At 71.6% G+C, this 56,828-nt stretch carries 51 protein-coding genes and 1 pseudogene (1 of these 52 cut by a window edge); 16 read left to right on the forward strand and 36 right to left on the reverse strand.

The genetic code is table 11. The features are described from left to right. Positions 1-529, forward strand: the 3' portion of a protein-coding gene (locus tag ACZ7CF_RS24790) for a M28 family metallopeptidase (RefSeq protein WP_458430738.1). Its footprint begins 404 nt before the window's first position; only the last 529 of its 933 coding nucleotides appear in the window; its start codon lies off the left edge, out of view; the stop codon is at positions 527-529. A gap of 134 nt (positions 530-663) precedes the next feature. Next, positions 664-2,751: a TIR domain-containing protein gene (locus ACZ7CF_RS24795; protein WP_470370691.1), complete on the forward strand. Its 2,088-nt coding sequence runs from the start codon at positions 664-666 to the stop codon at positions 2,749-2,751. Here the strand turns inward: ACZ7CF_RS24795 and ACZ7CF_RS24800 are convergent. Next, complete coding sequence (locus ACZ7CF_RS24800; RefSeq protein WP_470370692.1) at positions 2,748-3,287, reverse strand: TetR/AcrR family transcriptional regulator; 540 nt, start codon at positions 3,285-3,287, stop codon at positions 2,748-2,750. The two genes, ACZ7CF_RS24795 and ACZ7CF_RS24800, sit on opposite strands and share 4 nt — an antisense overlap. Positions 3,288-3,346: 59 nt before the next feature. Between ACZ7CF_RS24800 and ACZ7CF_RS24805 the strand changes: the two genes are divergently transcribed. Beyond that, on the forward strand, positions 3,347-3,808 hold the full coding sequence (locus ACZ7CF_RS24805; protein ID WP_470370693.1) for an SRPBCC family protein: 462 nt from the start codon (positions 3,347-3,349) through the stop codon (positions 3,806-3,808). A gap of 124 nt (positions 3,809-3,932) precedes the next feature. On the opposite strand, the gene ACZ7CF_RS24810 is transcribed toward ACZ7CF_RS24805, so the two are convergent. Both ACZ7CF_RS24810 and ileS read right to left on the reverse strand, forming a co-directional pair. Continuing rightward, complete coding sequence (locus ACZ7CF_RS24810; protein WP_470370694.1) at positions 3,933-4,238, reverse strand: hypothetical protein; 306 nt, start codon at positions 4,236-4,238, stop codon at positions 3,933-3,935. A gap of 27 nt (positions 4,239-4,265) precedes the next feature. Continuing rightward, positions 4,266-7,370 (reverse strand): isoleucine--tRNA ligase, encoded by a 3,105-nt coding sequence (gene ileS, locus ACZ7CF_RS24815; protein ID WP_470370695.1) that lies wholly within the window; start codon positions 7,368-7,370, stop codon positions 4,266-4,268. A 247-nt stretch (positions 7,371-7,617) separates the two neighbouring features. Here ileS and ACZ7CF_RS24820 point away from each other — a divergent pair, with 247 nt between their 5' ends. Then, positions 7,618-7,962 carry a DoxX family protein gene (locus tag ACZ7CF_RS24820; protein WP_360390490.1) on the forward strand — a complete coding sequence of 115 codons (345 nt, stop codon included), beginning with the start codon at positions 7,618-7,620 and terminating at the stop codon, positions 7,960-7,962. A gap of 15 nt (positions 7,963-7,977) precedes the next feature. On the opposite strand, the gene ACZ7CF_RS24825 is transcribed toward ACZ7CF_RS24820, so the two are convergent. The 16 genes from ACZ7CF_RS24825 to ACZ7CF_RS24900 form a co-directional block, all read right to left on the reverse strand. Then, complete coding sequence (locus tag ACZ7CF_RS24825; protein ID WP_360390493.1) at positions 7,978-8,877, reverse strand: hypothetical protein; 900 nt, start codon at positions 8,875-8,877, stop codon at positions 7,978-7,980. Between the two features lie 40 nt (positions 8,878-8,917). Then, the gene (locus tag ACZ7CF_RS24830; protein ID WP_360390496.1) at positions 8,918-9,403 is read right to left on the reverse strand and encodes a hypothetical protein; all 486 of its coding nucleotides are present in this window, start codon (positions 9,401-9,403) and stop codon (positions 8,918-8,920) included. A gap of 15 nt (positions 9,404-9,418) precedes the next feature. Beyond that, the gene (gene wag31 / locus ACZ7CF_RS24835) at positions 9,419-10,237 is read right to left on the reverse strand and encodes a DivIVA-like cell division protein Wag31 (RefSeq protein ID WP_360390498.1); all 819 of its coding nucleotides are present in this window, start codon (positions 10,235-10,237) and stop codon (positions 9,419-9,421) included. Positions 10,238-10,285: 48 nt separating this feature from the next. Next, on the reverse strand, positions 10,286-10,561 hold the full coding sequence (locus ACZ7CF_RS24840) for a YggT family protein (protein ID WP_458434334.1): 276 nt from the start codon (positions 10,559-10,561) through the stop codon (positions 10,286-10,288). Positions 10,562-10,580: 19 nt separating this feature from the next. Beyond that, complete coding sequence (locus ACZ7CF_RS24845) at positions 10,581-11,237, reverse strand: cell division protein SepF (RefSeq protein ID WP_470370696.1); 657 nt, start codon at positions 11,235-11,237, stop codon at positions 10,581-10,583. Between the two features lie 66 nt (positions 11,238-11,303). Beyond that, complete coding sequence (locus ACZ7CF_RS24850) at positions 11,304-12,002, reverse strand: YggS family pyridoxal phosphate-dependent enzyme (RefSeq protein ID WP_360390507.1); 699 nt, start codon at positions 12,000-12,002, stop codon at positions 11,304-11,306. After that, a complete protein-coding gene (gene pgeF / locus ACZ7CF_RS24855; protein WP_470370697.1) occupies positions 11,999-12,703 on the reverse strand; it encodes a peptidoglycan editing factor PgeF in 705 nt (234 codons plus the stop codon). The genes ACZ7CF_RS24850 and pgeF overlap by 4 nt, the downstream gene beginning before the upstream one ends. A gap of 77 nt (positions 12,704-12,780) precedes the next feature. Next, entirely contained in the window at positions 12,781-14,100 is a 1,320-nt protein-coding gene (gene ftsZ, locus ACZ7CF_RS24860) for a cell division protein FtsZ (RefSeq protein WP_360390512.1), read from the reverse strand. Positions 14,101-14,881: 781 nt separating this feature from the next. Then, positions 14,882-15,631, reverse strand: coding sequence for a cell division protein FtsQ/DivIB (locus ACZ7CF_RS24865; RefSeq protein WP_458430730.1), 750 nt, complete (start codon positions 15,629-15,631; stop codon positions 14,882-14,884). Then, positions 15,628-16,995 carry a UDP-N-acetylmuramate--L-alanine ligase gene (murC, locus tag ACZ7CF_RS24870; RefSeq protein WP_470370698.1) on the reverse strand — a complete coding sequence of 456 codons (1,368 nt, stop codon included), beginning with the start codon at positions 16,993-16,995 and terminating at the stop codon, positions 15,628-15,630. The genes ACZ7CF_RS24865 and murC overlap by 4 nt, the downstream gene beginning before the upstream one ends. Then, the gene (murG, locus tag ACZ7CF_RS24875) at positions 16,992-18,095 is read right to left on the reverse strand and encodes an undecaprenyldiphospho-muramoylpentapeptide beta-N-acetylglucosaminyltransferase (RefSeq protein ID WP_360390519.1); all 1,104 of its coding nucleotides are present in this window, start codon (positions 18,093-18,095) and stop codon (positions 16,992-16,994) included. The genes murC and murG overlap by 4 nt, the downstream gene beginning before the upstream one ends. Before the next feature lie 31 nt (positions 18,096-18,126). Next, on the reverse strand, positions 18,127-19,596 hold the full coding sequence (gene ftsW / locus ACZ7CF_RS24880) for a putative lipid II flippase FtsW (RefSeq protein WP_360390522.1): 1,470 nt from the start codon (positions 19,594-19,596) through the stop codon (positions 18,127-18,129). Further along, on the reverse strand, positions 19,593-20,957 hold the full coding sequence (murD, locus tag ACZ7CF_RS24885) for a UDP-N-acetylmuramoyl-L-alanine--D-glutamate ligase (RefSeq protein ID WP_470370699.1): 1,365 nt from the start codon (positions 20,955-20,957) through the stop codon (positions 19,593-19,595). Before murD ends, ftsW begins: the two co-directional genes overlap by 4 nt. Further along, positions 20,957-22,042, reverse strand: coding sequence for a phospho-N-acetylmuramoyl-pentapeptide-transferase (gene mraY / locus ACZ7CF_RS24890; protein WP_065916843.1), 1,086 nt, complete (start codon positions 22,040-22,042; stop codon positions 20,957-20,959). The genes murD and mraY overlap by 1 nt, the downstream gene beginning before the upstream one ends. Then, positions 22,039-23,499 (reverse strand): UDP-N-acetylmuramoyl-tripeptide--D-alanyl-D-alanine ligase, encoded by a 1,461-nt coding sequence (locus tag ACZ7CF_RS24895; protein WP_360390528.1) that lies wholly within the window; start codon positions 23,497-23,499, stop codon positions 22,039-22,041. The genes mraY and ACZ7CF_RS24895 overlap by 4 nt, the downstream gene beginning before the upstream one ends. Further along, on the reverse strand, positions 23,496-25,022 hold the full coding sequence (locus ACZ7CF_RS24900) for a UDP-N-acetylmuramoyl-L-alanyl-D-glutamate--2,6-diaminopimelate ligase (RefSeq protein ID WP_458430728.1): 1,527 nt from the start codon (positions 25,020-25,022) through the stop codon (positions 23,496-23,498). Before ACZ7CF_RS24900 ends, ACZ7CF_RS24895 begins: the two co-directional genes overlap by 4 nt. A 407-nt stretch (positions 25,023-25,429) precedes the next feature. Between ACZ7CF_RS24900 and ACZ7CF_RS24905 the strand changes: the two genes are divergently transcribed. Beyond that, on the forward strand, positions 25,430-26,581 hold the full coding sequence (locus ACZ7CF_RS24905; protein WP_470370700.1) for a putative glycoside hydrolase: 1,152 nt from the start codon (positions 25,430-25,432) through the stop codon (positions 26,579-26,581). On the opposite strand, the gene ACZ7CF_RS24910 is transcribed toward ACZ7CF_RS24905, so the two are convergent. From ACZ7CF_RS24910 to mraZ, 4 genes are all read right to left on the reverse strand, one after another. Further along, positions 26,578-28,500, reverse strand: coding sequence for a peptidoglycan D,D-transpeptidase FtsI family protein (locus tag ACZ7CF_RS24910; protein WP_360390537.1), 1,923 nt, complete (start codon positions 28,498-28,500; stop codon positions 26,578-26,580). The genes ACZ7CF_RS24905 and ACZ7CF_RS24910 overlap by 4 nt on opposite strands. Then, entirely contained in the window at positions 28,500-29,114 is a 615-nt protein-coding gene (gene ftsL, locus ACZ7CF_RS24915; protein ID WP_470370701.1) for a cell division protein FtsL, read from the reverse strand. Before ftsL ends, ACZ7CF_RS24910 begins: the two co-directional genes overlap by 1 nt. Then, entirely contained in the window at positions 29,111-30,064 is a 954-nt protein-coding gene (rsmH, locus tag ACZ7CF_RS24920; RefSeq protein ID WP_470370702.1) for a 16S rRNA (cytosine(1402)-N(4))-methyltransferase RsmH, read from the reverse strand. Before rsmH ends, ftsL begins: the two co-directional genes overlap by 4 nt. 164 nt (positions 30,065-30,228) lie before the next feature. Continuing rightward, positions 30,229-30,660: a division/cell wall cluster transcriptional repressor MraZ gene (gene mraZ, locus ACZ7CF_RS24925; protein WP_053733094.1), complete on the reverse strand. Its 432-nt coding sequence runs from the start codon at positions 30,658-30,660 to the stop codon at positions 30,229-30,231. 405 nt (positions 30,661-31,065) lie between these two features. Between mraZ and ACZ7CF_RS24930 the strand changes: the two genes are divergently transcribed. The 3 genes from ACZ7CF_RS24930 to ACZ7CF_RS24940 are packed head-to-tail and all read left to right on the forward strand — an operon-like array spanning position 31,066 to position 35,873. Next, positions 31,066-32,115, forward strand: coding sequence for an AAA family ATPase (locus ACZ7CF_RS24930; RefSeq protein ID WP_458430723.1), 1,050 nt, complete (start codon positions 31,066-31,068; stop codon positions 32,113-32,115). A gap of 2 nt (positions 32,116-32,117) precedes the next feature. Further along, a complete protein-coding gene (locus ACZ7CF_RS24935; protein WP_470370703.1) occupies positions 32,118-33,383 on the forward strand; it encodes a DUF58 domain-containing protein in 1,266 nt (421 codons plus the stop codon). A gap of 3 nt (positions 33,384-33,386) precedes the next feature. After that, positions 33,387-35,873, forward strand: coding sequence for a transglutaminase TgpA family protein (locus tag ACZ7CF_RS24940; protein WP_470370704.1), 2,487 nt, complete (start codon positions 33,387-33,389; stop codon positions 35,871-35,873). Between the two features lie 71 nt (positions 35,874-35,944). On the opposite strand, the gene ACZ7CF_RS24945 is transcribed toward ACZ7CF_RS24940, so the two are convergent. Continuing rightward, positions 35,945-36,340, reverse strand: coding sequence for a DUF3040 domain-containing protein (locus tag ACZ7CF_RS24945; protein WP_360390551.1), 396 nt, complete (start codon positions 36,338-36,340; stop codon positions 35,945-35,947). Positions 36,341-36,633: 293 nt separating this feature from the next. On the opposite strand from ACZ7CF_RS24945, the gene ACZ7CF_RS24950 reads away from it, so the two are divergent. From ACZ7CF_RS24950 to ACZ7CF_RS24965, 4 genes and pseudogenes are all read left to right on the forward strand, one after another. Further along, positions 36,634-37,140: a hypothetical protein gene (locus tag ACZ7CF_RS24950; RefSeq protein WP_470370705.1), complete on the forward strand. Its 507-nt coding sequence runs from the start codon at positions 36,634-36,636 to the stop codon at positions 37,138-37,140. Beyond that, a pseudogene (locus ACZ7CF_RS24955) lies at positions 37,140-38,677 on the forward strand (alkaline phosphatase D family protein). Before ACZ7CF_RS24950 ends, ACZ7CF_RS24955 begins: the two are co-directional and overlap by 1 nt. Positions 38,678-39,017: 340 nt before the next feature. After that, positions 39,018-40,526, forward strand: a complete 1,509-nt coding sequence (locus ACZ7CF_RS24960; RefSeq protein ID WP_470370706.1) for a M48 family metallopeptidase — start codon at positions 39,018-39,020, stop codon at positions 40,524-40,526. Positions 40,527-40,546: 20 nt separating this feature from the next. Beyond that, the gene (locus ACZ7CF_RS24965) at positions 40,547-41,644 is read left to right on the forward strand and encodes a DUF4034 domain-containing protein (RefSeq protein ID WP_470370707.1); all 1,098 of its coding nucleotides are present in this window, start codon (positions 40,547-40,549) and stop codon (positions 41,642-41,644) included. Between the two features lie 656 nt (positions 41,645-42,300). On the opposite strand, the gene ACZ7CF_RS24970 is transcribed toward ACZ7CF_RS24965, so the two are convergent. The 9 genes from ACZ7CF_RS24970 to ACZ7CF_RS25010 all read right to left on the reverse strand — a co-directional run bounded on the left by ACZ7CF_RS24970 (position 42,301) and on the right by ACZ7CF_RS25010 (position 49,515). Further along, the gene (locus ACZ7CF_RS24970; RefSeq protein WP_470370708.1) at positions 42,301-43,095 is read right to left on the reverse strand and encodes a hypothetical protein; all 795 of its coding nucleotides are present in this window, start codon (positions 43,093-43,095) and stop codon (positions 42,301-42,303) included. A gap of 87 nt (positions 43,096-43,182) precedes the next feature. Then, a complete protein-coding gene (locus tag ACZ7CF_RS24975; protein WP_470370709.1) occupies positions 43,183-44,457 on the reverse strand; it encodes a DNA polymerase IV in 1,275 nt (424 codons plus the stop codon). Between the two features lie 31 nt (positions 44,458-44,488). Then, entirely contained in the window at positions 44,489-44,770 is a 282-nt protein-coding gene (locus ACZ7CF_RS24980) for a hypothetical protein (RefSeq protein ID WP_470370710.1), read from the reverse strand. Between the two features lie 322 nt (positions 44,771-45,092). Continuing rightward, complete coding sequence (gene shbA / locus ACZ7CF_RS24985) at positions 45,093-45,683, reverse strand: RNA polymerase sigma factor ShbA (RefSeq protein ID WP_470370848.1); 591 nt, start codon at positions 45,681-45,683, stop codon at positions 45,093-45,095. Positions 45,684-45,871: 188 nt separating this feature from the next. Continuing rightward, positions 45,872-46,612: an RNA polymerase sigma factor gene (locus ACZ7CF_RS24990; RefSeq protein ID WP_360390571.1), complete on the reverse strand. Its 741-nt coding sequence runs from the start codon at positions 46,610-46,612 to the stop codon at positions 45,872-45,874. 111 nt (positions 46,613-46,723) lie between these two features. Then, positions 46,724-47,278 (reverse strand): sigma-70 family RNA polymerase sigma factor, encoded by a 555-nt coding sequence (locus tag ACZ7CF_RS24995; RefSeq protein WP_360390574.1) that lies wholly within the window; start codon positions 47,276-47,278, stop codon positions 46,724-46,726. Further along, a complete protein-coding gene (locus ACZ7CF_RS25000) occupies positions 47,278-47,841 on the reverse strand; it encodes a sigma-70 family RNA polymerase sigma factor (protein ID WP_360390576.1) in 564 nt (187 codons plus the stop codon). The genes ACZ7CF_RS24995 and ACZ7CF_RS25000 overlap by 1 nt, the downstream gene beginning before the upstream one ends. Positions 47,842-48,127: 286 nt before the next feature. Continuing rightward, positions 48,128-48,697, reverse strand: a complete 570-nt coding sequence (locus tag ACZ7CF_RS25005; protein ID WP_458430713.1) for a sigma-70 family RNA polymerase sigma factor — start codon at positions 48,695-48,697, stop codon at positions 48,128-48,130. Positions 48,698-48,795: 98 nt separating this feature from the next. Continuing rightward, positions 48,796-49,515 carry a class I SAM-dependent methyltransferase gene (locus ACZ7CF_RS25010; protein ID WP_360390581.1) on the reverse strand — a complete coding sequence of 240 codons (720 nt, stop codon included), beginning with the start codon at positions 49,513-49,515 and terminating at the stop codon, positions 48,796-48,798. Positions 49,516-49,548: 33 nt separating this feature from the next. Between ACZ7CF_RS25010 and ACZ7CF_RS25015 the strand changes: the two genes are divergently transcribed. Genes ACZ7CF_RS25015 through ACZ7CF_RS25030 form a run of 4 tightly spaced genes read left to right on the forward strand, consistent with a single transcriptional unit; the run spans position 49,549 to position 53,475 of the window. Then, positions 49,549-50,394, forward strand: a complete 846-nt coding sequence (locus tag ACZ7CF_RS25015; protein ID WP_360390583.1) for a ParA family protein — start codon at positions 49,549-49,551, stop codon at positions 50,392-50,394. Further along, complete coding sequence (locus tag ACZ7CF_RS25020) at positions 50,387-51,148, forward strand: Fpg/Nei family DNA glycosylase (protein ID WP_470370711.1); 762 nt, start codon at positions 50,387-50,389, stop codon at positions 51,146-51,148. Before ACZ7CF_RS25015 ends, ACZ7CF_RS25020 begins: the two co-directional genes overlap by 8 nt. A gap of 32 nt (positions 51,149-51,180) precedes the next feature. Then, entirely contained in the window at positions 51,181-52,419 is a 1,239-nt protein-coding gene (locus tag ACZ7CF_RS25025; RefSeq protein ID WP_470370712.1) for a cytochrome P450 family protein, read from the forward strand. A 60-nt stretch (positions 52,420-52,479) separates the two neighbouring features. Further along, the gene (locus tag ACZ7CF_RS25030) at positions 52,480-53,475 is read left to right on the forward strand and encodes a quinone-dependent dihydroorotate dehydrogenase (RefSeq protein WP_360390590.1); all 996 of its coding nucleotides are present in this window, start codon (positions 52,480-52,482) and stop codon (positions 53,473-53,475) included. Here the strand turns inward: ACZ7CF_RS25030 and ACZ7CF_RS25035 are convergent. From ACZ7CF_RS25035 to ACZ7CF_RS25045, 3 genes are all read right to left on the reverse strand, one after another. After that, the gene (locus ACZ7CF_RS25035; protein ID WP_458430710.1) at positions 53,449-54,690 is read right to left on the reverse strand and encodes a uracil-xanthine permease family protein; all 1,242 of its coding nucleotides are present in this window, start codon (positions 54,688-54,690) and stop codon (positions 53,449-53,451) included. The two genes, ACZ7CF_RS25030 and ACZ7CF_RS25035, sit on opposite strands and share 27 nt — an antisense overlap. A gap of 181 nt (positions 54,691-54,871) precedes the next feature. Then, positions 54,872-55,693, reverse strand: a complete 822-nt coding sequence (gene pspM / locus ACZ7CF_RS25040; RefSeq protein WP_470370713.1) for a phage shock envelope stress response protein PspM — start codon at positions 55,691-55,693, stop codon at positions 54,872-54,874. Positions 55,694-55,721: 28 nt separating this feature from the next. Further along, positions 55,722-56,573 (reverse strand): PspA/IM30 family protein, encoded by an 852-nt coding sequence (locus tag ACZ7CF_RS25045; protein ID WP_360390597.1) that lies wholly within the window; start codon positions 56,571-56,573, stop codon positions 55,722-55,724. Between the last annotated feature and the right edge of the window lie 255 nt (positions 56,574-56,828).

Raw genomic sequence — 56,828 nt, forward strand, 5'->3', positions numbered from 1 at the left:
GGTCGCCCTCCAGGTGAAGGCCACCGGGTTCGCTCCCACCAAGCACCTGCGCTTCGCCTGGTGGGGCGCGGAGGAGCTCGGCCTGGTCGGTTCCACGTACTACGTGAACTCGCTGTCGACGACCGAGCGTTCGAAGATCAAGACCTACCTGAACTTCGACATGACCGGCTCGCCGAACCCCGGCTACTTCGTCTACAGCGCGTCCGGCCAGCCCTCCGGCTCCCTCGCGCTGCAGCAGCGGCTGCAGGCCGGGTTCTCCTCGATCGGCGTCCAGACCGAGCTGACCAGCGTCGGCGGCCGGTCCGACCACGCCGCGTTCGCCCGCGCCGGCATCCCGGTCGGTGGCACGTTCACCGGCGCCGAGGGCATCAAGACCTCGGCCCAGGCGCAGAAGTGGGGCGGCTCCTCCGGTGTCGCGTTCGACCGGTGCTACCACCGGTCCTGCGACACCTCGGCCAACGTCAACGCGACCGCGTTGGACCGCAACGCGGACGTGATCGCCTACACCCTGTGGGCGACGGCGGCCTGATCGCGTTCTGAACACCCGCACGGCCGCACCGGGTCCTGCCCCGGTGCGGCCGTGCGGCGTTGTGGCCCGGTTCCAGTGCACTCCTGCTGCATTTGCCCCTGTTCGTGGCGGCGCCCGACCGCGATCATGGGCCGGTGACCGGGGTGGGGGCGCAACGGGTTTTCATCAGCTACTCACGGCGGGAGTTCCACTTCGCCGAGGAGGCGGCGGCCGTGCTGGGGGCGCGGGTCGGCCTCGACCCGTGGCTCGACGTGCAGCGGCTGCGGCCGGGCACGGACTGGGCCGCGGCGCTGGACGAGGGCCTGGAGCAGGCCGACGCGCTGCTGTTGCTGGTGTCGCCGGCCGCGCTCGCCTCCGCGTACGTGCGCCACGAGTGGACGCGCGCGCTGGAGCGCGGCATTCCCGTGCACCTCGGTGTGGTCGAGGCCGCCGTGCTGCCGCAGGAGCTCGCCGGTCTGCCGGTGCACGACCTGCGCACCCGGTTCTGGGACCGGACCGCCGGGCTCGCGGTCGCCATCGCGTCCGGACGGGCGGAACCCGGTGGCAGCGCGCCACTTCCGAGCCGGTGGGGGTGGCCGCGGATGCCGGTGCCGGTGCTCGCGGTGTTCCTGCTGCTGGTGGTGACGACCGCCGTCCTCGGGTGGGCGTTCGCGCTGCTGGCGGTGACGGACGTGCGGATCACCGGGCTCACGTTCGACCCGTTCGGCGGCACCGGGTGGACCCGGCAGAGCGCGTTGCTCGCGTTGCGGCAGAAGTACTGGCTGACGATGCTGTTCCTGTTCACGGGCTTGACGGCGATGGTGTTCGCGGCGCTGACCGGGGTGGTCCTCGCGGGCGCCGGTCTGCCGCGGCGGCGCAGCCGGTTCAGCGCGTTGCTGTTCGCGTTCACCTCCGCCGCCGGATCGGCGCTGGCGCTGGGCTACGTGGCGCAGGTGGTCGTGGGGACCGCGCCGTTGCCGGGGCTGCCCGAGAACGTGTTCCTCGACCGGTCGCTGCGTTACGAGCTGTACGCCATCCCGCCGGAGGTGGCCGGTGCGCTGGAGACGATCACCGTGCTGCTGGTCGTGGTGGTGCTGTGCGGTCTGGCGGGCACGGCCCTGGTGCTCCGCTCCCGTGTCCTGCGGCTGTGGCTGCCGACCGGCTCGGGCACCCGCCGCACCCGCCTGCCGCCCATGACCCGCGCCGAGCACCGCGAGCTCCTGGCGGGCTGGCCCGCCTACCACGAGGCACTTCCTGCGGACCGGAAGGGCCGCAACCCCTGGCTGGTCCTCACCCAGTTCCTGGCGCAGCGCGGCGTCCCGTCCGAGTCGCGGGACGGGCCGTCCGTCGGGGTGCGGTGCCTCGCGCCCGCCGACGAGCCGGTCGCCGACGAGATCAGGGCGGCCTGCCTGCGCGCGGGCCTGACCAAGTCCTCCTCGCCCCGGTGGACCCTGGTGCTGGTCAGCGCGCAGGTCCCGTGGGAGGAGGCGGCCGAGGCGATCCGCTCGCTCGGGCCCGGCGCGATCGGCGTGCTGCTGGACCCGCTCGCGTTGCCCGCCGACGACGAGGACCTGCGCCGTCACCAGTGGCTCGACTTCCGCGAACGCCGCTCCGACACCCTGCTGTTCCTGCTGTCGTCGTTGCGCTCACCGGCCGCGGCCGCCGTCGAGGACGGCATGGCACCGACCCCGCTCGTCCCCAACCGGTTCCTCGCGCCGCCGGAGGTCCGCGCGTTCCTGCAGTACGGCCGCACCCTGCCCGCGTTCGCCGCGGCTTTCGCGGTGGTGTACCTGGCCTTCCACCCGTCGGCCTGGCAGTCGGCCGTGCTGTGCACCCTGGCGGCGCTGCTGGTCTGGCGCCACACCGCCCTGAACCGCGGGGTGGTGACGCGGCGGTGCACCGCGACCGCCTTCCGCCGCGGTTACTGGTCGGCCTGGCTGCTCTTCGCGCTGTGGACCGGCGTGGCGGTGTCACTGCTGTGGACCCCGGTCGACGGCGTCCAGCCCGGCCGCGGCAACCCCGCGGTCCTGTACCCGATCGCGCTGGTGCTGCTGGTCGTGCTGCTGGCCGACACCGTGCTCTTCGCCCTCTACCTGCCCCTGCGCACCCGCTGGCTCCCCCTCGCCGTCGCGGGCGGACCACCACCGCGCACCCGGACCGACGCCTGGACGGTGTTCCCGCCCCTGACGGCCGCGGCCGGTGCGATGGCGGCCATGTCGGTGCACCTCGTGGGGCTGCCCTAGCCGCGCCGGAGCAGGACCTCCACCGCCTCGTCGACCACCGGCTCGACCAGCTCCGGCGACGTCACCCACATCTGCGCCTGCCCGAGGTAGAGGCTGAACGCGATCAACGCCCGCTTCCTCGCCTGCTCCCGCGCGAACCCGAGCTGCTCGAACAGCACCGCGAGGTAGGCGATCCGCTTCTCGGTGACCCGCCGCAGCACCGGCGCGATCACCTCGTCGTCGGCGCCGGCCTGCAACGCCATCTCCACCGACCCCTTGTGGGTGCGGTCGAGCACCGTCGCGAACAACGTCCTGAGCCTGGCCTCCGGCGTCAGCTCCGCCTCGACCAGCTCGATGACCTTCTCGGTGTGCTCGCGCTCCCACCGCTCGACGGTGGCCCTGAGCAACTCCTTCCGGCTCTTGAAGTGGTGGTAGACGCTGCCCTTGGTGGCGCCCTCCCTGGCAGCGAGCGGCTCGATGGCGACGGCGCTGAGCCCGCCTTCCGCCAACGCTCTCAGCGCTTTCTCAGTCCAGTCGTCACGAGTCCTCCGCACCACGCTTCCATACGCTACCGTACGTTCCGAGAACATACGCCACCGTATGGAGGGAGATCACCATGATCAGGAACGTCCACTCGCGGGACCTCGGCGTGCCGGCCGGTCCGTTCGTCGAACGCATCCAGGAGCTCTGGCCACCCGCCTGGGGCAGGCAGGAGTTCGACCGCCCGCTCGGCGTCGGCGCCGACGGCGGCCACGGCCCGATCCGCTACCACTGCACGGAGCTCATCCCCGGTTCGTCGATCACCTTCGCGTTCTCCAGCGGCGAGGGCACCCACACGTTGTCGGCCGCGGGCACCGTCCTGACCCACGAACTGGTCGGCGAGTTCGCCCCGCTCACCCGCCTGCGCTGGATGCTGGTGGTCCGGTGGCTGCACGACGCGTGCTTGGAGGACCTCCTCGACGCCTGCGAACGCGCAGCCGGCCGCGAACCGGCCCGCCCAGCCCGGTGGTCACCCTGGGTGCGGCTGCTGCGACAGGGCCTCGGGATGCTGACGAAGCGTCGCGCAGTGCGGGTGTGAGGCCGGGCGGGTCACGGCGGTATGCGCGCCCGTACAACGCACCCGTGTCCGCGAACTTCTCGTAGATGCCCGCGGGCACCGGCTCCCCCGCACCACCCGCCGCACCGCCGCGGAGCCCCGGACGTCAGCCCCACCACGTCGCACGTCCCACACCACACCGACCGGGTCCCTCGGCGGCGAAGCCGACGACGTATCCGGCCCGCGCCGAGCGCACCACCGTGTAGCGGTGACCGGCCGGCGGCTGGAGGGTGCTGCGTTCACCGGCGGCGTCCCAGACCTGCCCGAGCACCGGCTCGTCCCGCGCGCCGTACCGGGTGGCGACGACCCGCCCGTCGTCGTCGAAGTCCTCGACCTGGTAGGTGGCGCCGTCATCGGTGCCCGCGATCGTTTTCCGCCGTGCACACGGGACGGGGCCGTTTCCGGTCGACATCCCCGGAAACGGCCCCGTCTCACGTCATCAGGCGCGTGCCACGGCCACCTTCACCTTGGCGCCGTCGCCGACCGTGCCCTCCGAGACACCGGCCCCGAACACCACGTCCGCGGTCAGCGTCTCCGACTTCACGAACTCCAGGTGCCGCTCCACGGCCGCGCGGACCTCCTCGGGCAGCTCCAGCGTCAGCGTGATCCGGTCGGACACGTCCAGCGCGGCGTCCTTGCGCGCCTGCTGCACCACCCGCACGAGGTCACGCGCGACACCCTCGGCCTCCAGCTCCGGGGTCACCGCCGTGTCGAGCACGACGACGCCGCCGCCACCGGGCAGTGCCGCCGTGGCGGCCGGATCCGTTGCCACCAGGCGCTGTTCGTACTCGCCCTCGAACAGCTCGATCCCGGCGGCCACGACCTGACCGTCCACGAGGGACCAGTCGCCGGCCTTGACGGCCTTGATCACCTTCTGCACGTTAGGGCCGAGCCGCGGACCGGCCGCGCGCGCGTTGACGACCAGCTGGAACTGGCCGTACGCGTCGACGTCGGGGGTCAGCGACACCTCCTTGACGTTCACCTCGTCGCGCACGATCTCCGCGAAGTCCTCCAGCGCCGCCGCCGAAGAAGAAGCGACCGTCAAGCGCGCCAACGGAAGCCGCACGCGCAGCTTGTTCGCCTTGCGCAGCGACAGCGCCGTGGAGCAGACCGCGCGCACCTCGTCCATCGCCGCCACGAGCGCGTCGTCCGCGGGCAGGTCGGTCACGGCCGGGAAGTCCGCCAGGTGCACGGAACGGCCACCGGTCAGCCCCCGCCACACGACCTCGGCCGTGTACGGCAGCAACGGCGCCGCGACGCGCGTGACGACCTCCAGCACCGTGTGCAGCGTGTCGACCGCGTCCTGGTCGCCGGACCAGAAACGGCCGCGCGAACGCCGCACGTACCAGTTCGTGAGCACCTCCAGGTACTCGCGGACCAGCTGGCAGGCACCGGAGATGTCGTAGACGTCCATCGCCGCGGTGACGTCGCGCACGAGGTCGTGCGTCTTCGCCAGCGCGTACCGGTCCAGCACGTGCTTCGAGTCGACCCGCCAGGTGCCCTCGACGCCCTCGGCGTTGGCGTACAACGCGAGGAAGTACCAGGAGTTCCACAGCGGCAGCACGGCCTGGCGCACCGCGTCGCGGATGCCGCGCTCGGTCACCACCAGGTCACCGCCGCGCAGGATCGGCGAGGCCATCAGGAACCACCGCATGGCGTCGGAGCCGTCGCGGTCGAAGACCTCGTTGACGTCCGGGTAGTTCTTCAGCGACTTGGACATCTTCTGGCCGTCGTCACCGAGCACGATGCCGTGCGCCACGCAGTCGCGGAACGCCGGCCGGTCGAACAGCGCCGTCGCGAGCACGTGCAGCGTGTAGAACCAGCCGCGCGTCTGCCCGTTGTACTCGACGATGAAGTCGCCGGGGTAGTGGTTCTCGAACCACTCGGCGTTCTCGAACGGGTAGTGCACCTGTGCGAACGACATCGAGCCCGACTCGAACCAGCAGTCGAGCACGTCCGGCACGCGGCGCATCGTCGACCGGCCGGACGGGTCGTCCGGGTTCGGGCGCACCAGCTCGTCGATGTGCGGGCGGTGCAGGTCGGCCGGGCGCACGCCGAAGTCGCGCTCCAGCTCGTCCAGCGACCCGTACACGTCGGTGCGCGGGAACTCGGGGTTGTCCGACACCCACACGGGCAGCGGCGAGCCCCAGTAGCGGTTGCGCGAGATGTTCCAGTCGCGCGCGTTCTCCAGCCACTTGCCGAACTGGCCGTCCTTGATGTGGCCGGGCACCCAGTTGATCTGCTGGTTGAGCTCGACCATCCGGTCCTTGAACTGCGTGACCGCGACGAACCACGCCGACAGCGCGCGCTGGATCAGCGGGTTGTTGCACCGCCAGCAGTGCGGGTACGGGTGGTCGTAGGTCTCGTGCCGCAGCAGCAGACCGGCGTCCTTGAGGTCGCGGATGATCTGCTTGTTCGCCTCGAACACGTGCACGCCCGCGTACGGCGGCACCTCGGCGGTGAACGTGCCGTCGGAGCCGACCGGCACGACGACCTCGATGCCCGCCGCGTCCGTCACGACCTTGTCGTCCTCACCGAACGCCGGTGCGATGTGGACGATGCCGGTGCCGTCGTCGGTGGTCACGTAGTCGGCGGTCAGCACCTGGTGGGCGTTCTCGCGGCCGACGAAGAAGTCGAACGGCGGCAGGTACTTCTTGCCGACCAGGTCCGCACCCTTGTACCTGGCGACGACCTCGGGCTCCTCGCCCAGCTCCCGCGCGTAGGCGGCGACGCGGGCCTCGGCCAGCAGGTACCTGTCCCCGTCCGAGCCGACCACGGTCACGTAGTCGACGTCCGGGTGCACGGCGGCGGCGAGGTTGCTCGGCAGCGTCCACGGCGTGGTCGTCCAGACCAGGGCCTTCTCGCCGGACTCCAGGCGCAGCGCCACCGTGACGGCCGGGTCCTGCCGGTCGCGGTAGGCGTCGTCCATCTTGGTCTCGGTGTTGGACAGCGGCGTCTCGCAGCGCCAGCAGTACCACAGCACGCGGAAGCCCTCGTAGATCAAGCCCTTGTCCCACAAGGCCTTGAACGCCCACATGACGCTTTCCATGTAGTCGAGGTCGAGCGTCTTGTAGTCGTTGTCGAAGTCGACCCAGCGCGCCTGCCGCGTCACGTAGTCGCGCCACTGGTCGGCGTACTGCAGCACCGACGTGCGGCAGGCCTCGTTGAACTTCTCGATGCCCAGGGCGTCGATCTCGTTCTTGTGCGTGATGCCGAGCTGCTTCTCCGCCTCGTACTCGGCGGGCATGCCGTGCGTGTCCCAGCCGAACCGGCGCTCGACGTGCTTGCCGCGCATGGTCATGTAGCGCGGCACGACGTCCTTGACGTAACCGGTCAGCAGGTGGCCGTAGTGCGGCAGGCCGTTGGCGAAGGGCGGGCCGTCGTAGAAGACGAACTCGTTCGCGCCGTCGTCGCCCACCGGGTTGCGGTCGATGCTCGCCTGGAAGGTCTCGTCGTCCTTCCAGTACCCGAGCACGTCCTGCTCGAGGTTCGGAAAGGACGGCTGCGCCGGGACCTCGTTCGCTCCGGCCCTGGGGTAGGCCATCTCCACTGCTCCTCGCGGTCAGATGTGACACGCGAGGACGACACGCCGATGTGGCTCGGCGAGCCGCGGTACCACCCCGCTTGCCCACCACGCGGGTGAGCCGCTCGTTCTTCGGCTGTGACGGGCCGGTCCCGTCCGGTTCTACTGAGGTTCGCCGAACCCGTTCTTCCGGAGGCTCCCCGGTGATGGCCGGATCGGTGCCTGTGGTTACAGCGTAACGGGTGGGCGCAAACCGTATGCTCGCGCGATGACGTTGACCACCGCGCTGTCCATCGTGCTGGCCGTCCTGTTCGTCGCGACCGGCGCCGGCAAGCTCGTGGGTGCGCGGAAGTCGATCGAGGTCCGCGACCACTTCCGGATGAGCGGCGGCCTGTGGCGGACCATCGGCGCGCTGGAGTGGGCGGGCGCGGCCGGTCTCGTCGTCGGCTCGTTCACCTGGGCGTGGGTCGCGCACGCGGCGACGGTCGGTCTGGGCCTGCTGATGGTCGGCGCGACGGTCACCCGGCTGCGGTACGACTCGAAGCCGACCGGCGTGGTGCTGGACCTGGTGCTGCTCGGCCTGCTGATCACCCTGCTGTTCCTGGACCGCTGAGCGGCGACTCCGCCCCTACGGGCGCGGCCCGAGCTCCACGATCCTCGCGCCGCCGAGGTCGGGCAGCCGGCGGACGGCCCGGCGGCCCCGGACGAGCATGACCGCGGGGACCAGCAGCAGGACCAGTGCGACCGCGACCACCGGCAGCCAGAGCGGGAAGCCCGGCGGCGGCACGGTCTCCCGCACGAACGCCAGCAGGTCCGCCCGCACCGGCCCGTCGGCCAGCCGGGCGCCCTGGGCAGAGCCGGGCACGGTCTTGACGGTGCTGAACAGGGCCGCGTTCCCGAGCCGCGCCACGACGCCGGTGGCGGTCACCTCGCGCCCGCCACCGAGGCCCACACCGTCGTCCTCCGCCGCGGCGAGGAAGACGGGCCCGTCGAACGCCTCCAGGCCCGCGGCGGCGTCGAGCACGTTGCCGCCCATCGCCACGCGTTCGAGCGGGGAGAGCAGGAACATGCCGTGCAGCCGGGGCACGTCGGCCGCGACCGCGGCGAGGGCGGTCGCACCGGTGGTCCCGGCGCCCGCCATGAGCGAGGTCACCCCGCGCCGTTCCAGCTCCTGGGCGGCGGCGACCACGTCGTGGTCGAACCGGAAGGACTTGCCGAGGTCGAGCACCTCGGTGCGCGCCTGGAGCAGGAGCACCTGGTAGCCGTCATCCTCAAAGTGGCGCGCGAGCGGCAGCCAGTCGCAGAACCCGTCGGTCACCCCTGGCACGAGCAGCACGCCCTTCGGCCCGCCGCCGAGCACCAGCCCGGTCAGCTCCAGGTCGTCGGCGGCCCGGAACGCGACAGCGCCACCGCGCAGGTCGGCCGGCACGCACCCGTCCAGCTCAGGACCCGCGACCGCGGTGGACGTGCCGCCGAGCAGCACGAGGACGGCTACGGCTGCGGCGTGGACCAGTGTTCTGAAAGGCACACCGCATTCTGGACCCCCGCACGGCCTCGGCAGGCGGGAATCACGCGGACCGGCTCCGGCGCACCAGCGCGCCGTCGGGCGCACACACCCCGCAGGGCGTGAAACCGAGCTGACGTGCCTCCTGCACCGGGAGGCCCAGCGTGGGCCTCCCGGCGAGCCAGGAACACGAGCTCAGGTGGTACCGGGGCCGCTCGTCCAGCACCCGCACCTCGTCCACCAGGTCGGCCACGACGAGCAGGTCCGCCGCGTCGGTGTCCTCTTCCGGTGGTTCCTCGTCAGCAGGCGGCGTGTCGGCAGGCGCCGGCGAGACCACCTGATGATCATCAGGTACAGCATGTTGATCTACACTCTGGGCTGCGGCCGCGGGGTCCCCCGGACGTCGTCGCCACCAGTCCCATGCGAGGACCAGGGCGGCGAGCGCACTCGCTCCCACGGAGGCCCACGCCCAGATCGTGTCGGACGTGGTCAACGCGGGCACGAGCAGCCCGAGGGCGGCCAGCACCAGAAGCAGAACTACGAAGAGCACCTAGCGAACAGTAGTTCAGCCCGCTTCGGCGCGTGCGCCGAAGGAGTAGCCCTGGGAGCGCCCCTCGGACGGAGCGGCGGGGCCGCGGTCCTGGAGGTCGCGCAAGGACGACTCGAGCATCGTCTTCAGCCGCGTGCGGTACTCGCGCTCGAACGTCTGCAGCTTGTCGATCTGCTTCTCGAGCGTGTTCTTCTCCTGGGTGATGTTGCCCATCACCTCTGCGTGCTTGCGCTGCGCGTCGCGGTCGAGCGCGGTGGCCTTCTCACGGGCCTGCCGCTCGAGCGTCTCGCTGCGCGTGCGCGCGTCGTTCAGCATGGTCTCGGCACGCGTGCGCGCCTCGTTGACCATCGTGTCGGCCTTCACGCGGGCGTCGGACAGCAACTGCTCCGACTTCGTGCGCGCCTCGGACAGCATGCCGTCCGCCTCGGCCTTGGCCTCGCCGGTCAGCCGGTCCGCCATCTCCTGGGCGAGACCCAGGACCTTCGCGGCCTGCACGTGGTGGTCTCCGCCACCACCGGGCGACGTCTGCTCCATCACCGAGGGCGGCGGGACCGGCGCCAAGCGGCGCGGCGGCTCCTCGACCGGCATACGGCTCGTCACGGGGCCGGCAGAAGCCTTCGCACGCGCGTCGTCGAGGTCGGCACGCGCGGTCTCGAGCTGCTGGTCGAGCTGCTCCACCTGCTGACGGAGGTCGTTGTTCTCCTCGATCAAGCGGGCCAGCTCGCCCTCAACCAGGTCGAGGAACGCGTCCACCTCGTCCTCGTTGTAGCCCCGCTTGCCAATCGGCGGCTTGCTGAATGCAACGTTGTGCACATCAGCGGGGGTCAACGGCATCGGATCACCTCTCGCACTCCTGGGCTGCGGTCATCCCACGGTTCCCCGTCACCTGGGATCTGCAACTTGCATCAAAATGATAACGAGCAGCCACAGCACAATAATCGATAGGTCCAGTCCGACGCCTCCGATCCGCACTGTCGGGATCACCCGACGCAGCGTTCGGACCGGAGGATCGGTCACGGTGTAAACGGTCTCCAGCGTCACGGCGACGCCGCCCGCAGGACGCCACTCCCTCGCGAACGTCCGCACCAGCTCGACCACGACGCGCGCGGTCAGGAACAGGGAGAACGCGAAGAGGAGGTAGTAGATGACGAGACGGATCGGGTCCACGGGGTCAACTCTAACCGCGGTTCCCGAACCCGCCCTCCGCCAGCTTCCTCCGGTCCTCCGCCGTCACGTCGACGTTGGGCGGTGAGAGAAGGAACACCCTGCTGGTGATCTTGTCCATGGACCCGCGCAGAGCGAACGCGAGCCCGGCCGAGAAGTCGACGAGGCGCTTGGCGTCCGCGTCGTCCATGTCGGTCAGGTTCAGGATCACCGGCGTGCCGTCGCGGTAGTGCTCCCCGATCGTGCGCGCCTCGCTGTAGCTGCGCGGGTGCAGCGTCGTGATGCGCGCCAGCGGGTTGCCCGCGGCCGGCTCGGCGACCGGGCGCAGCCTGCTCACGGGCTCGCGCTGCGGGTCGACCGCCAGCGCACCGTGCACCGGTGCGTCAGCGCTCCAGCGCCGCGTGCCCGGGGGGCTGCTCACCCCGCGCCGCGACTCCGGCTCGTAGTCGTCCGACTCGTCGAGGTCGGCCCGGTACCCGGAGCCCTGGAGCTCCGACCGGCCCGCCGTGAACGCGCGGCCGCGCCGCGGGTAGTCGTAGTCGTCGGCCTCGGCCGCGTACTCGGACCGGTAGTCGCCGTAGCGACCGCGGTCGTCCTCGTAGCCGGGGTCGTCTGCGTACTCGGCGGGGACCATCCCGAAGTAGGCCTTCAGCTTGTGCAAAGCGCTCATTCCAGCCCCTCCTCGGCGGTGCCCCACTTTAGGGACGGCGCGGACGGTCCCGAGGTTCCCGACACCCTAGGGCGAGGTTAGTCGCCGGCTGCCGAGCAACGCCGTTCCGACACGCACACAGGTAGATCCGTGCGAGATGGCATCTTCCAGGTCGCCGCTCATCCCCGCTGACAGCACGACAGCACTGGGATGATCATCACGTAGGCCTGATACCACCGAAGCCAACGCTTCAAACGCCTGCGCCGGCCTCATCGTCAGAGGGGCGACGGTCATCGCCCCTCGAAGAATAAGATCACCCGAACGAGTGATCACGTTAGCCACTTCCGCAACATCGGCCACGGCCACCCCACCGCGTGACGTGTCACCGTCCAGGCTGACCTGCAGCAACACGTCCAGCGTGCGGCCCGCCGCGTGCGCCGCCTTCGCCAGCGCCTCGGCCAGCCGGACCGAGTCGACCGAGTCGACCTGGTGGGCCCACCCGACGACGGACCGCGCCTTGTTCCGCTGCAACCGCCCGACCATGTGCCACCGGGCGTCGGTGAGGTGTGCCAGCTGACCGGCCTTCGCGGCGGCCTCCTGGTCGCGGTTCTCGGCGAAGTGGCGCAGACCGAGCTCGTAGAGGTGCTCCACGTCGCTCGCGGGCCAGGTTTTCGTCACCGCGAGCAACATCACCTCGCTCGGGTCGCGCCTGGCCGCCGCGCACGCCTTCCCGATGCGGTCGCGCACGTCCGCGAGGTTCGCCGCCAGCTCGTCGCGCCGGTTCACGGTTCGATCCAGACGACGGAGGCGAGCCGGCCGGTCGGGTTCTCCCTGCGGTGGCTGAACAGGTCCTTCTCCTCGAAGGTGCAGCGCGGGTCGACCCCGATCCGCGCCACCCCCGCGCTCGCGAGCTGGTTCCACAGCCCTGCCCGCAGGTCCAGGGCCGGCGTGCCCTTGCGCGACTTCGACGCGCTGCCGGGGAGGTGCTTCTCGACGTCCCGCTGCATCTCCGCGGGCACCTCGTAGCACTCGCCGCACACGCTCGGCCCGAGCAGCACCTCGATCCGGTCGAGCTCGGCGCCCTGCGCCATCATCGCCTTGAGCGCCTCGACCACGACACCGACCCGCGCGCCGACCCGCCCGGCGTGCACGGCGCCGACGACACCGGCCTCTTGGTCGCCGAGCAGCACCGGCACGCAGTCCGCCGTCAGCACGGCGAGCCCGAGATCGGGCTCTTTCGTCACGACCGCGTCGGTGGCCTCCAGCGGTTCGGCCCGCGGCCCGTCGACCACCGCGACGGTGCGGCCGTGCACCTGTTCCATCCAGACCAGGCGGTCCGGGGTGAGCCCGACGCCCTCGGCGAGCCGGGCCCGGTTCGCCTCGACCGCACCGGCGTCGTCCCCAACGTGGTCACCGAGGTTGAACGAGTCGTACGGGGCTTTGGACGCACCACCGGCACGTGTGGTGACAACACGACGAATACGCACGCCCACAGCCTAGTTCTCGAACGACGGAGGACCCCCGAGCACGGGTGCTCGGGGGTCCTCCGGGGTCTGCGTCCTGGTCAGCGCCGCATGAACGGCGGCACGTCCACCTCGTCGTCCGGGTCGTCGGTGACCGGGACCGGCCGCGAGGGCAGCGAGCCGTTCTGCGTCAGCGGCCGCGGCACGGACGGCGCGTAGCCGTTGCCCTGCACGTGCGAGGGCTGCGGCGGCACGGCCGTGGGCGGCTGCTGCACCGGCGGGGCGGGACGCACCTCCGGCTGCGGCTGCGGGACCGGCGGCGGGGCCTGCACCACGGGCGGCGGTGCCTGCACGACCGGCTGCGGAGCGGGGGTCGGTGCCGGTGTCGGCGCTGCCGTGGCGGCGGCGATCGGACCGGTGGCGGTGCGCTGCGGCGAGGACAACGCCGTCGGCTCCAGCTTCTTGTGCGTGGGACCGCCGCTGTCGAACCCGGCCGCGATCACCGTGACCCTGACCTCGTCGCCGAGGGAGTCGTCGATGACCGTACCGAAGATGATGTTCGCGTCCGGGTGCGCGGCCTCCTGGACCAGCGACGCGGACTCGTTGATCTCGAACAGGCCCAGGTCGGAGCCACCCGCGATGGACAGCAGCACGCCGTGCGCGCCCTCCATCGAGGCCTCCAGCAGCGGCGAGTTGATCGCCTTCTGCGCGGCCTGGACCGCTCTGCCCTCACCGCGCGCCGAGCCGATGCCCATCAACGCCGAGCCGGCGCCGGACATGACGGACTTGACGTCCGCGAAGTCCAGGTTGATCAGACCGGGGGTGGTGATCAGGTCGGTGATGCCCTGGACACCGGAGAGGAGCACCTCGTCGGCCGAGCGGAACGCGTCCATCAGGCTGACGCCGATGTCGCCCAGCTGGAGCAACCGGTCGTTCGGGATGACGATGAGCGTGTCGCACTCGTTGCGCAGCGCCTGGATGCCGTCCTCGGCCTGCTTGGCGCGCCGCTTGCCCTCGAACGAGAACGGGCGCGTCACGACACCGATGGTCAGCGCGCCGAGCTTGCGGGCGATCGAGGCGACCACGGGAGCGCCACCGGTACCGGTGCCACCGCCCTCACCTGCGGTGACGAAGACCATGTCGGCCCCCTTGAGGACCTCCTCGATCTCCTCGCGGTGGTCTTCCGCTGCCTTGTGGCCGACCTCGGGGTTGGCCCCGGCGCCGAGGCCGCGGGTCAACTCGCGGCCGATGTCGAGCTTGACGTCGGCATCGGACATCAGCAAGGCCTGCGCGTCGGTGTTCACCGCGATGAACTCGACGCCCTTGAGCCCGACCTCGATCATGCGGTTGACGGCGTTGACACCGCCACCACCGATGCCGACGACCTTGATCACCGCGAGGTAGTTGTGCGGGGGCGTCATCGGATCCGCCTTCCTGATCGTGGTCCGTGCTGTGGTGCTGGGTGGTGATGCACCCGGATTGGAACTCTCAACCTCTCGGCGAGACTCAGAGTTATGTCAACCCCATATGTTCCTGCTGGACGGTAGGCACCGGCGGTGCGTCGGTCCAGCAGCCACGCCGCAGATTCCCAACACTGTGCGCTACTACTCCCCGGTCGTGCCGTCAAGCAGTCCGCACGATGCTGAGCACTGCGCACCACAAGCGTAGTCGTGCCCCGGATCTGGAGATCGTCTCCCCCACCTTCTCGCGGTTCCGGCCTTCCCGCGGGACGACCCCCCGCTACCACCGGTAGGCGGTGACGGTCCCGCCGACGCCGCCGGCGGGGCGACCGCGCCGGGACCGCTGTTGATCGTCCTGTGTGGACTTCGTCGCGGTGGCGGGCGACCTTGAGTACTTCCTTCGGGTGACAACGACCAGGACGGCTAATGCCACACCGGCCACGCCGATGAGCACGGTAGTCGTCCACGTCCCAGGAGGTCCGTCTTGGCACCCGCACCCGCGTCCGTGCGTTCGCTCGTCGTCGAGGCGATCGTGCTGGAGCTCGTCACGAGCAGGCTCGGCAGCCTGGTCGTGCGGTTGCTGAAGCCGGCCGGCTGACCCGGACCCCAGGAGAGATCCCCGTGTGCTCCCAGCCGAACCCGCGCACCCAGCGCCGCCCGCGCCGCGTCCCGACGCCGTCCCGCCCGCGCAACCCGCGGCCCTGACCCCGCCGGACCACCGCGGTTCGAGCAGTGATCGCGACTAGGAGATGGTGGCCAGGTCCGGTGAGGTCACGTCGAACGCCGTCCCCTCGCGGGTCAGCAGCACCAGCAGCACGGCCGCCTTCCGCGGCGTGTCCTCGGACCCGCCCCACTTCACGACGCGGTCGCCGGACAGCACCAGCTTCACGTCGGCGCCGGTCGTGGCCGACACCTGCAGCACCTCGGCGCGCAGCGCCGCCGGCAGCTCGTTGACGACGCCGACCGCGGCGCGCGTGGCCGGGTCGACCGCCGACGGGGTGGCGAGGACCAGGTCGGGCACGCCCGGCGCGGGGGCCGGCATGGTCGCGTAGTCCTTGCCGGTCGAGTCGACCAGGTGGTAGCCGTCCGACAGCTTCACGGACCCGACCGGGACGCGTTCGGTGACGAGCAACCGGACCGTGCCGGGCAGCTGCCGTTCGACCTCGATGGCGGCGATGCGCGGGACTGCGGCGACTCTCTCGCGGATGGCTTGCAGGTCCAAGCGCACCAACGGGGCGCCGGACTCGATGGCGGCTGCGGCGCGCACCTCGTCGTCGGTGAGCACCACGGCGCCGTGCACGTCCACGTTGCGGACGCCCAGCAACGGCGTGAAGAACACCCCGTAGGTCAGGCCGATGAGGCCCAGCACCGTTGCCAGAGCGACCAGGCGGCGGCGCAGGATGATCCTGCGCCGCGCCCGGTGCTCGGAACTCCTCGCGCGCCGGTTCGCGGGGCGAGCGCGCTGGGACCTGCCGCGAACCGGGGCGCTCATGACAGCGCGCTGACGATCTCGGGACCGAGCATCGTGACGTCGCCCGCCCCCATCGTGACGACGAGGTCGCCGTCGCGGACCAGCGACGCCACCAGTGCCGGCACGCGGTCGAACGACGGCTCGTAGTGCACGGAGGCGGTGACCTGGTCCGCGATCAACGCGCCGGTGACACCGGGTTCCGGTTCCTCGCGCGCGCCGTACACGTCCAGCACGACGACCTCGTCGGCCAACGACAGCGCTGCGGCGAACTCGGCGGCGAACGTGCGCGTGCGCGAGTACAGGTGCGGTTGGAACACCACGACGACACGGCCCGCTCCCGCGACCGGACGTGCCGCACGCAGCTGTGCGTCGACCTCGGTCGGGTGGTGCGCGTAGTCGTCGTAGACCGACACGCCACCGGCACGGCCCTTGAACTCGAACCGCCGCCGCACGCCGCCGAACGCCGCCAGGCCTTCGAGCAGACCGGCCTGGTCCGCGCCCAGCTCCAGCCCGGCCAGCAGCGCGGCGACCGCGTTCAGCGCCATGTGCTCGCCCGGCACGGCGACCCGCACCTCGACCGCGACGCCGCCGATCTCGACCGACGCCAGGCCACCGCTCTCCGCGGGCTTGTAGTCGACGATCCGCGCGTCGGTGGCCGTGCGGCCGTACTCGCGCACCCGGATGCCGCGCGCGCGGGCCTCGGTGATCAGCCGCGCGGCGCCGGGGTCGTCCGCGCAAGACACCAGCACGCCGCCGGGCATGATGCGGTCCAGGAACGAGTCGAACACGGCGGTGTACGCCTCGACCGTGCCGTGGTGGTCCAGGTGGTCGGCCTCGACGTTCGTCACGACCGCGACGGACGGCGAGAAGAACAGGAACGAGCCGTCGGACTCGTCGGCCTCGGCGACGAACACCCCGCCCGTGCCGTGGTGCGCGTTCGCACCGGACTCGTTCAGGTCGCCGCCGATGGCGAACGACGGGTCGACGCGGCAGTGCTGCAGCGCCACGGTCAGCATCGACGTGGTCGACGTCTTGCCGTGTGTGCCGGCCACGCACACGACCCGCTGGTCCTCCATGAGCGCGGCCAGCGCCTCGGCGCGGCGCAGCACCGTGATGCCGCGCTCGCGGGCCGCCGCGTACTCCGGGTTCGTCTCCCTGATCGCGGTCGACACCACGACCTCGGTCGGGCCGCCGACCAGCTGGTCCAGGTTCGCCGCGTCGTGCCCGACGGCGATCCGCGCACCCTGGGCGCGCAGGGCGAGCACGGTCCGCGAGTCCTTGGCGTCCGAACCGGACACCTGCACGCCGCGGGCCAGCAGGATGCGGGCGATGCCGCTCATGCCGGCACCACCGATGCCGACGAGGTGAACGCGTCCGAGACTCACTTCTTGATCACCTCCAGCACCCGGCGGGCCAGGACCTCGTCGGCCTCGCGCCGGCCGGTGCCCAGCGTCGCCGCGGACATCGCCGCCAGCCGCTGCCGGTCCGCCACCAGCGGCACGACCAGGGAGGCGACCTTCTGCGGGGTCAGCTCCTCGTCCGGCACCAGCAGGCCGCCACCGGCCGACACGACCGGTCCGGCGTTGAGCGCCTGCTCGCCGTTGCCGTGCGGCAGCGGCACGAACACCGCGGGCAGGCCCACGGCGGACACCTCGGCGACCGTCATCGCACCGGACCGGCACAGCACGGCGTCCGCGGCCGCGTAGGCCAGGTCCATGCGCTCCAGGTACGGCACCGGCACGTAGGCGGGCCGGCCGGGGACCTGTTGCACCGCAACGGTGTTCTTCGGCCCGTAGGCGTGCAGCACGCCGACGCCCGCGCGGGCGAACTCGGCGGCCACGGGTGCCACGGCCTCGTTGATCGACCGCGCGCCCTGCGAACCGCCGAAGACCAGCAGCGTCGGCGCGTCCGGGTCCAGGCCGAAGAACCGGCGGGCCTCGGCGCGCAGCGCGGCGCGGTTCAGCGTCGTGATCGAGTGGCGCAGCGGGATGCCGATGACCTCCGCGTCCGCGAGGCCGGAGTCCGGCACCGCCGCCGCCACGTGTTCGGCGAACTTCGCGCCGACCTTGTTCGCGAGACCGGCCTTCGCGTTCGCCTCGTGCACCACGATCGGCACCCGGCCGCGCGCGGCGAGGTAGGCGGGCAGCGCCACGTAGCCGCCGAAGCCGACGACGACGTCCGCGCCCACCCGCTCCAGCACCTCGCGGGTCTGCTTCACGGCGCCGCGCACGTTCAGCGGCAGCTTCAGCAGGTCCAGGGTGGGCTTGCGCGGCATCGGCACCGGCGGGATCAGCTCCAGCGGGTAGCCGCGGGCCGGCACGATCTTGCTTTCCAGACCGCGCTCGGTGCCGAGCGCGACGACACGCGCGTCGGGTCGCAGCCGCATGACCGCGTCGGCCAGCGCCAGTGCCGGCTCGATGTGTCCCGCGGTGCCACCGCCCGCGACCACGACGCACGGACCACTGGGGGCAGGGTGCCCGGTCAAGACGTTCCTCCGGTGTTGGTGTGCTGCGAAATCAGTTGTACCGCCCGCGTCCGCGGGTCGATCGGCCTTGCTCTGAACGGCTCTGGTTCACCCGCCGCGTTTCGCGGCGACGGTACTCCGAGGGCGGAGCGGAGCGTCCAGCCACACGACGTTCGTCCACCACCGGGAGTTGCGCGGTGCGGTTGCGGCCGGGTGCGCGCGGGGGCGTCGACGGGCGGACCGGCTTGCGCTTGGGCGGCGGCTTGTAGGCCTCGGGTGCGGGCAGCTTCAGCAGGCCACCGACCCGGCCGGGGCCGAGCGAGCGCAGCGCAGACACCGCTTCCGGCTCGTGCCGGGCGCAGTTCGCGAGGATGCCGAACACCACCATGGTCGTGACGATCGACGTGCCGCCGGCGGAGATCATCGGCAGCGTCAGACCGGTGACGGGCAGCAGCTTCACGACGTAGCCGATGTTGATCGCGGCCTGCGCGACCAGCCACACCGTCAGCGTCGCCGCCACGATCCGGATCCACGGGTCGGTGTTGCGCGCGGCGACCCGCAGACCGATCCACGCGAGCGTGCCGAACAGCGCCAGCACCAGCGCGCACCCGACGAACCCGAGCTCCTCGCCGATGACCGCGAAGATGAAGTCCGACTCGACGTTGGGCAGGTACCGCCACTGCGAGCTGCCCCGCGCGAGGCCCTTGCCGAACAGGCCGCCCTCGGCCAGCGCGAACATCGCCTGCCGGGCCTGCAGACCGGCGCCCTGCGGGTCCGCGTTCGGGTCGAGGAACGACGTGACGCGCGAGAGCCGGTAGGTCGCCCCGATCGCGAGCACGACGGCACCGGCCACCGCGCCGCCGAGGATCACGCCGAACAACCGCATCGGCGCGCCCACGAACCACAGCAGGCTGACCAGCACCACGCCGAGCGTGATCGTGCCGCCGAGGTCGGGCTGCAACATGACCAGCGCGAACACCAGCATCGCCACGGGCACGACGGGCACCAGCAGGTGCCGGTACTGCGAGAGCAGCGCCCGCTTGGTCACGAGCACGTGCGCGCCCCACAGCGCGAGCGCGAGCTTCACCGCCTCGATCGGCTGGAACGACACCGGCCCGAGGGTGAACCACGACCGGGCGCCACCGCGCACGTCACCGAGCGGCGTCAGCACCAGCGCCAGCAGCAGCACGCCGATGCCCATCGCGGCCGTCGACAGGTGCCGCAGCTTCCGCAGGGGGAACCGCAGCACCACCCAGAACAGCACCGCGCCGACGCACACGTAGATCAGCTGCTTCTGGAACACGCTGTAGGCGGAGACACCCGAGGCGACCTGCCCCGGCGCGGACGCCGACAGCACCATCACCAGGCCGAGCACGGTCAGCATGCCGAAGACCGCGAGCAGCAGGTGGAAGTCCGCCAGCGGACGGCTCAGCCACGCGGTCAGACCGCCGCGCACCGACGCGACGCGCCTGGCGGGACGCGCCTTGCGCTTGGTCCCCGTCTTCTCCGCGACGACGCTCATCGGCCGATGAGCTCCCGCACCGCGGCGGTGAACGCCTGCCCGCGATGGGCGTAGTCGGTGAACATGTCCATGGAGGCCGCTGCGGGGGCGAGCAGCACGGTGTCACCCGGCCCCGCCAGTTCCCGGGCAGCACGTACCGCGACGGTCATGGCCCCATCGTCCCCCGCGTCAAGGACCCGAACGGGGACATCGGGCGCGTGTCGCGCCAGTGCGTCCGCGAGGACCTGCCGGTCCTGCCCGATCAGCACCACGCCGTGCAGCCGGTGGGCCTCTGTGCGGACCACGTCCTCGACCGACGCGCCCTTGAGCAGGCCGCCCGCGATCCACACGACGCTGTCGAACGCGCGCAGCGACGCCACCGCCGCGTGCGGGTTCGTCGCCTTCGAGTCGTTGACGTAGCGGATGCCGTCGGCCTCGCCGAGCAGCACGGCGCGGTGGGCGGCCGGTTCGAACGACTCCAGGCCCTCGCGCACGGCTTCGGACGGCACGCCGTACGCGCGCGCCAGCGCCGTCGCCGCCAGGGCGTCCGCGATGCCGGGCGGGCCGGCCGGGCGGATCTTGGCCACTTCGACCAGCGGCTCGTCGTCGGCGAACGCGCGGTCCACCAGCCAGCCGCCGCGCACGCCGAGCTGGCCCTCCGCGGGCTCCTCCAGGGTGAACCCGACCTTGTCGCGCGCCGGGGCGTCCTCCAGCAGGTCGACGACGAGCTCGTCGTCGAGCCAGCCGATCGCGACGTCCCCGGTCAGCACCCCGGCCTTGGCCCGCGCGTAGGCCTCCATGCCGCCGTGCCAGTCCAGGTGGTCCTCGGCGAGGTTGAGCAGCGCACCGGCCTGCGGGCGCACCGACGGCGCCCAGTGCAGCTGGAAGCTCGACAGCTCCACGGCGAGCACCCGGCGCCCGGCCAGCAGCGCGTCCACGACCGGCAGTCCGACGTTGCCGCAGGCCACGGCGTCCGCGCCGGCCGCGCGCAGGATCGACTCCAGCATGCCGACGGTCGTGGTCTTGCCGTTCGTGCCGGTCACCGCGAGCCACACCGGCGGGTCGGCGAGCTCGGCGGCCATCCGCCAGGCCAGCTCGACCTCGCCGATCACCTCGACGCCCGCCGCCGCCGACGCCGCGAGCAACGGGCTCGACGGCTGCCAGCCGGGGCTCGTGACCACCAACGACGTGCCCGCGGGGGGTTCGGTCAGGCCGGGCACCAGCTCGACGCCCTCCAGCAGCGACTCCAGCGCCGCCAGCCGGTCGGGGGACGAGTCCGTCACCACGACCTCGGCGCCCGCCGCGAGCAACGCCTCCGCCGCGGACCGGCCGGTCACCCCGGCACCGGCGACCAGCACCCGCGACCCGGCCAGCTTCGTCATCAGAACCCGCCCGTCAGCCACTCGCTGTAGAAGACGCCCAGACCGAACATGCAGCAGATGCCGGCCATCAACCAGAACCGGATGATGACCGTGGTCTCCGCCCAGCCCGCCAGCTCGAAGTGGTGGTGGAACGGTGCCATGCGGAACAGCCGCCGTCGTGACGTGCGGAAGACGGCGACCTGCATCGCCACCGACAGCGCCTCGACCACGAACAGACCACCGATGACGATCATCAGCAGCTCGGTGCGGGTCGCGATCGCGAGACCGGCGACCAGGCCGCCGAGCGCGAGCGAGCCGGTGTCACCCATGAAGATCTTGGCGGGGGCGGCGTTCCACCACAGGAAGCCGATGCAGCCGGCCATCGCGGCCGCGGCGATCACCGCGAGGTCCAGCGGGTCGCGCACGTCGTAGCAGCCGACCACCGCGTAGCTGGTGCAGTTGTAGCGGAACTGCCAGAACGAGATCACGACGTACGTGCCGAACACCATCGCCGACGAGCCGCCGGCGAGGCCGTCGAGGCCGTCGGTCAGGTTCACGGCGTTCGACCAGGCGGCGACCATGCCGTAGCAGAAGACGATGAACCCGATCGTGCCGAACGAGACGACGGTGATGTCGCGGACGAACGACAGGTTGACCGACGCGGGGGTCAGGCCCTCCTTGTTCGGGAACTGCAGCACGAGGATCGCGAACGTGATCGTCGCGATGAACTGGCCGACCAGCTTCGCCGTCTTGTTCAGGCCCAGGTTGCGGGCCTTGCGGATCTTGATGAAGTCGTCGAGGAAGCCGACGAGCCCCAGCGACGTCGTCAGCATCAGCACGAGCAGGCCGGACGCCGTCGGGGTCTGCCCGGACGCCGAGGCCGACATCGAGTTCACCAGGTGCGTGCCGAGGTACCCGGCCCACATCGCGACCAGGATGGCGAGACCACCCATGGTCGGCGTGCCGCGCTTGGTCTTGTGGTGCTGCGGGCCGTCCTCGCGGATCTCCTGGCCGAAGCCCTGGCGCGAGAAGATCTTGATCAGGTACGGCGTCAGCAGGATCGACACCGCGAGTGCGATCGCAGCCGCGATCAGGATGCTCTTCACTTGGTTCCTGCCTCCAGCAGGGCCTCGGCGATGCGCCACAGGCGGTAGGCGTTGGATGCCTTGACCAGCACGACGTCACCGGGCCGGAGTTCCGCGCGCAGCAACTCGATCGCCGCGTCCGCGTCCGGCACCAGGACGGATTCCTCTCCCCAAGATCCTTCCAGGTGCGCGCCCTGGTGCATCGCGCGGGCCGCGTCGCCGATCACGACGAGCTTGCTGATGTCCAGGCGCACCACGAGCCGGCCGATCTCGTCGTGCTCGCGCACGGCGTCGTCGCCCAGCTCGGCCATCGGGCCGAGCACGGCCCAGCTGCGGCGGGCGGGCGTGGCGGACCGGGCGATCGTCGCGAGCGCCTTCAACGCCGCCCGCACCGAGTCCGGGTTCGCGTTGTAGGCGTCGTCGACCACGGTCACGCCGTCGGCCCGTTCGGTGATCACCATGCGGTGCGCGGACACCCGTTCCGCGGCACCGAGTCGTTCGGCCACCTCGGCGGGCGTGGCGCCCAGCTCCAGCGCGATGGCGGCGGCGACCAGCGCGTTGCCGACCTGGTGCGCGCCGCTGACGCCGAGCTTGACGTGCGCCTCGCCCCGCGCGGTCCGCAGCGTGAAGCTCGCACGGGCCTGCTCGTCGAGCTCGATGCCCACCGCGCGCACGTCCGCGTTGGGGCTCTCACCGACGAGGACGACCTTGGCCCTCGTGCGGCTCGCCATGCCCGCGACCAGCGGGTCGTCGGCGTTGAGGATGGCGACGCCGTCCTCCGGCAGCGCCTCGACCAGCTCGCCCTTGCCCTGCGCGATGCCCTCGCGGGAACCGAACTCGGACAGGTGCGCGGTGCCGACGTTGAGCACGGCACCGAACTTCGGCGGCGCGACCCCGCAGAGGTTCGCGATGTGCCCGACCCCGCGCGCGGACAGCTCCAGCACCAGGAACTTCGTGTCCTCGCCCGCCCGCAGCGCGGTCCACGGATGGCCGAGCTCGTTGTTGAACGACTCCGGCGGCGCGATGACCTCACCGGTGGGGCGCAGCACCTGGGCGATGAGGTCCTTCGTGGACGTCTTGCCCGCCGACCCGGTGATGCCGATGATCGTGAGGTCCGCCAGCCGGTCGGTGACGTGGCGCGCGAGCTTCGCGAGCGCCTCCAGCACCGCGGCGCCCTCGCCGTTCTGGTCGCCGGCGAGCACGTAGGCGTTGGCGTGCCTGGTCGGCACCGGCGGCGCGATGACCGCGGGGGCGTCGACCTCGCGGCCGGCCAGCACACCGGCCGCGCCCGCCGCGACGGCCTGCGCCGCGAAGTCGTGGCCGTCCACGCGTTCTCCCGGCAGGGCCAGGAACAGACCGCCGTCGGTGACCTTGCGGGTGTCGAACTCGATGGTGCCGGTGACGACCGGGCTGCCATCGGTTGCGTGCAACCGTCCACCGACGACCTCTGCGATCTCGGCGAGCGTGAGTGCGATCAACGGTGCGCCTTCCTGATCGCGGCGGTCAGGGTCTCCACGTCCGAGAACGGGTGGATCACGCCGGCGATCTCTTGTCCCGTCTCATGTCCTTTGCCCGCCACGACGACGACATCGCCGGGAAGTGCCAGCTCGACGGCCTTCCCGATCGCGAGCCCCCGGTCGCCGATCTCCAGCACCTCGCCCCGGTTCGCGGTGGCGAGGGCGCCTTCGAGCACGGCGGCCCGAATGGAGGACGCGTCTTCGCTCCTGGGGTTGTCATCGGTGATGATCACCACGTCGGCGCGTTCCGCCGCGGCCTCCCCCATGAGGGGCCGCTTGGCCCGGTCGCGGTCACCGCCGCAGCCGAGCACGACGATCACCCGGCCGTCGGTCTTGGCCCTCACCGCGTCCAGCGCGAGCGCGACGGCGGCGGGCTTGTGCGAGTAGTCGACGACGGCGGTGAAGTCCTGGCCCTCGTCCACCCGCTGCATGCGGCCGGGCACCTGCACGGCCGCGAGACCGGCGCGGATCGCCTCGTCCGGGACGCCCTCCGCGTGCAGGCAGGCGATGGCCAGCAGGGCGTTCGCGACGTTGAAGCTGCCCGCGAGCGGGAGGTGGACCTCGACGTCGCCGTCCGGGCCGTGCGCGGTGAAGGTCTGCTCGCCGGTGGCGCTCACCTCGACACCGCTCGCGGTCCAGTCGGCGGGCTTCGTCGTCGCGACGGTGACGGTGCCCGGCTTGACCAGCCTGGGGCCCCAGTCGCCGTCGACGCAGACGACCTCGCGGCGCGCGCGACCGTCGAACAGCTGCGCCTTGACCTGGAAGTACTCCTCCATGTCGGCGTGGTAGTCGAGGTGGTCCTGGCTGAGGTTCGTGAACGCGCCGACCTCGAACTCGGTGGCGGCGACGCGGCCCATGTGCAGCGCGTGGCTGGAGACCTCCATCGCCACGTCGGTGACACCGCGCTCGGCCATCACCGCGAACAGCGCCTGCAGGTCCGGCGCCTCCGGCGTGGTGTGCGAGCTGCCGAGCTGCTCGTCGCCGATGCGGGTGCCGACCGTGCCGATCAGCCCGGTGGTGCGGCCCGCGGCCTTGAGCACCGACTCGATCATGTACGTGGTGGTGGTCTTGCCGGACGTGCCGGTGACCCCCCATAGCCGCACCTTCGCCGACGGCCGCCCGTAGACGTGGGCGGCGAGCAGCCCGACCACCTCGCGCGGGCGCGGGTGGATGAGCACGGGCACGTCCTTGAGGGACTCGCGAGCGGCACCGGCCTCGTCCGTGAGCACCGCGACCGCACCGTTCGCGAGAGCGGTCTCCGCGAAGTCGGCACCGTGCGCGTGGGCGCCGGGCAGCGCGGCGTAGAGGTCGCCGGGGACCACGTGCTGTGCACGCAGAGTCACCCCGGTGATCTGGACGTCGGCGTGCGCGGGACGCGTCAGGTGCACGTCGGCGACCGCGGCCAGGGCAGCCGCGGACGCAGGTCGGATGTGGTTCGGGCGGGGCGGGGCGGTCGCGACCTTGCCCTCGAGCTTGGCAGGCACGCGCAAGAGGCTACCGGCGTGCGGAGAGTGGCCGGTCGGCGCGTTGGCAATCGGCTGACGTCGCCGTTCCACCGCGCTCGGGACCACGGGTTTCCCTTCCGCGCACACCTCTGTCCAGTGTGGACCGTCCCGTGTGGTTTGACCCCGAACCCCACCTGGACGGGACCGCCGGTCCGTTCGGCGATCGAGCGGGTCGCGCATTCTTGGTGGCGCACTTCGATTGCGCAAGTGAGCGAGAACACACCCAGGCGCGACAATGACCAAATTCATTGTTTCACAGTGAAAACCCCGAACTCACACCCTCTTAATAAAACGCGTTTCATCACGTCTAATACTCCAAATCCGGAGAGCGAGGCGAGGTGGAGTTCAGCGTGCGATTCCCACAAATATCGATCATGGTTTCCGCGGTGGCGCTGTCACTCGTCCCCGCAGCTCAGGCCGATGAACCGACCCGCACGACCGAGTCGTACTGGCTGCACATGAACAGTTCACCGACCACGCCGGAAATGATCAGGACCGAGGCGCAGCGCCGGTCGTACGTGGTGCTGAACGCCTGGGAGGGCGATCTCGCCAGGCAGCTCAAAGCAGCCAACCCCGAGATCAAGACGTTCGTCTACAAGGACCTCTCCTCGACCCGCAGCCATGCCTGCGAGAACGGGGTGGACGACGCCGATCTGCCCACCGGTGTCGGCTACTGCGCGGCCGATCCCTCGTGGTTCCTCGTGGACCCGAACGGTCAGCGGTTCGAGTACGACGGATATGGCGGCCATTGGCAGATGGACGTCGGTAACACCGCTTACCAGAAGGCGTGGGCCGACAACGTGATCAGCGCGTCGCGCAACGTCTTCGACGGCGTGTTCATGGACAACGCGCTGTTCGCCTGCGACACCTACCACGCGCGTGTGTGCCCGGCGAAGTACCGCACCGACGAAGCCATGCGCGAGGCCTACCGCTCGATGCTCGCCAACACCCGGCAGCAGTTCGTCGACGCCGGCTTGAAGACGGTGGCCAACCTGTCCAACGCCCGCCTGCACGACGGCGCGTGGGACAGCTACGTCGAGCACCTCGACGGCGGGTTCGACGAGTGGTGGCTGACGTTCGGGGACGGGGACCTGCTGTCGGAGTACCCGCAGGGGTTCAGCCGGCAGCTCGCCGAGATCACCGCCAACGAGGCCAAGGGCAAGATCACCTGGGTGCAGCCGCACCACAGCGGTGCCGAGCAGCCGTTCCGCTACGCCTTCGCGAGCTACCTGCTGGCCGAGGGCGGGCACACGGCGATCTCCGAGATCGCGGAGACCGACCGCTACGACAACGCCTCGCCGTGGCGCGCCGAGTACGACTGGGACCTGGGCAAGCCGCTCGGCGCCCACTTCGCGGTGAGCACCAACGTGTTCCAGCGCGACTTCACGTGCGGCACCGTGCTCGTCAACGCGAACAAGACCGGCAGTGCACCGATCACCGTCCGGCTGAAGGAAAAGCACATCGACGAGAAGAACGCGTCGGTCAGCTTCGCGGCGTTGCCGGGGACGACCGGAACCGTGCTGCGCAAGCCCTGTTAGAGCTGCAGCTGCACGTACGGCGTCTGCTCGTTCGACAGCGGCACCTGGAACCGCTGCGTCAGGAACGCGCCGATGTCGTGGAACAGCGGTGCGGCCGAGGAGCTGAACGGGGTGCCGGTGGGCGCGTCGAGCATGATGCCGACGACGTAGCGCGGGTTGTCGGCGGGCAGGATGCCGGCGAAGGTGATCCAGTACTGCGAGTCCGAGTAGCACTTGCACTTCGGGTCGATCTGCTGGGCCGTGCCGGTCTTGCCCGCGACCTGGTAGCCGGGCAGCGCCGCCTTCGCGCCGGTGCCGTTCTGGTTCGCGTCGCGCGGGTCCGACTGCGTGACGGAGCGGAACATGCTCCGCACGGTCTTGGCGGTCTCCGGCGACACCACGCGCACGCCCTCCGGGCGCTGCTTCTCCGAGCGCGAGCCGTCGCCGGAGATCTCGGCGCGGACCAGCCGCGGCGGCACGCGCAGGCCGTCGTTCGCGATGGTCTGGTACATCGCGGTCATCTGCAGCAGGTTCATCGACAGGCCCTGGCCGATCGGCAGGTTGCCGAACGTCGAACCGGACCACTGGTTGAGCGGCGGCACGATGCCGGACTCCTCGCCGGGCACACCGGACTGGGTGCGCTTGCCGAGGCCGAACTTCTCCAGCATCTCGGCGTAGCGCTCCTGGCCGACCTCCTGCGCGGCCAGCAGGGTGCCAACGTTCGAGGACTTCGCGAAGACGCCGGTGAACGACATCGGGACGGTGCCGTGGTTCCACGCGTCCCTGATCGTGCGGTCGGCGACCTTGAGGTAGCCCGGCACCTGGAGCACGTCGTCCGGCTTGAACAGGCCGTACTCGACGGCGGCCGCAGCAGTGATGATCTTGTTCACCGAGCCGGGCTCGAACGTGTCGGCCACGGCGCGGTTGCGCTTCTGCGCGTCGCTGGCCTTGCCGAAGTCCGTCGGGTCGTAGGTCTGGTCGTTGGCCATGGCGATGATCTCGCCGCTGCGGGAGTCCAGCACGACGGCGGAACCGCTGCGGGCGCCCGACTTCTTCGTGTAGTCGGTGACCATCCGCTGCACCGCGTACTGCGTGTCGACGTCGATGGTGAGCTCGAGCGACTTGCCCGGCTGCGGCTTGGTCAGCTCGCGCTCGGTGTTCGGGATGACGAGGGTGTCGTCACCGGACATCGTGTCGACGACCCTGCGGCCCATCCGGCCGGCCAGCACGTTGTCGGCCGCGTTCTCCAAGCCCAGGATGCCCTGGGTGGTCGGCGGCTTCTCGTCCTGGCGCCAGTTCGCCGCGCCGATGATGTTGGAGGCGACCTGGCCGTTCGGGTAGATCCGCTTGGCGCGGTACTCGGAGCCGATCTCGGCCGGGTACTTCGCGACGATCGCCGCGGCCTTGGTCGGCTCGGCCTCGCTGACCAGCACCTCGTAGCTGATGTCGGCCACGAGCTGCTCGTAGATCGTCTCCTCGTCGGTCTTCTCGCCGTTGACCTCGGGGCCCAGCGTCGAGGAGATGAACTTCGCGACGTCACGCGCGTGCTCGTCGTAGGTCTGCGCGAACTGCTTCTTCTGCTTGTCCTTCTCCTTCTCGCGCTCGGCGTCCCAGTTCTTCCTGGCGCGCTGGGGAAGGATGTAGAGCGCGCGCACCTCGACGGAGAACGCGAGCTGGTTGCCGTTGCGGTCGAGGATCGCGCCGCGTTCGGCGGGGATGTTCAGGTACGTCGTGCGCTGCAACCGGGCCTGCGTCGACAGCTCGTCGGCCTGCAACCCCTGCACCTGCACGAGCTTCAGGCCCGCGATGACCAGTGCGCCGACCAGCAGGATGCGGCCGACGGCGATGCGCACCTTGCTGTTGCCGCCGGTGCGGGCCTTCGGAGCGGGACCGCGCACGGACAACGGCCGGCGCGGGCCCCTCTGCTGCGGTCCCGGCATCAGCCACCCGCCGGTGGCGTCGGGGGGTTCGCGGCCCCGTCACCCGCGGGCGGCGTGGTGCCGGCTGGCGGCGGCTGCTCACCGGCGGGAGGCGGCGTGGTGGTCGTGGGAGGGGGCGGCGGCGTCGACTTGGTCGGCGCGCTCGGCTTGCCGAACTCCTCGACCGTGCCGTCCGCCAGCTGCCGCAGCCGCGCGGGGTTCGACGGCTCCACCAGGCCCATCTCGGTGGCGCGGCGCGCGAGGTCGGTCGGCGACTCCAGCAGCGCCACCTCGCGGCGCAGCTGCTCGACCCGCAGCGTCAGCTTCTCCTGCTCGGCGCGCGCCTCCTGCAACCGGTAGGAGTCGGCGGCGGCCTGCGTGGAGAAGTACATGATCCCGGCGATGCCCGCGACCAGCACGAGCATCACGAGCACGACGAACGGGGCCTTCGACACCTGCCGCGCGTTCTGCTGCGGTGCCGACGACCCGCCGCGCAGGTTCTGCGCGCGCTGCGCCCGGCGGGCGTAGGCGCGGTCGGCGGCGGCGGACCGGCGCCGGGCCTTGTCGGTGTCGGTCTTCTTGTCCTTGGAGCGGTCGCGTGGGGACGGCCCACCGACCCGTGCCGGTGCCGTCATCTCACCTCTCCGATCCGTTCCGCTGCCCGCAGCCGCACGGGTGCGGCACGGGGGTTGTCCTCGATCTCCTGCTCGGACGCGACCTCCGCGCCCTTCGTGACCAGTTTCAGCTCCGGCCCGTGACCGGGCAGCTCGACCGGCAGCCCCGGCGGCGTCTTCGACCTCGCGAGCTCCGCGAACGCGTGCTTCACCATCCGGTCCTCGAGGGACTGGTAGGACTCCACGACGATCCGCCCGCCCACCGCGAGCACGCCCAGCGCCGCGGGCAGGGCCAGCCGCAACGACTCCAGCTCGCCGTTGACCTCGATCCGCAGCGCCTGGAACGTGCGCTTCGCCGGGTGGCCGCCGGTGCGCCGGGACGCGGCGGGGACGACGTTGTAGAGCAGCTCGACCAGCCGGCCCGAGTTCGTGAACGGCTCCCGCTCGCGCTCGCGCAGGACCGCCGAGGCGATCTTGCCCGCGAACCGCTCCTCGCCGTAGGTCGAGAGGATCCGCGCGAGGTCGCCGTGCGAGTACGTGTTGAGCACGTCCGCGGCCGTCATGCCGGTGCCCTTGGACATCCGCATGTCCAACGGCGCGTCCTTGGAGTAGGCGAACCCGCGTTCGGACTCGTCGAGCTGCAACGAGGACACGCCGAGGTCCATCAGCACGCCGTCGACCTGCTTGAAGCCCAGGTCGTGAACGGCCTCGTCGATGTGGTCGTAGGTGACGTTGACGAGGTGGACGCGGTCGCCGTGGCGCGCGAGCCGGGCCGAGGCCAGCTCGATGGCCTGCGGGTCGCGGTCGAGACCGATGAGGGTGAGCCCGGGGTGCGCGCTCAGCAGCGCGTCGGAGTGGCCGCCCATGCCGAGGGTCGTGTCGACCAGGACGGCGGGCTTGCCGCTCAGCGCGGGAGCGAGCAGCTCCAGGACGCGGTCCAGCAGCACCGGAACGTGCCGCGGCTGATCCATCGTCCCTCTACTCCCCGAAATGCGTTCGGGTGACGTCAGGTCCCCGCCCGCCCGTCGAACCTGGCGCCGGGGAAGGTGCGCCAGGGTCGGTTGTCGAGCGGACCGAGGCCTCACGGCACCCGAATCGCGGTTGAACATCCGGCCTGTTGCTCGGCTGACCGCCATCAGAAGACGCCCGGTATGACCTCCTCGCGAGCCGTGGCGTAGCCGTCCTCGTGCTCGTCGAGATAGGTCTGCCAGGCCGCCGCGTCCCAGATCTCCAACCTGGTGAACGCGCCGACGACCACGCACTCCTTGGTCAGCCCGGCGTACCGGCGCAGTTCCGGTGCGATCAGGACCCGACCCTGACCGTCCGGACGCTGCTCGTCCGTACCTGCGAACAGATAACGCTGGTAGGCGCGTACGGCGTCGTTGGTGAACGGCGCCTCGGCGACCTTCCTCGCCATCTGCTCGAACTCCGCCCGGGGGAACACGTACAGGCAGTGGTCCTGGCCCTTGGTGACCATGAGACCTCCCGCCAGTTCGTCCCGGAACTTCGCAGGCAGTGTCAGCCGACCCTTGTCGTCCAGGCGCGGGTAGTGAGTGCCGAGGAACATCGGCAGCCACCTCCCTCGCCGGGCGACGGACCGGCAGTGGAGCCCCCGTCTGCCCCACCGGCCGCCACAGTACCCCACTTTTCACCACAGTCAACGCTGAAACAGGTGCTCACGCACCACCGAGCAACCTGTTTCCGCAGGTAGACGAGGTGGGGAGACGCGGGGGGATGGTGGGGGATCTCCGCAGGCTCCACCTGCGCGGGTGAGGTTCAAGCCCCGATTTGCCACTCGAACGGACTAGAAATCCGGGCCGGAACACGGGGTTGGGGCGCGGTGGTGGGGGAAGGTGAAAACTGGTGGAGCGAACCCGAAGCGGCCCGCAGGTGTGGGGCACTTAGCCGTGGTTTGACACACTGCGTGAAACGCTCACACGTCCGTGTTCCGGACACGGCTGCTGGAGGTTTAGTGACGCCGGGAAGCCCAAGCGCGAACAGTCACGCGCCGGTCGAACAGGTTCTGGGTGAGCTGCACGCCGCCGTCCAGCGGATCGCCGCCAACGTCGAACGGGTGCTCGTCGGCAAGCCCGACGTCGTGCGGCTCGCCCTCGTGACGCTGCTCGCCGAGGGGCACCTGCTGGTCGAGGACGTGCCGGGGGTCGGCAAGACCTCGCTGGCGAAAGCGCTTGCCCGTTCCATCGACTGCACCGTGAGCCGCGTGCAGTTCACGCCCGACCTGCTGCCGAGCGACATCACCGGCTCGTCGATCTACAACCGGCAGGAGAACGACTTCGAGTTCCGGCCGGGACCGATCTTCGCGAACATCGTCGTCGGCGACGAGATCAACCGCGCCTCCCCCAAGACGCAGTCCGCGCTGCTGGAGTGCATGGAGGAGCACCAGGTCACGGTCGACGCGAACACCTACCCGCTGGGGTCGCCGTTCATGGTGATCGCGACGCAGAACCCGATCGAGATGGAGGGCACCTACGCCCTCCCGGAGGCGCAGCGCGACCGGTTCACCGCGCGCGTGTCGGTCGGCTACCCCGATCCCCAGGCCGAGCTCGCCATGGTCGACGAGCACGCGGGCCACAACCCGCTCGACGACCTGCGGCCCGTCTCGGACGCGGCGCAGATCCTGCGGCTGATCGAGGCCGTGCGCCGGGTGCACCTCTCCCCCGAGGTGCGGCGCTACGCCGTGGACCTGGTGTCGGCCACCCGCCGGCTGCCGGAGCTGCGGCTCGGCGCGTCCCCGCGGGCCACGCTGCACCTGGTGCGGGCGGCCCGGTCGCAAGCGGCCCTCGCGGGCAGGGACTTCGTGGTGCCCGACGACATCCACGCCGTGGCGATCCCCGTGCTGGCGCACCGGCTGGTGCTGACGGCGGAGGCCCAGGCCGCCCGCCGGTCACCGGCCGAGCTGGTCAGGGCGCTGCTGCAGCGGGTGCCGGTGCCGACCGCAGCACTCGACCCGAACGCCGCCTTCGTCCGCAGCATCAACAACAACGCAGGGACGCCACGGTAACGATGCGCACCGCACTGTCCGGTCTGACCACCCGCGGAAGATGCTTGCTGGCCGCGGGGTTCGCCGCCGGAGCGTGCGCCGTGGTGCTCAACGAACGCGATCTGCTGCGCGTCGCGGCGTTCGTGATCGCGCTGCCGCTGCTGGCCGCCTGGCTCGCCACACGGGCCAGGGTCGGCCTGCACGCGGCTCGGTTCCTCGCGCCCAGCCGGGTGCCGGTCGGGGCCGCGTCCGAGGTCAAGCTCGACCTGCGCAGCACCGGCCGCCTGCCCACCGGCGGGCTGATGCTGGAGGACACCGTCCCCTACGCGCTGGGCGCGCGGCCGCGGTTCCTGGTGGAGCGGCTGCCGCGCAACACGCCCACGTCGCTGCGCTACCCGCTCAAGCCGGTCATGCGCGGCATCCAGCAGGTCGGCCCGCTGATGGCGCGGATCACCGACCCGTTCGGGCTGGCCGAGTTCGACCGCGAGCTGGCCGGCCGCTCCCGCCTTGTCGTCGTGCCGCGCGTGGTGCGCCTGGCCGGGTTGCCCGGCGGGTCCGGCATGGGCGCGGGCGACGACGGCTCGGTGCGGTTGCGCGCGGGCCAGGGCGAGGACGACGCGGTGGTGCGGCCCTACCGGCAGGGCGACGACCTGCGGAAGGTGCACTGGCGCTCGACCGCCCGGCGCGACGAGCTGATGGTGCGGGTCGAGGAACGGCCATGGCGCGGCGGCACGACGGTGCTGCTGGACCACCGCGTCCACGCGCACCGCGGCAGCGGCCCGACGGCGTCGCTGGAGTGGTCGATCTCGTTCGCGGCGTCGATCTGCCTGCACCTGCACCACTTCGGCCACCAGGTGCGCCTGGTCTCCGAGGACGGCCGGGTGCTCGCGGGCGGGGCGTCCGACGGCGGGCACAGCGACCACGTGGTGCTCGACGCGCTGGCGGCGTTGCAGGCCTCGCACCGCAAGGAGCTCTCCGCCGGCATCGACCCCGGTGCCGGCCAGGAGGTCATCGCCGTGCTCGGCGGGGTGTCGCCGTCCTCGGTCGAGGAGCTGATCAGGTACCGGCCGCGGGGCACGCGCAACCTCGCGGTGCTGCTGGACGTCGCCGCGTGGGCGGGCGGGTCGGACGCGACCGCGCCCGACCCCGAGGACGCCCGGCGACTGCTGACCGGAGCCGGCTGGGGCGTGGCGATCGCGCGGCCCTCGTCGTCGATGCAGCAGGTGTGGCAGGAGCTGTGCGCGAGCGCGAGCAACCGCGGACCGGCCGTGCGTTCGGAGGTGGGCTGAGCTATGGCGACGACGACGTCTTCCCGCGGCGAGACCGCGGAGTGGTTCAGCTCCGCGACGCCGTGGATCGCGGCGCTGGCGGTGCTGTGCGCGTCGACGGCGTTGTCCGGGGTGATCGAGGGCGACCTGTGGCTGGTCCGCATCGCCGTGGTGATCCTGGCGACCACGGTGACCGGTGCGTTCCTGCGGGCCACCCGGCTGCCCCCGCCGCTGGTGGCGCTGGCCCAGGTGTTCGTGCTGCTGTGCCTGCTCACGGCCCTGCACACGCGGTCGGGCGTGCTGCTGTTCCTGCCGGGTCCCGACGCGCTGAGCGAGCTCGGTGGCGTCCTCGCGGAGTCGGTGTCGCAGGTGCAGACCGGGGTGCCGCCGGTGCACGCGTCACCGGCGATCCAGGCGCTCGTGGTGCTGGCGATCGGCCTGGTCGCGGTGCTGGTGGACACGCTCGCGGTCGCCGCGGCGGCCCCGGCGGCGTCCGGCCTGGTGCTGCTGTGCGTGTTCGCGGTGCCGGCGTCGCTGGCCGACGAGATGCTGCCGTTCTGGACGTTCGTGCTGGGTGCGGCGGCGTTCGCGATGCTGCTCGCGGTGGACGGTCAGCACCGGCACGAGGCGTGGCGCGGGCGGCTCGGGTCCGGGTCGGCCGGTGGCACCGGCGGTTCGGCGACCACGGTGGCGAGCATCGCGATGGTGATCGCGCTGGTGGTCGGCGCGGGCGTGACGATCGTCGGCACGGTCGGGCGGCTGCCGTTGAGCGGCAGCGGTGCCGGCGGGCGCGGCGGCATCGGACTGAACGAGATGACGTCGCTGCGCGGCATGCTGAACCGCGGCAAGACCACCGAGGTGTTCCAGGTGCGCGGCCTGCCGGAGAGCACGTACATGCGGGCCTCCACGCTCGCCAGGTACGTGCCGAACAAGGGCTGGGAACGCGGCAGCGACCCCGGCGGTCAGCCCGCGCGCGGTGAGCTGCCGCTGCAGCCGGGCGACCGCGGCGACGGCAAGGTGGCCAAGATCGGGATCGAACCGCGAGGCTGGACGAGCTTCTGGCTGCCGACCTACGGCGCGGTCCGCCGGATCGACACCCCGGACGACGACTACCGCTTCGACCCCGCCAAGGGCGTGATCTTCACCCAGCGCGAGCGGGAGCCGGAACCCTACGAGCTCGAGACCGTGCTCGCGACGCCGACGAAGAACCAGCTGCGCATCGCGTCCGGCCAGCGCAACCTGGTCGACCCGGAGTACTACAAGTTCGACGGGGTCGAGCAGGAGATCATCGACCTCGCGAAGCAGATCACGGGGAACGCGACCAACGACTTCGACAGGGCCGCCGCGCTCACCGAGTTCTTCAACGGCCCGACCAGCGGTTTCACCTACGACCTGAAGACGCAGGGCGACGTCACCAAGGACGCGCTGACCGACTTCGTGCTCCGGGGCAAGCGCGGCTACTGCGAGCAGTACGCCTCCGCGATGGCCGTCATGGCCCGCACGGTCGGCCTGGCCTCGCGCGTGGCCATCGGCTTCACCGCCGGTGTCCCGTCGCCGGACAACGCCTACCGCACGATCAGCACCGACGACGCCCACGCCTGGGTGGAGATCTTCTTCCCGAACCACGGCTGGATGACGTTCGACCCGACGCCGATGACCGACGGCCGCGCGGTCGTGCCCCCGTACCTGCGCGAACAGTCGCCGGGTGCGGAGGAGGAGCCGACGGCGAACACGCAGACGTCGACGACCGCGCAGCCCAGCCAGGGCTCGGCCGCCCCGTCCACCGCCGCCGACGGTGAGGAGGAGGCCGGTGTCACCGGTGACGCCACGCAGCAGGACACCTCGAAGGACTGGGTGCCGTGGGCCGTGTTCACCGCCCTCGTGCTGGCGACCGCGGTCTCGATGGTGCGCAACGTGCTGCTGAAGGACGACGGTGCCGCGGTCATGCCGCAGCACCGTGAACGCCGGCGCCGGCTGCGGCGCTGGGCGGCGGTGGCGGCCGCGGTGCTGTGGTCGGTCACGCTGCTGTTCGCGGCGGCATGGCTGTCGTACGTGCTGGCCGCCGTCGTGCTCGTGCTGCTGGCCGCGGGCACGCCGGCTGCCCTGCGGTACCTGCGGCAGCGGTCCCGGCTGCGGGTGGTCGGCCGCCTCGGGCCGGACGCGGCGACGGCGGCGTGGGCCGAGCTCATAGCGGAGTCGGTCGACCGCGGCGCCCCGGTGCCGTCGGCGGAGACGGTCAGGACGGCGGCCCGCCGGCTCGCGCGGGAGCACAACCTGGACGAGGCAGGCCGCGACGGGCTGCGGACGATGATCGGCGCGATCGAGCGGGCCTGGTACAGCCCGAACCCGGCGGCGGACCCGGCGCTGCCCGCGGCGCTCACGGCCGTGCGGCAGTCGTTGCGGCAGAACGCGCCGTTGTCGCTGCGGGCGAAGCTGTTCCCGCGGTCGGTGCTGCGGCCCTCGCCCGCGCCGCTGGCCGACGTCCCGGACCAGGAGCCGGTGCCGGCGTAGTCCCCCGCACAACGGATCGGGCCCGTCCCCCTGGTGGGGGCGGGCCCGAGTGGTGTCTGAAGGGTGTGCGCTTACTGCTCCTCGTCGAAGCGACGACGGAAGCGCTCCTCCATCCGTTCGGAGAACGAGCTGCGGCTGCGCGTCGGCTTGCCCTCTTCCTGCGCACCTTCGGCGACCTGGTCACCACGACGCAACGTCGTCAGGGTGATGAGCACGCCGAAGAACATGAGCAGGAAACCGAAAACGCTCACGACCGGAATGCCCGCGACTGCGAGCTGCGAGAAAATCACCCCGGCGATGAGGGCCGCAACACCGGCCACGAACAGCACGATGCCCTGTACACGACGCCGCTTGGACGGCCGCCGCAACTTGGCGCCTCGTACGGTGGATGCGAACTTCGGGTCTTCGGCGTAGAGCGCGCGCTCGATCTGGTCGAGCAGTCGCTGCTCGTGCTCGGAGAGTGGCATCGTTCCTCCTCCGGCACAGCGGTCGCGGGCGCCGGGTGTTCGCGGTTGCCGCCGATCCCGGCGGACGGCCCACCCTGGGGACGTCACCCTCCAGGATACGATCCGCGCGCCCCGGCGACTACCCAGTCGGCCCTCTCATACGGTCGGTTCTGTCACCATCATCCTCCTGGGGCAGTGGTGAGGCCTTCGTGAGGCTTGCCGCGGAGCCAGGAGGAGGCCTTGTGGCCTGCCGTTCACACCCCGTTCGGCCACGCGCTCCGCGGGCGCCACGACCGGTTGGTCGGATCGGGACCATGACCGAACTCATCGTCAACGGTGGCGCCGAGCAGGGCCTGAGCGGCTGGCACACCCTCGCGGGCACGCCGGTGGTGCTGCGCTACGACACCGGGCAGGGGTATCCGGGACCCGGTGATCCCGGGCCCGCGCAGCGCGGTGCGGCGTTCTTCGGCGGCGGCGGGACACCGTTGTCCGCGTTGCGACAGAGGGTGACGCTGCCAGGCCGCCCGTCGGAGTTCTCGATCTCCGCGTGGCTCGGCGGCTACGCATCGCAGCAGGACGGCGCCCGCCTGTCGGTGGAGTTCCTCGACGGCGCGGGCACCCCGCGCGGTCTCGTGGTGCTCGGCCCGCTCACGGCGGAGGAACGCGGTGGCCGCACCGGTCTGTTCGAGCGCACCGCGAGCGGCACCGTCCCGCCCGGCAGCCGCACCGCCGTGGTGACGCTGCAGCTGACCCGCTCCGGCAGCGGGACGTCCAACGACGGCTACGCCGACAACATCTCGTTCACGATCGGAGCCCGCTGATGTTGAACAGGCGTGACCTCCTGCGCGCCGCCGCGGCCGCCGGCGCCCTCGGCACGGCGTGGCCGCTGGCGCAGGGCCTCTCCCCCGCCCAGGCCCGCGCGGCCGCCGAACAGCTCGGCGCCTCCTGGGACGCGGCCCCGTTCACCCTGGGCGTCGGGTCCGGCGACCCGTTGCCCGACAGCGTGCTCTTGTGGACGCGGCTCGCCCCCGAACCGCTCGCGTTCGAGCAGCCGCTGCCCGAGGTCGTCGAGGTCGAGTGGACCGTGGCCACCGACCCAGCGCTGCGCCGGCGCGTCGCGAGCGGCACCGTGGCGGCCTCGAACCTGTTGGGGCACAGCGTGCACGTGCCCGTGCACGGTCTCCGCCCCGGCCAGACCTACCACTACCGGTTCCGCGCTCTCGGCAGGAGCAGCCGCGTCGGCCGCACCCGCACCGCGCCGGTCGGCCCCGTCTCCCGCGTCCGCTTCGCCACCGCGAACTGCCAGGCGTTCCACGACGGCTTCTACGCCGCCCACCGCGGCATCGCCCGCGAGGACGTCGACTTCGTCGTGCACCTCGGCGACTACATCTACGAGCACGGCCAGGTCGGCGGTCAGCACGTCCGCGACCACGAGGGCCCCGCCGTCCTCTCGCTGGCCGACTACCGCCGCCGCCACGCGCTCTACAAGGGCGACCCGTCCCTGCGCGACGCCCACGCCGCACATCCCTTCTACCTGACCTGGGATGATCATGAAGTTGCGAACGACTACAGCGGCTCCGAGGGCGCGGCCCGTTCGTGAAGCGCCGTGCCGCCGCCTACCAGGCCTGGTACGAACACCTGCCGATCCGCGCGGGCAGCGCACTGGAGCCGCGGATCCACCGGCGCCGCCAGTGGGGCGACCTGCTCGACCTGACGGTGCTCGACCTGCGCCAGTACCGGTCCGCGCAGAACCTCCCCGCGGGCACGATCCTGGGCGCCGAGCAGAAGCAGTGGCTGCTCGACGGCATCTCCGGCGCCCGCGAGGCGTGGCAGGTGTGGATCAACTCGATCATGCTCTCGCAGCTCGCGCGCACCGGCGGCGGCTACTACTTCACCGACCAGTGGGACGGCTTCCGCGCGGAGCGGCGCGAGGTCCTCGGCCACGTCGCGGCCACCGGCATGGAGGACCTGGTGGTGCTCACCGGCGACTGGCACTCGGCGTTCGTCGACGACATCCGCCCCGACTTCGACGACGTGACCTCGCCGGTGATCGGCACCGAGTTCACCGCGCACTCGGTGACCTCCGGGGCGTACTCACCGGAGTGGAACGCCGTGAACGGGCCGGTGATGGGAGCGGCCAACCCGCACCTGAAGTACTTCGAGGGCAACAGGTACGGCTACGACGTGTACGAGGTGACCCCGCGGCGGTTCAGCACGCACATGCGCGTCATCGCCGACCGCCGCGACGCCGCGTCACCCGTGTCGACGCTGACGACGTTCCACGTCGACCGCGGGGTGGCGGGCAGCTACGAGGACCCGGCGACGGCCGGATCACCGGCGCAGTACCGCAGGCCCTGACCGGAGGGAGCGCGTCCGGGCGGTCGACCCGGACGCGCTCCCCCGTCCGCTCAGGCGGCGACCCGGTAGACCTGGATGCTCGTCACCTCCCGTGCCGCTCGCCGCGTCCATTGTCTTGGCGCGCAGCGAGGCCGTCTTCGCCCAACGCGGAAAGCGCTGTCCCGCCCCGACAGCGCGCCTGCCGCCGGCCGCACGATCACCGGCACCCGGTCACCGGTGACCGGCGTGACCACGTGGTCACGCTCTCCCGTGATACGGCGTTGAGTTCGCTCCCGCCCGTGCTGCACACTTCACTCCTGCTGCCCGCGCAGGCAGCTCCTGGGGGAAGGTCGCTCTACTCATGCGTGCTTCGTTGCGTGCTGCCGGCGCAGTCGCATTGCTCGTCAACTACTACGTGCTGACCATCGGGCTGGTCTGCGCGATCCTCTTCGTCGAGGTCTACGCGTTGATCAACCGCCCGGTCGCCGCGGTCCAGCTCGCGTTCCTCGCACTGCCCGTCGCCTACGCCCTGGTGCACCTCCTCGTCTCACTGGAACGGCGCGGCTACGACGAGGTGCCCGGCGTCCCCGTCACCGCGGCCGAGCAACCCGCGCTGTGGGAGCTCGTCCAGCGCCTGTCCGCCGACCTCGGCACCCGCCCGCCCGACGAGCTCCGCGTCGTCGCCGTGGTCAACTCCGGCATCTCCGAGGACACCCGCTTCCTCGGCCTGAGCGTGCGGCACCGCCGGCTCTTCATCGGTGCCCCGCTGCTCACCACGCTGACCGAGAAGCAGCTCCTCGCCGTGCTCGCCACCGAGCTCGGCTACTACGCCCAGAAGGACAGCCGCCTGGCCGCAGTCGTCATCTCCGCCCGCGGCGCCGTGCTGCGCGCCGGTTCCGCGCTCGCCACCGACAGGTGGTTCAAGCGCCTGGCCACCAAGCTGTTCCGCGGCTACGCCACGCTGTTCCTCCGCTTCTCCCAGCCCGTCGCCCGCGCCCGCCAGCGCGCCGCCGACGCCCACGCCGCCCGCCTGGCCGGCTCCTCCGCCGCGTCCAGCGCACTGCGCGAGCTGCCGGTGATCGACGCCGCCTGGGACCTCTTCACCAACCGCCACCTCACCGTCGCGTGGGACACCGGCTACCTGCCCACGACGTTCTTCGAGGGCTTCGCCCACCTGCGCACCTCCCCCGAGCTGCACGCCGAGCTGGAGGAGCTCCGCCAGCACCCGACCGACCCCGACCGCGGCCCGTACGACCCGTACCCGCCGCTGCCGGACCGCATCGCCGCCATCGACGCCCTGCACGCAGAACCCGAGTCCTGGGGCGACCGCCCGGCACTGGAGCTGCTCGACGACCCGATACCGCTGCTGGACGCCTCCGTCCTCAACGCACTGGTCGACGACGCCGGCACCAAGGAACGCGTCGACTGGGCCACCCTCGGCCACATCGGTGCCCGCGCCCGCGTCGTCCGCGGCACCGAACGCCTCCTGACCGCGGCCGCCACCGCCACCGGCGGACCCCCGTCGCTCACCACCGTCCTCGACGCGCTGGACGCCGGCCTGCTCGCCGAGATCGGCCCCGACTCGTCGGTCCCCGGCAGCCCCACCGCCGGCCCCCGCGCCCGCCGCGCGATGGCCCGCACCGAGGTGCACGCGGAACTCTCCGCCCTGCTCGCCCTCGCCTTCTCCGACGCGGGCCTGGCCCACTGGCAGGTCGACTGGCTCGGCCGCACCACCTTCGTCACCGCGGCGGACGACTTCGACCTGGCCGACCACCTCGACGAGGCCGTCGCCGACCAGGCCGACACCCAGCCCCTGCGCCACGCCCTCGCCTCCGCCGGCATCGCCCTCGACTACCGCCCCACCCGCTGACTGGAGCCCTCCCTCCCGTGGTGTTCTCGCTGCTGTTCAAGCCCAAGCAAGCCCTCTCCGTCATCCGCCTGATGCGCGAGGCGAAACGCCGCGGCGTCGAGGTGGAGGAACTGCCCACCGAGCTCGTCGCCGCCTTCCTGCTGCCCAAGACCCGCCCGGAACGCTTCGGCCTCGTCCCCGACGCGGACGTCACCGCCGACCCACCGGTCGAGGACCCCGCACTGGAGGCCGTGCGCGCCGACGTCCGCGCCGGCCACTGGGAGAACGCCGCCGACCTCACCGCCGCCTCCTACGGCACGTGGGACCGCCGCCAACGCATCGCCTGGGCCCTCGCCGACCTCGCCGCCAAGGACGACGCCTGGCTCACCACCTGGCACACCGCCCGCCCGAACGACCCCCACCGGTCCGTCGTCCACGCCCTGTCCCTGGTGTCCCTCGCCTGGGACATCCGCGGCAGCGCCAGGGCCACCGACACCACTCAAGCCCAGTTCGAGAGCTTCCACCGCACCCTCGCCGAGGCCCGCGCCGCCGCCCGCGCCGCAGCCGCCGTCCTCCCCGACGACCCGACCCCGTGGAGCACCCTCATCACCACGGCCCGCGGCCTCGGCGCGAGCCACGACGACTTCCGCACCCTGTGGTCCGAACTCGTCGCCCGCGACCCGCTACACCACGACGGGCACCAGCAGGCCCTGCAGTACTGGTGCGCGAAGTGGCGCGGCTCCAACGAAATGGCCCTCGGCTTCGCCCTGGACGCCGCGGACACCTCGCCGCGCTTCGCCGCACTGCCGCTGCAGGCGGCGCTGGAGGCCGAGGACACCGACCCCTCCCTGTGGAAGACGCCCGAGGTCGGCCGGGCGCTGGAGGTCCTGCTGGAGCGGCTGGCGGACGAAGGTGCCGACACGGTCGCGGTGCGGGACGACCGGGGGTACGCGATCCTCGCGCTGTTGCGGCTGCGGCGGTTCGACGAGGCCGTGGCGCAGTTCCGGGTTTTGGGCGGGTACGCGGATGCTGCGCCGTGGAACTACTTCGAGATGCCGGTGCTCTCCTTTCTGAGTTTGCGCGGGGATGCCGTGAAAGGGGCCTCGCGGGCGGCTCGGGTTGGGCGAAGTGGGCGGTAGGGCGGGTGGGAGGTAGACGGACGGTAGGGCGGGCGGGAGTAGGGCTGGGCGGGAGTAGGGCTGGGCGAGGGTAGAGCTGGGCGGCGGTAGGGCCGTTCAGGCGGTGTGGCCGGGAGGTGGTCTCGGACCGCGCCGCGCGTTGAGGCCGGGCGGGGATGGGGCCTGGCTAGGTGGGCGTGGTGGCGGTCGGCGGTGGCGGTCGGCGGTGGCGGGAGCGAGCCGCTGTGTGGTGGCGGGCTGCGGCGGTGGGTCGGCGTTGCGACCACGGCGACAGCAGGCCGGGTTGGCAGCGGGCTGTGCGAGCAACCGGGGCGTGCGCGGATGTCGGGGGGCAGCGGCACGCGGATGTCCGGGGCGCGGCGGTGGGCGATGCGCGGGATGCCGGGTGCGGCGGCGCGCGGTTCGAGGGTGACGTCGCAGGCTCCTTTCAGCGGGCGGGTGGCGCGCACGGGTGGCGGCGGTGTGGATGGGCGGCGCGCGCACGGGTGGCGGCTGCGGGTGAGCGACGGCGCGCGTGGATGGGCGGCGGCGCGGGTAGGCGGCGCGGGTAGGCGGCGCGCGTGCGACGGCGGCGCAGGTAGGCGACACGTGCACGGGTGGGCGACGACGCGCGTGGGTGAGTGGCGTCGCGGGTGGGCGGTGCGCGGGAGCGGTGGTCAGGTCAGCTGGCGGGGTGGTTCTTCGGCTGTGTGGCAAGGGATTCGGCGGATCGTGGCCGGTGCGCGGGACGGAGCCGAGCGGGGCCAGGGTGCCGGGTCGGGGCAGCGGGGCGCGGCGGGCAGCGCTGCCGGGGGTGGAACAGCGGGGGTGAGGGGGCGGCGGCGAGGGGCTGTGGGTGAGGGGCGGGACAGGACTGCGTGTTCGAGTTGGCGGATCGTGGAGTCGCCGAGGAGTTTGCGGGCCAGGGCGGTGCCCTTGCGCGGGGCGAAGGCGAGTTCGGTGCGCAGGGCGTGCAGGCCCACCAGGTGGGTGGCCTCGTCGAGGATGGCTCGGGTGTCGGCGATGGACTTGGTGCAGCGGACCGCGTCGATCGTGGCGCGGGGCAGTGGGGCGGTGTGGAAGCCGCGGCGGAGCACCGGTGTGGGGATGTGGTCGGTGCGCATCAGGTTCAGCGGGCCGAAGCTGACTGCGCGGGAGCAGCGCGGGGTCAGCAGGTGGACCGAGGACGGTATCGGGGCGGACTTCAGGCCGTGCAGGTGCAGGGCGTCGAAGCCGGTGACCATGCCGCGGTCGCCGACGTAGAGCAGGGCGGCCTGCAGCCACTGCTCACGGGTGGGTTTCGCGGCGCCCAGCAACAGGATGCCGGGCAGGAGGCGCTGCCAGGGGGTGCCGTGCCGGCACCGCTGGTCGATGACGGCGCCTGTCAGTCCGATGTGGACCAGGGCGGCCACCGGCGCGATGCGGTGGCGGAACAGGATGTGCAGCGATTCCAGGTCTACGGGGTGGCGCATGGGGTCCAGGTTGCACCGGGGGGCCGGGGGTGTGCCACGGGGAAACGGGGGGCTGTGGGTTACTCGCGGGTTGTGGACAGGTCGCGATCACTCGGGCTTCGGCCCGAACTCGGCGGTCCTTTGTGGACCCTTGCCGAGGAGGGAGGCCGGGCGGACGGCGAGTGAGCCGAAGCGGGAACGGGCCTGGTCAGCGGCCTGGTCAGCTTCGCGCCAGCCGTTCTCGGGGGCGTCGAAGATCAGCTGGTGGGCGGAGTCGGAGTTGTCAAGTCCCTCGATCCGGACACCGATGAGGCGGACCGCGCCCGGCGGCACCTGGGTGGTGAGCAGCTCCACGGCGGTGCGGTAGATCTCCTGCGTCACGTCCGTCGACGTGGGCAGCGTGCGCGAGCGGGTGATCGTCGTGAAGTCCGAGAACCTGACCTTGATGGACACTGTCCGGCCGTGCAAACCCTTGGCGCGCAACGAGCTCGCCGTCCGCTCGGACAGGCGCAGCAGCTCGCGGCGGAGCACGCCGCGGTCGAGGTGGTCGACCTCGAAGGTCTCCTCCGCGCCGATCGACTTCTCCCGCGACTCCGGCACCACGGCGCGGTCGTCCACGCCCCGCGACAACGCGAAGAGGTGCTCCGCCAGCGCCACGCCGATCTTGCGCCGCAACGTCGCCAGCGGTACCGCGGCGACGTCGCCGACGGTCTCCAGGCCGAGCTGCGACAGGCGCGCGGCGGTCTTCTCCCCCACGCCCCACAGCGCGCCGACCGGCAGCGGGTGCAGGAACTCCAGGACCGAGTCCGCCGGGATCACCATCATCCCGTCCGGCTTGCACATGCCGGACGACAGCTTCGCCAGGAACTTCGTCGGCGCCACCCCGACCGAGCACGTCACGCCGTACGCCTCGAACACCCGCGACCGGACCAGCTCGCCGATCCCGCCGGGCGTGGTGCCCATCCGCCGCAGCGCCCCGCCGACGTCGAGGAACGCCTCGTCCAGCGACAGCGGCTCCACCAGCGGCGTGATGTCGCGGAAGATCGCCATGACCCCGCGCGACACCTCCTGGTAGAGGTCGAACTGCGGTGGCAGGTACACCGCGTGCGGCGCAAGCCGGCGGGCGTGCGCGGTGGGCATCGCGGACCGCACGCCGAACTCGCGTGCGAGGTAGTTGGCCGAACACACCACACCGCGCCCACCGACGCCACCGACGACGACGGGCACGGAAGCGAGCTCAGGGCGTTCGCGGATCTCGACGGACGCGTAGAAGGCGTCCATGTCCACGTGCAACATCCGGCAGCCCGTGTCATCAGGCCACACGCCGTCGCGCGCACGGAAGCGGTCACGCAGGCCGCGCGGCAGGTTCGCACTGCGACCCATGACAACCCCTCTCGAACCCTTGTTCGACATCCTACAACCGGTACACGCGGGCAGCGTTCTCCGACGCGATGAGCCGCACCCCGTCAGCCAGGAACTCGGGCAGCGCGTGCCGGAACAGCAGCGCACTCAGGGAGTACAGCTCGGGCAGGCCGAACGCGTCGGTCGAGAACAGGAACTTCCCGTACGGCACGATCTCCAGCGCCTCCGCGAGCACCCGTGGCGCCTGGTGCCCCAGCCCGTGCGTCGCCAGCCCGAGGTCGCAGAACACATGCGCGAGGTAGCCCGCCTGCCGGTAGAACGGATAGTTGTGCAACAACAGCACGGCACGCCACGTGAAGCCATTGCGCGCAGGAACGGCGTCAACAACAACGGTCGCCCTTGGACAGATCCGCGTCCGAATCGCCGTGTCTGACGTGGGACTGCAACGGCAGCCCCGCGTCCAACGCCTCCCACACCAGGAACGCGATCACCAACCGGGTCGGCCAACCGCCCCGAGCACCCCCGCACGACATCGGCGTCCGCTGGTCGCCGTGCCAGCAGCCCGAGCCCGATCCGGTACGCCGCAACGGACTTCACCCCGACGGCGGTCGTGGAGGCGAGCGCCGACCGCACCGCGGCCACGAAACGCGCTGGCGTCACTGACGGGCGGCCGAGCGCAACGCCTCCTGGGCCGCGATCTCCCTGCGCAACCGGCTCAGGGCGCGGTGCTGCGCGACGCGCACCGCACCCGGCGTCGAGTCGACCGCCTCCGCCGTCTCCTCCGCCGACAACCCCACCACCACGCGCAGCACGAGGATCTCCCGCTGCTTCCCCGGCAGCAACCGCAGGAGTGCGCCCATGCGTTCGGACAGCTCGCCCTGCAGGGCCTGTTGCTCGGGCCCGGCGCCGAGGTCGGTCGCCTCCGGCAGCTCGGCCACGGGTTCCGACCGCAGCCGCGCCGCCGCGCGGTGGGCGTCGGCGACCTTGTGCGCGGCGATGCCGTAGACGAACGCGAGGAACGGCCGCCCCTGGTCCCGGTAGGCCGGCAGCGCGGTGAGCACGGCCAGGCAGACCTCCTGCGCGACGTCGTCCGCCGAGGTGGACGACCGGTCCTGCCCGCCGACCCGCGCACGGCAGTACCGCACGATCAACGGCCGCAGCGTGGCGAGCAGCCTCTCCGCCGCTCCCCGGTCACCGGCGGCGGCCCTGGTCACGTAGGTGTCCGCGGTGTCCGGCCTCCGGGCCAGGTAGGAGGCCGAGGGCGCCTCGACCGGTTCGGCCGGCCCGACCGCCTTCGCGCGTTCGAGCAGCGCGTCGAACCGCGGGCCGTGCGCACGGTTCGCCAGCTGCCCGGACGTGGCGTCGCCGACCGAGGTGTTCGCCACGGCGGCTTCTGGAACCGTCCGGTGCAGGCCGGTGGAGAACTCCATGGCGGTCACCGATTTCCCTTCGACGCCTCGCGGGCGGCCTCTTTCGCGCGCCGCAGCTTCCCCTCGACCGCCCGCGGGGTGATCCGCATGAACTCGGCGATCTCGGCGTGCGAGTAGTTCTGGTCCTTCAGGAACAGCAGCGTGCGCCGGTCCTCGCTGAGCTCGGCGAACACGTCGTCCACCGCCTCGCGGGTCACGACCGCGTCTTCGAGGTCCCCGCCGGCCGCGACGTGCTCCAGGCGCGCCCACGCGTCCAGCAGGTGCCGTTCGTGCCAGGCGTTGTTGCTGGTCCGCCACCTGCGGTAGACGTTGGGGAAGGCCAGCACGCACGCGTTCACGAAGTACTCCTTCAGCGGTCCGTGCTCCTCCGACCACTTGCCGCCGAGCACGCCCTCCTCGCGGAACAGGTTGAACCCGGCCCACACGGCCTCGCTGGCGAGCTCCTCCGCCTCGTGGAAGAACACCTCCTGGCGCGCCACGGACCACCTGCGCCGGTCGACCCGCGCGAACATGGCCCCGGACTTCACGAGGTTCCTGACGATCTCGAAGCCGTACCCGACGACCTTGCCGAGGAAGGCCGACCACAGCGGGTCGGCGCACCCGGTCTCGCGGAAGTGCTGGACGAACACGCGGTCCATGTGCAGCTGGTCGGCCTCGGCGGAGCTGAAGTGGTGCACGACGTCCGCCACGGAGAGCAGCGGTCTGCCCGGTCCGCGCTCATCGGCTGCATCCGGGGTTCGCCCCATGCACTCGGGTCCCTACGTCGGCGGCGGGTTGGTGCCTTTGCCAATGGAGATGTCGTTCGGCCGCACGCACCCCCCGCGATCGGCCCAACTAGTTCCGAAAGCAAATACCGGTCACTCGCCGAGCGAGTCGACCTCCTTGCGCAGCCGGACCAGGGCGCGGTGCTGCGCCACCCGCACGGCACCGGGCGTCGAGCCGACCGCCTCCGCCGTCTCCTCGGCCGACAAGCCCACGACGACGCGCAGCCGCACGATCTCGCGCTGCTTGTCCGGCAGCACCTCCAGCAGCCGCGCCATCCGCCGGGACAGGTCGCCGTCCACCGCACGCTGCTCCGGTCCCGCCGCCCGGTCGGCCGACTCGGGCAGGTCGGAGGTCGGTTCGGAACGGTTGCGCGCGGCGGCGCGGTGGGCGTCGGCCACCTTGTGGGAGGCGATGCCGTAGACGAACGCCAGGAACGGGCGGCCCTGGTCGCGGTACGAGGGCAGCGAGGTCAGGACGGCCAGGCACACCTCCTGGGCGACGTCGTCGGCCGACGTGGTGCCCCGGACGCGGGACCGGCAGTAGCGGACGATCATCGGGCGGATCGCCTCCAGCAGCTTCGCCACGGCGCCGCGGTCGCCGGCCAGTGCGCCGGCGACGTGCTCGTCGGCTGTCTCCTGCCTCCCCATCAGATCAGGACGCTGGCCTCGGCGACCTCCCTGCGCAGCCGGCCCAGGGCACGGTGCTGCGCCACGCGCACGGCGCCGGGGGTCGACCCGACCGCGTCGGCCGTCTCCTCGGCCGACAGACCCACGACCACGCGCAGCAGGAGGATCTCGCGTTGCTTCTCGGGCAGCACGCGCAGCAGCTTCGCCAGCGCGCCGTTCAGCTCGCCCTGGAGGGCGAAGTCCTCGGGACCGGCGCCGCGCGAGACCTGGTCCGGCACCTCCGCCGTGGGCTCCGCCCGGTTGCGGGCGAGCGCGCGGTGGGCGTCGGCCACCTTGTGCGCCGCGATGCCGTAGACGAAGGCCAGGAAGGGGCGACCTTGGTCACGGTAGTTCGGCAGCGCTGTCAGCACGGCCAGGCACACGTCCTGCGCGACGTCGTCCGCCGTCGTGGCCGAGCGGCCCACGCGCGCGCGGCAGTACTTGACCACCAGCGGTCGCAAGTAGCGAAGCAGCAGGTCGGTGGCCCTGCGATCCCCGTTCACCGCTGCACTGACCACCTCAGCGGGTAATGCCGAACTTTCCATCCGAGCGTCCCCTCGTCCTCGTCCCGCAGAGGAGACGTGCGGATCGTCACTCCTTATGCGGAAAGTAGGGGCAACTTCTGAACGTCACTCGTTTGGAGCAATGAACAACGACTCGTGGAACGCGGAGAGGAACGACTGAAGGCAACCGGAACCTTCCGGTTCCGCCGTTCCAGTGAGTTCGTCACGAGCAATCACCCGATGCCGTGCCTTGCCCACGACGGTCCGCCACGGCTCTCGCGTAACGCGATGAGCACGTCCCCGCGATCAGCAGAGGAGCAGCGCCCGGTCAGATGAGCTCCTCGACCCCCACCGACGACCGCAGCTTCGCGAGCGCGCGGTGCTGCGCCACCCGCACCGCACCCGGCGTCGACCCGACCGCCTCCGCCGTCTCCTCGGCCGACAGGCCCACGACCACGCGCAGCACCAGGATCTCGCGCTGCTTGTCCGGCAGCGCCGCCAGCAGCCGGCCCAGCCGCACCGACAGCGACCCGAGCAGCGCGTGCTGCTCAGGGCCGGGCACGGTGGACGGCCCGTCCGGGACCTCGGCGACCGGCTCCGCGCGGTTGCGAGCGGCGGCGCGGTGGGCGTCCGCGACCTTGTGGGCGGCGATGCCGTAGACGAACGCCAGGAACGGCCGGCCCTGCTCGCGGTAGGTCGGCAGCGCCGTCAGCACGGCCAGGCAGACCTCCTGGGCCACGTCGTCGGCCGACGTCTGCGCCCGTTCGCCGTGCCCGACGCGCGCCCGGCAGTACCGGGTCACGAGCGGGCGGACGGAGGCCAGCAGCCGCTCGACGGCAGGCCGGTCACCCGCGACGGCCTCGTTGACCAACGAGGCCAGCAGGTCGGAACTCTCCATGGCGCGGGTCCCTACGTCGACTGGCGAAGACTACATCTTTCGCCGCAGAGTCGTTTGGGGCCACTCCCCGGGACTGCATTCGTCCCGAAAGCAAAGGCTCAGTGCGTGCGGCGGGCGAGCACGTGCAGCCGGGCCGCCACGTCTCGCAGGGGAGACCGCCGCGCGGCGGCCAGCTCGAGCTCCGCCAGTGCGTCGGCCGCACCCGGATTCGCATCCAGCACGACGCCGGGCACCAGGTCGGACACCACGCCGTGGCCCTGCAGCAACTCGACCGACAACCCGGCTTCGAGGACGAGCTTCTCGAGGCCCGCCACGTCGAACCGGCGCTGCAGCGGGTCGCGCGTGCCCGCCAGCTGACCGGCGTCGTCGTCCAGCAACCGGCGCGCGTCGACGATCCGCCCGGCGATCGCGCGGTGCAGGATCGCCGCGAACCGGTTCGCCACCAGCACCGACACCGCGCCGCCCGGCGTCACCGCGGCGGCCAGCGCCGTGAGCGCGGCGGACGCGTCGTCCACGACCTCCAGCACCCCGTGCGCGAGGACCACATCGGCCTCACCGGCGGGAACACCCAGCGCGTCGGTGTCGCCCTGCACCGCGTTGATCTTCACGCCGGCCTCGCGCGCACGGGTGTGCAGGGTGGCCAGTGCGTTCGGCGAGGGCTCCACGACCGTGACGGCACAGCCCGCGGCGGCGAGGGGCACTGCCCACACGCCGCTGCCGCCGCCGACGTCGAGGACGCGGGGCGGTTCGCCGCCCCTGCGCTCCCGCGCGGCGGTCAGTTCGGCGTCGAGCACCCTGTGTACGGCGTCCGGTCGCATGGCACACAGCGTAGGAGACCCTAGAGTAGGTCTGTGCATACGGTGTCCGTGCTCAGCCTCAAGGGAGGCGTCGGCAAGACGACGGTGGTGCTCGGCCTGGCCTCTGCCGCCCTCCGCCGTGGTGTCCGCACTCTGGTGATCGACCTCGATCCGCAGTGCAACGCCACGTCGACGCTGGAGCCCGAGGATCCGAAGGCCAGCATCTACGACGTCCTGAAGGACCCGTCGGAGGAGAACCTGGAACAGGCGATCCGCCCCAGCAGGTGGGGTGACGGCATCGACGTCCTGTCCGGGTCGGAGGACGCCGAGCTGCTCAACCACCCCGACCCCAACGAGTCGCGCCTGCACCGGCTCAAGACCGCGCTGCGCACGTTGCGCGACATGTACGACGAGTTCCCCTACCAGCTCGTGCTGCTCGACTGCCCGCCCTCACTGGGCCAGCTGACCCGTTCCGCGCTGGTCGCGGCCGATCGCGCACTGCTGGTGACCGAGCCCACCATGTTCGCCGTGGCGGGCGTGCAGCGCGCGTTCGAGGCGGTGCAGAACGAACGTGAGAAGAACAACACCGACCTGCAGCCGCTGGGCGTGGTGGTGAACCGGGTGCGGCCGCGCTCGCACGAGCACCAGTTCCGCATCGACGAGCTGCGCGACATCTTCGGCCCGCTGGTGATGCCGGTGGCGCTGCCGGACCGGCTCGCGGTGCAGCAGGCGCAGGGCGCGTGCATGCCGATCCACGAGTGGGGTACTCCGGGCGCACGTGAGGTGGCGCTGGCGTTCAACCTGCTGCTGGCCCGGATCCAGCGCATCTCCCGCAGCCGCCGCCGCGCGGTGCACCACGACTTCGACGACGACGAGATCCAAGAGGCGGTGGATGCCTGAAGGCGACACCGTCTTCCTGGCCGGCCATCGGATGAACGATGCGCTCGCCGGGAAGACGCTGGTGCGCGGCGAGCTGCGGCACCCGAGGCTGGCCGCGGTGGACCTGGCCGGGCTCGACGTGCTCGGTGTGCGCACGTACGGCAAGCACATGTTCACCCGGTTCTCCGACGGCAACAGCCTGCGCAGCCACTTCCGCATGGACGGCGCGTGGCACCTGTACCGGCCGGGCGAGCGCTGGAAGCGGCCGGGGCACCAGGCGCGGGCGGTGCTGGAGGTCGACGACCGGCAGGCCATCGGGTTCGCGTTGCACGACATGGAGCTCCTGCCGACGGCACGCGAGGACGAGCTCATCTCCCACCTCGGGCCCGATCTGCTCTCCCCCGGCTTCGACGCCGCCGAGGCGGTGCGGCGGTTGACCGCGGACCCCGACCGGGCCATCGGCATCGCGTTGCTGGACCAGCGCGTGATGGCCGGTGTCGGCAACCTCTACCGCGCGGAGGTCTGCTTCCTGCTGCGCATCCTCCCGACGGCGCCGGTGTCCGCGGTGGACCCGGCCCGAGCGGTCGCGCTGTCGCGGAAGCTGTTGCAGGCCAACCAGTGGCGGCCGGAGCAGTCCACGACGGGCGACCTGCGCGTACAGCACTACGTCTTCGAACGCACCGGCAGACCGTGCCTGCGGTGCCGCACCAGGGTCCGGTCGGGCGAGCTCGACGGCAGGTTCGTCTACTTCTGCCCAAAATGCCAGTCCGGTTGAACCGAAGGGCTCGTCCGGCCGTGTCCTTCGACATGGCGGTAAATCTGGATGCGCTGCGCCCGGGCTTCACCGACGACCCGTACCCGGTGCTGACGAGCCTGCGCGAAGCGGGTCCCGTGCACCGGGTCGAGAACTTCGGCGCGCCGATGTGGCTCGTGACCCGCTACCCCGACGTGCGGGCCGCACTGGACCACCCGCTGCTGTCCTCGCACGGCGCCGCGCTCGCCGAGCCCCTGCGCGGGCACCCGCACTTCGCGTCGTGGTGGTTCGGCGACCTGTCGGACCACATGATGAACAGCGACGCCCCCGACCACACCCGCCTGCGCCGCGCGGTGTCGAGCGAGCTGACCCCGCGCCGCATCGCCGCGCTGCGCCCGCATGCCGAGCAGCTCGCGACGACGCTGGTCGAGGGGTTCCTCGACGCCGGGCGCTGCGACCTGGTCGCGGACTTCGCGGCGCCGCTGCCGATCACGCTGCTGGTGGAACTGCTCGGCGTGCCCGCGGTGGACCAGGAGAACTTCCGGTACTGGGCGGACGTGGTCACCGGGCTCGCCGACGGTGACGCCGCCTCCGCCCGCGAGGAGGCCTCGGGCTACCTGCTCGACCTGGTGGCGCACAAGCGGACCTCCGGCGACGACGACCTGATCGGCGGGCTGGCCCGTGCGAGCGGCGAGGCCGCGCTGTCCGACCGCGAGCTCGCCTCGCTGGCGTTCCTGCTGCTCGTAGCGGGGTACACGACCGCGGTCGACCTCGTCGGCAACGGCGCGCTGGCGTTGCTGCGCCACCCGGAACAGCTGGAGCTGCTGCAACGCTCGTCGTCGCTGCTGCCGGGCGCGATCGAGGAGTTCCTGCGGTTCGACGGCCCTGCCTCGCACCTGCTGCGGTTCGCGAGCGGGGACCTGACGATCGGCGGCGTGCGAATCCCCGCCGGTGACGTGGTGCTGCTGTCGCTGGCCTCCGCCGACCGCGACACCACGCGCTACCCGCGGGCCGACCAGCTCAACATCGAGCGGGCGGATCGGCAGCACCTGGCGTTCGGGCACGGCATGCACTTCTGCCTCGGCGCGCCGATGGCTCGGCTGGAGGGCGACGTGGCGTTCCGCGCGCTGCTGGGCCGCTGCACGGGGCTCGCCCTGGACACCGCACGACCGCTGGGCTGGCGGGTGTCGCTGGGCAGCCGGGGGCTGCGGTCGCTGCCGGTGCGGTTCCTGGCCAGGCCGGCCGTGCCGCTCGACGAGCAGGCGACGGTGAAGGTGCCCAGGCCGTCCTGACCGGCGCTGGCGGACGAGAGCCGGTGCGCCCGTTCTGAACTGGCGTTATAGGGTGGGCGCGTGGTCTACAAGCAGGTGGTTCGCAAGGCGTTGTTCTCGATGCACGGTGGCGACGCGGAGCGGGTCCACGAGACCACGCTCGCCGCCATGGCCCGGCTCAGCCCGCTGGCCAGGTTCGCGCGGGGCCAGAACAACCCGCGCACCGTGTTCGGCGTCCGGTTCCCCAACCCGGTCGGGCTCGCCGCCGGTCTCGACAAGGACGGCAGGGCGCTGCCGGCGTGGGCCGCGCTGGGCTTCGGGTTCGTGGAGGTCGGCACGGTCACGTGGCACCCGCAGCCGGGCAACCCCAAGCCGCGGCTGTTCCGCCTGCGCGAGGACGAGGCGATCATCAACCGGATGGGCTTCAACAACGCCGGAGCGCGCGCGCTCGCGCAGAAGCTCGACAAGACCACCCTCAGGGCGCCGCTGGGCATCAGCCTGGGCAAGTCGAAGGTCACCCCGGTCGAACACGCCGTCGAGGACTACCTGAACTCGCTGAGCGCCCTTCAGGACCACGGTGACTACTACGCGATCAACGTCAGCTCGCCCAACACCCCCGGCCTGCGCAGCCTGCAGGACAAGGGCGCGCTCACCGAGCTCGTCGCGGCGATGACGCGGGCCACCGAGAAGCCGATGCTCGTCAAGATCGCGCCCGACCTCACCGACGACGCCATCGCCGAGGTCATCCAGGTGTGCGTGGACCACGGCATCAAGGGCCTCATCGCCACGAACACCACCCTCGGCCGCGAGGGCCTCAGGAGCCCCCACAGGGACGAGACAGGCGGTCTGAGCGGCAGGCCGCTCACCCAGCGGGCGAACGACGTCGTCCGGTTCATCACGAAGAACAGCGACCTGCCGGTGATCGGCGTCGGCGGCATCGCGACGCCCGACGACGCCCTGCGCATGATCGACGCGGGCGCGAGCCTGGTGCAGCTCTACACCGGTTTCATCTACGAGGGTCCCGGCCTGGTGAGCCGGATCAACGAGGCGCTACGCGGGGTGCCGGGCGGCGCGTAGCCAGCGCATCACCGGGTGCAGGATCACGACCAACAGCGACCCCCACACCAGGCCGCCCATCTTCAGCGAGCCGATCTCGATGGTCAGGTCGCCGACGCCGGCGACCAGCGCCGCCCCGCCGACCATGGCGTTGACCGGGTTGGTGAGGTCGACGCCGCGGTCCATCCAGATCCGCACGCCGATGAGCACGATCAGGCCGTAGAGCACCAGCGTGCACCCGCCCAGCACACCGGGCGGGATGGTGCCGAACAGCGCGATGGCCTTCGGGGAGAACGCGAGCAGCACGGAGAGCACCCCGGCGACCGCGAACGCCGCCGTGGTGTAGATCCGGGTCACGGCCATGACGCCGATGTTCTCGGAGTACGTCGTCGTGCCCACGCCCCCGCCCAGGCCCGAGAGCGCCGTGGACAGGCCGTTGGCGATGATCGCGTCGCCCGCGCTGCCGTCGAGGTTGCGGCCGGTCAGCGCGGCCACCGCCTTGACGTGGCCGACGACCTCCGCGACCAGGACGATCACCACCGGCAGCATCAGCAGCACGACGGACGGGCGCAGCTCCGGCTGGTGCAGCTGTGGCAGCCCCACCCAGGACGCCTCGCGCAACGCCGTGAACCGCGCCGGCGGCACGGCACCGGCCAGCACCCCGCCGGCCCAGACGCCGACGAACCCGACCAGCACCGAGAACCGGACCAGCAGCCCGCGGCCGAGGACACCGGCCAGCAGGACCACGCCGGTCGTGATCGCGGCCAGCGCCGGCTGCTCCGCGAAGTGCGAGGTGGCCTGGTGCGAGAGGTTCAGGCCGATGATGACCACGACGGCACCGGTGACGACCGGCGGCATGACCGACTCCAGCAGCCGCACGCCGAGCGCCTTGACGGCGATGCCGACGACGATCACGAGCAGACCGGCGGCGACCACCCCGCCGAGCTGCGCGGCGATGCCCTGTTCACGGGCGGCCACCAGCGGCGCGACGAACGCGAAGGACGAGCCGAGGTAGCTGGGGACCCGGTTCTTGGTGATCAGCAGGAACAGCAGCGTGCCGAGGCCGGAGAACAGCAGCGTCGTGGCGACCGGCAGGCCGGTCGCGGTGGGGACCAGCACCGTCGCGCCGAACATGGCGACCAGGTGCTGCACGCCGAACCCGATGGTGAGCGGCCAGCTCGCCCGCTCCTGCGGTGCGACGGCCTCACCGTCGGTGACCCGACCGTCCCCGTGCACGGTCCACAACGCCAACGCACTGCCTCCCGGCAACCCACCCGGACTTCCCGCTGCCCGGCCCCGGAATCCTGCCACGCCTGGTAGTGGCCACGGCTAGATAACGGTCTGATAATCACACGATTGCCGTAAATATCTCCAGCAATCCACGCCGATAGACGCACGTGATTACCCAGGGTGACGATTAATACGCTGAATAGCCTGTCACGTCCCGCATTGCGGACGCGAGACCGGCCATGTGGTCGGTGGCGTCGTCCAGCACCATGCGCGGGTCCCGGAACGCGGTGCTCGCCGCGAGCGCCTGGCCCGCCGCGGCCACCAGCGCACAGTAGCGGTCCACGCCGTCGGCCAGCTGGATCCGCAGCACCCGCACACCCTCGACGAGCGAGCCGCGCTCCAGGTGCGGCGCGGTGTCGCGGGCCCGTTCGACGGCTTGGAGCTGCGCGGACACCGAACGGATGGCGGCCGACGCCTCCTGGGCGGTCTGCCGGGCGTGCTGGATCGACTCCGTCGGCAACGAGGTGAGCGCCGGCGAGTCGAGCTGCTTCAGCAGCTCGGTCATCGTGTCCTCGGCGCTGTGCAGCTTCTCCATCGGCACCCGTGCCGCGGAGATGTGCGCGGGCAGCGGCGGCCGGGGCGGTGGCGGCGGGCTGAGTGCGAGCCGCTGCCGGGCCGCGCCGATCTCGCGCAGCTTGAAGCCGCTGCGCACGGCGAGGACCGCGGGCACTGCCGCGCCGACCGTGCCGGCGACGGCGGCCCAGGTGCCCAGCACGCCGGTGAAGCCGAAGACGGCCAGCGTGCCGAGCATCGTGATCAGGATCGCCCAGAACGTGAGCACGGCGTTGGTGCGCTTGCGCCTGCGTTCGAGCTTCGCGACCGGGTCGTTCCACCTCTGGAGGCGGTAGCGCGCCTGCTCGGCCAGCGGGTGGCCCTGGAGCGACGCACCCAACTCGCCGACGACCTTGCGGACGATCTCGTTGTTGGGACGGTTTCTCCAGGGCTCCATGATCACCTGCTGACTCCTCCTGCCCCGCTCAGTTCTGAGCCGGCGGGACCTGCTGCTGCGTGGTCTTCTGCTCGTGCTGCACGCGCTGCGCGATCTCGGCCTGGATCTGCGCCGCCGCGCTGTTGCCCTGGGTGACCTGCTGCGGCGTGTTCGCCTGGCCACCGTGCATGGACGCGCGGATCTGCTCCAGCCGCGACGAACCGGCGAGCTGGGTGGTCGAGGCCTGCACCTCGAGCATCCGGCCCTGCACCGAGTTCTGGGCGAGCTCGGCGGACCCGAGCGCGGTGGAGTAGCGCTTCTCGATCTTGTCGCGGACCTCTTCCAGCGACGGCACGTTGCCGGGCGCGGCGAGCTCGCTCATCTGGTTCAGCGACGCGGAGACCTGCTCCTGCATCTTCGCCTGCTCCAGCTGGCTGAGCAGCTTCGTGCGCTCGGCGAGCTTCTGCTGCAACATCATCGAGTTGCGCTCGACGGCCTGCTTGGCCTGTGCGGCGGCCTGCAGCGACTGGTCGTGCAGCGTCTTGAGGTCCTCGATGCCCTGCTCCGCGGTCACGAGCTGGGTGGCGAAGCCCTGCGCCGCGTTCTCGAACTGCTGCGCCTTCTGCTCGTCGCCCTTCGCGCGCGCCTCGTCGGCGAGCACGAGCGCCTGGCGCGCGGAGGCCTGCAGCTTCTCCACGTCGCCGAGCTGGCGGTTGAGCTTCATCTCCAACTGCCGCTGGTTGCCGATGACGGCCGCGGCCTGCTGAGAGAGCGCCTGGTGCTGACGCTGCGCCTCCTCGATGGCCTGCTGGATCTGCACCTTCGGGTCAGCGTGCTCGTCGATCTTGGACGAGAACGATGCCATCAGGTACTTCCAGAACTTCACGAACGGACTGGCCATCTCCTACGCCTGCCTTCTCGGTGCCGGTGTTGGATCCATCGTCTCAATTGTGCGTCGGCGTATCCACCGACACGGGGAGATATCCGGGAACACCCTGACCCCACCCCGGGACTGAGGAGAACACGCCTGACGACGTGCAATCCTGCCCGCACCCGCGTCCTGGGACGCGGTGACCCCACCCGCTGTGGCCAAGCCGTTGTCTCCCGTTCAGCCGACGGGGGTCGTTGTCAGTTGAACGCACGAGCGCACGATGTT

Source organism: Lentzea sp. NPDC036955 (assembly GCF_055608005.1).

Excerpts from the sequence above, each read along its gene's own strand:
- ACZ7CF_RS24805 (WP_470370693.1), top strand. The coding sequence starts at position 3,347 with ATGATCAGGAACGTCCACTCGCGGGACCTCGGCGTGCCGGCCGGTCCG.
- ACZ7CF_RS24810 (WP_470370694.1), bottom strand. The coding sequence starts at position 4,238 with ATGTCGACCGGAAACGGCCCCGTCCCGTGTGCACGGCGGAAAACGATC.
- ileS (WP_470370695.1), bottom strand. The coding sequence starts at position 7,370 with ATGGCCTACCCCAGGGCCGGAGCGAACGAGGTCCCGGCGCAGCCGTCC.
- ACZ7CF_RS24820 (WP_360390490.1), top strand. The coding sequence starts at position 7,618 with ATGACGTTGACCACCGCGCTGTCCATCGTGCTGGCCGTCCTGTTCGTC.
- wag31 (WP_360390498.1), bottom strand. The coding sequence starts at position 10,237 with ATGCCGTTGACCCCCGCTGATGTGCACAACGTTGCATTCAGCAAGCCG.
- ACZ7CF_RS24845 (WP_470370696.1), bottom strand. The coding sequence starts at position 11,237 with ATGAGCGCTTTGCACAAGCTGAAGGCCTACTTCGGGATGGTCCCCGCC.
- ftsZ (WP_360390512.1), bottom strand. The coding sequence starts at position 14,100 with ATGACGCCCCCGCACAACTACCTCGCGGTGATCAAGGTCGTCGGCATC.
- ACZ7CF_RS24865 (WP_458430730.1), bottom strand. The coding sequence starts at position 15,631 with ATGAGCGCCCCGGTTCGCGGCAGGTCCCAGCGCGCTCGCCCCGCGAAC.
- ftsW (WP_360390522.1), bottom strand. The coding sequence starts at position 19,596 with ATGAGCGTCGTCGCGGAGAAGACGGGGACCAAGCGCAAGGCGCGTCCC.
- murD (WP_470370699.1), bottom strand. The coding sequence starts at position 20,957 with ATGACGAAGCTGGCCGGGTCGCGGGTGCTGGTCGCCGGTGCCGGGGTG.
- ACZ7CF_RS24910 (WP_360390537.1), bottom strand. The coding sequence starts at position 28,500 with ATGCCGGGACCGCAGCAGAGGGGCCCGCGCCGGCCGTTGTCCGTGCGC.
- ftsL (WP_470370701.1), bottom strand. The coding sequence starts at position 29,114 with ATGACGGCACCGGCACGGGTCGGTGGGCCGTCCCCACGCGACCGCTCC.
- rsmH (WP_470370702.1), bottom strand. The coding sequence starts at position 30,064 with ATGGATCAGCCGCGGCACGTTCCGGTGCTGCTGGACCGCGTCCTGGAG.
- mraZ (WP_053733094.1), bottom strand. The coding sequence starts at position 30,660 with ATGTTCCTCGGCACTCACTACCCGCGCCTGGACGACAAGGGTCGGCTG.
- ACZ7CF_RS24935 (WP_470370703.1), top strand. The coding sequence starts at position 32,118 with ATGCGCACCGCACTGTCCGGTCTGACCACCCGCGGAAGATGCTTGCTG.
- ACZ7CF_RS24940 (WP_470370704.1), top strand. The coding sequence starts at position 33,387 with ATGGCGACGACGACGTCTTCCCGCGGCGAGACCGCGGAGTGGTTCAGC.
- ACZ7CF_RS24945 (WP_360390551.1), bottom strand. The coding sequence starts at position 36,340 with ATGCCACTCTCCGAGCACGAGCAGCGACTGCTCGACCAGATCGAGCGC.
- ACZ7CF_RS24950 (WP_470370705.1), top strand. The coding sequence starts at position 36,634 with ATGACCGAACTCATCGTCAACGGTGGCGCCGAGCAGGGCCTGAGCGGC.
- ACZ7CF_RS24960 (WP_470370706.1), top strand. The coding sequence starts at position 39,018 with ATGCGTGCTTCGTTGCGTGCTGCCGGCGCAGTCGCATTGCTCGTCAAC.
- ACZ7CF_RS24970 (WP_470370708.1), bottom strand. The coding sequence starts at position 43,095 with ATGCGCCACCCCGTAGACCTGGAATCGCTGCACATCCTGTTCCGCCAC.
- ACZ7CF_RS24975 (WP_470370709.1), bottom strand. The coding sequence starts at position 44,457 with ATGGGTCGCAGTGCGAACCTGCCGCGCGGCCTGCGTGACCGCTTCCGT.
- ACZ7CF_RS24990 (WP_360390571.1), bottom strand. The coding sequence starts at position 46,612 with ATGGGGCGAACCCCGGATGCAGCCGATGAGCGCGGACCGGGCAGACCG.
- ACZ7CF_RS24995 (WP_360390574.1), bottom strand. The coding sequence starts at position 47,278 with ATGGGGAGGCAGGAGACAGCCGACGAGCACGTCGCCGGCGCACTGGCC.
- ACZ7CF_RS25000 (WP_360390576.1), bottom strand. The coding sequence starts at position 47,841 with ATGGAAAGTTCGGCATTACCCGCTGAGGTGGTCAGTGCAGCGGTGAAC.
- ACZ7CF_RS25005 (WP_458430713.1), bottom strand. The coding sequence starts at position 48,697 with ATGGAGAGTTCCGACCTGCTGGCCTCGTTGGTCAACGAGGCCGTCGCG.
- ACZ7CF_RS25010 (WP_360390581.1), bottom strand. The coding sequence starts at position 49,515 with ATGCGACCGGACGCCGTACACAGGGTGCTCGACGCCGAACTGACCGCC.
- ACZ7CF_RS25020 (WP_470370711.1), top strand. The coding sequence starts at position 50,387 with ATGCCTGAAGGCGACACCGTCTTCCTGGCCGGCCATCGGATGAACGAT.
- ACZ7CF_RS25025 (WP_470370712.1), top strand. The coding sequence starts at position 51,181 with ATGGCGGTAAATCTGGATGCGCTGCGCCCGGGCTTCACCGACGACCCG.
- pspM (WP_470370713.1), bottom strand. The coding sequence starts at position 55,693 with ATGGAGCCCTGGAGAAACCGTCCCAACAACGAGATCGTCCGCAAGGTC.
- ACZ7CF_RS25045 (WP_360390597.1), bottom strand. The coding sequence starts at position 56,573 with ATGGCCAGTCCGTTCGTGAAGTTCTGGAAGTACCTGATGGCATCGTTC.